54 protein-coding genes and 1 pseudogene (1 of these 55 cut by a window edge) are annotated in these 55,636 nt (G+C 71.1%); 21 read left to right on the plus strand and 34 right to left on the minus strand.

From position 1 onward, the window contains the following. Nucleotides 1-100: pseudogene (locus AB0G35_RS31665) on the plus strand (IS481 family transposase); the annotation flags it as partial. Between the two features lie 35 nt (nt 101-135). Here the strand turns inward: AB0G35_RS31665 and AB0G35_RS31670 are convergent. The 3 genes from AB0G35_RS31670 to AB0G35_RS31680 form a co-directional block, all read right to left on the minus strand. Beyond that, entirely contained in the window at nt 136-348 is a 213-nt protein-coding gene (locus AB0G35_RS31670; RefSeq protein ID WP_360956569.1) for a hypothetical protein, read from the minus strand. Nucleotides 349-441: 93 nt separating this feature from the next. Next, complete coding sequence (locus AB0G35_RS31675) at nt 442-1,680, minus strand: helix-turn-helix transcriptional regulator (protein ID WP_360956571.1); 1,239 nt, start codon at nt 1,678-1,680, stop codon at nt 442-444. A 516-nt stretch (nt 1,681-2,196) separates the two neighbouring features. Then, nucleotides 2,197-2,361 (minus strand): hypothetical protein, encoded by a 165-nt coding sequence (locus tag AB0G35_RS31680; protein WP_360956573.1) that lies wholly within the window; start codon nt 2,359-2,361, stop codon nt 2,197-2,199. A gap of 641 nt (nt 2,362-3,002) precedes the next feature. Between AB0G35_RS31680 and AB0G35_RS31685 the strand changes: the two genes are divergently transcribed. Beyond that, entirely contained in the window at nt 3,003-3,503 is a 501-nt protein-coding gene (locus AB0G35_RS31685; protein ID WP_360956575.1) for a GNAT family N-acetyltransferase, read from the plus strand. Between the two features lie 54 nt (nt 3,504-3,557). Here AB0G35_RS31685 and AB0G35_RS31690 read toward each other — a convergent pair whose 3' ends face one another. The 3 genes from AB0G35_RS31690 to AB0G35_RS31700 form a co-directional block, all read right to left on the minus strand. Continuing rightward, a complete protein-coding gene (locus AB0G35_RS31690; protein ID WP_360956577.1) occupies nt 3,558-3,872 on the minus strand; it encodes a hypothetical protein in 315 nt (104 codons plus the stop codon). A gap of 297 nt (nt 3,873-4,169) precedes the next feature. Then, the gene (locus AB0G35_RS31695) at nt 4,170-4,727 is read right to left on the minus strand and encodes a YbaK/EbsC family protein (protein ID WP_360956579.1); all 558 of its coding nucleotides are present in this window, start codon (nt 4,725-4,727) and stop codon (nt 4,170-4,172) included. A 42-nt stretch (nt 4,728-4,769) separates the two neighbouring features. Beyond that, nucleotides 4,770-5,342 carry an XRE family transcriptional regulator gene (locus AB0G35_RS31700; protein WP_360956581.1) on the minus strand — a complete coding sequence of 191 codons (573 nt, stop codon included), beginning with the start codon at nt 5,340-5,342 and terminating at the stop codon, nt 4,770-4,772. A 105-nt stretch (nt 5,343-5,447) separates the two neighbouring features. On the opposite strand from AB0G35_RS31700, the gene AB0G35_RS31705 reads away from it, so the two are divergent. Further along, nucleotides 5,448-6,317 (plus strand): DMT family transporter, encoded by an 870-nt coding sequence (locus AB0G35_RS31705; protein ID WP_360956681.1) that lies wholly within the window; start codon nt 5,448-5,450, stop codon nt 6,315-6,317. A gap of 21 nt (nt 6,318-6,338) precedes the next feature. On the opposite strand, the gene AB0G35_RS31710 is transcribed toward AB0G35_RS31705, so the two are convergent. Further along, on the minus strand, nt 6,339-7,103 hold the full coding sequence (locus AB0G35_RS31710) for an acyltransferase (RefSeq protein ID WP_360956583.1): 765 nt from the start codon (nt 7,101-7,103) through the stop codon (nt 6,339-6,341). Nucleotides 7,104-7,246: 143 nt separating this feature from the next. Here AB0G35_RS31710 and AB0G35_RS31715 point away from each other — a divergent pair, with 143 nt between their 5' ends. After that, on the plus strand, nt 7,247-7,780 hold the full coding sequence (locus tag AB0G35_RS31715; protein ID WP_360956585.1) for a gamma carbonic anhydrase family protein: 534 nt from the start codon (nt 7,247-7,249) through the stop codon (nt 7,778-7,780). Nucleotides 7,781-7,850: 70 nt separating this feature from the next. On the opposite strand, the gene AB0G35_RS31720 is transcribed toward AB0G35_RS31715, so the two are convergent. The 9 genes from AB0G35_RS31720 to AB0G35_RS31760 all read right to left on the minus strand — a co-directional run bounded on the left by AB0G35_RS31720 (nt 7,851) and on the right by AB0G35_RS31760 (nt 16,002). Beyond that, nucleotides 7,851-8,615 (minus strand): enoyl-CoA hydratase/isomerase family protein, encoded by a 765-nt coding sequence (locus AB0G35_RS31720; protein WP_360956587.1) that lies wholly within the window; start codon nt 8,613-8,615, stop codon nt 7,851-7,853. A 55-nt stretch (nt 8,616-8,670) separates the two neighbouring features. Further along, on the minus strand, nt 8,671-9,552 hold the full coding sequence (locus tag AB0G35_RS31725) for a cytochrome P450 (protein WP_360956589.1): 882 nt from the start codon (nt 9,550-9,552) through the stop codon (nt 8,671-8,673). A 474-nt stretch (nt 9,553-10,026) separates the two neighbouring features. Further along, nucleotides 10,027-11,391: a cytochrome P450 gene (locus AB0G35_RS31730; RefSeq protein WP_360956591.1), complete on the minus strand. Its 1,365-nt coding sequence runs from the start codon at nt 11,389-11,391 to the stop codon at nt 10,027-10,029. Nucleotides 11,392-11,401: 10 nt separating this feature from the next. Continuing rightward, nucleotides 11,402-11,992 (minus strand): ATP/GTP-binding protein, encoded by a 591-nt coding sequence (locus AB0G35_RS31735; protein ID WP_360956593.1) that lies wholly within the window; start codon nt 11,990-11,992, stop codon nt 11,402-11,404. After that, the gene (locus AB0G35_RS31740; RefSeq protein WP_360956595.1) at nt 11,967-12,347 is read right to left on the minus strand and encodes a DUF742 domain-containing protein; all 381 of its coding nucleotides are present in this window, start codon (nt 12,345-12,347) and stop codon (nt 11,967-11,969) included. The genes AB0G35_RS31735 and AB0G35_RS31740 overlap by 26 nt, the downstream gene beginning before the upstream one ends. Continuing rightward, nucleotides 12,344-12,757 carry a roadblock/LC7 domain-containing protein gene (locus AB0G35_RS31745; RefSeq protein ID WP_360956597.1) on the minus strand — a complete coding sequence of 138 codons (414 nt, stop codon included), beginning with the start codon at nt 12,755-12,757 and terminating at the stop codon, nt 12,344-12,346. The genes AB0G35_RS31740 and AB0G35_RS31745 overlap by 4 nt, the downstream gene beginning before the upstream one ends. Continuing rightward, nucleotides 12,754-13,968 (minus strand): ATP-binding protein, encoded by a 1,215-nt coding sequence (locus AB0G35_RS31750; protein ID WP_360956599.1) that lies wholly within the window; start codon nt 13,966-13,968, stop codon nt 12,754-12,756. The genes AB0G35_RS31745 and AB0G35_RS31750 overlap by 4 nt, the downstream gene beginning before the upstream one ends. 481 nt (nt 13,969-14,449) lie before the next feature. Continuing rightward, entirely contained in the window at nt 14,450-14,806 is a 357-nt protein-coding gene (locus AB0G35_RS31755; RefSeq protein WP_360956601.1) for a DUF4333 domain-containing protein, read from the minus strand. 200 nt (nt 14,807-15,006) lie between these two features. Next, entirely contained in the window at nt 15,007-16,002 is a 996-nt protein-coding gene (locus AB0G35_RS31760) for an alpha/beta hydrolase-fold protein (RefSeq protein WP_360956603.1), read from the minus strand. Nucleotides 16,003-16,332: 330 nt separating this feature from the next. On the opposite strand from AB0G35_RS31760, the gene AB0G35_RS31765 reads away from it, so the two are divergent. Both AB0G35_RS31765 and AB0G35_RS31770 read left to right on the plus strand, forming a co-directional pair. Further along, complete coding sequence (locus AB0G35_RS31765) at nt 16,333-18,768, plus strand: AAA family ATPase (RefSeq protein ID WP_360956605.1); 2,436 nt, start codon at nt 16,333-16,335, stop codon at nt 18,766-18,768. Nucleotides 18,769-18,826: 58 nt separating this feature from the next. Then, nucleotides 18,827-19,036: a hypothetical protein gene (locus AB0G35_RS31770; protein ID WP_360956607.1), complete on the plus strand. Its 210-nt coding sequence runs from the start codon at nt 18,827-18,829 to the stop codon at nt 19,034-19,036. Nucleotides 19,037-19,122: 86 nt separating this feature from the next. On the opposite strand, the gene AB0G35_RS31775 is transcribed toward AB0G35_RS31770, so the two are convergent. After that, nucleotides 19,123-19,773, minus strand: a complete 651-nt coding sequence (locus AB0G35_RS31775; protein ID WP_360956609.1) for a DedA family protein — start codon at nt 19,771-19,773, stop codon at nt 19,123-19,125. A gap of 354 nt (nt 19,774-20,127) precedes the next feature. After that, nucleotides 20,128-20,583 carry a DUF4442 domain-containing protein gene (locus tag AB0G35_RS31780; protein WP_360956611.1) on the minus strand — a complete coding sequence of 152 codons (456 nt, stop codon included), beginning with the start codon at nt 20,581-20,583 and terminating at the stop codon, nt 20,128-20,130. Between the two features lie 269 nt (nt 20,584-20,852). Between AB0G35_RS31780 and AB0G35_RS31785 the strand changes: the two genes are divergently transcribed. Continuing rightward, nucleotides 20,853-22,181, plus strand: a complete 1,329-nt coding sequence (locus AB0G35_RS31785) for an MFS transporter (protein ID WP_360956613.1) — start codon at nt 20,853-20,855, stop codon at nt 22,179-22,181. A gap of 249 nt (nt 22,182-22,430) precedes the next feature. Here the strand turns inward: AB0G35_RS31785 and AB0G35_RS31790 are convergent, their stop codons facing one another. From AB0G35_RS31790 to AB0G35_RS31800, 3 genes are all read right to left on the minus strand, one after another. Further along, the gene (locus AB0G35_RS31790) at nt 22,431-23,285 is read right to left on the minus strand and encodes a fused MFS/spermidine synthase (protein WP_360956615.1); all 855 of its coding nucleotides are present in this window, start codon (nt 23,283-23,285) and stop codon (nt 22,431-22,433) included. Nucleotides 23,286-23,644: 359 nt separating this feature from the next. Next, nucleotides 23,645-24,817, minus strand: a complete 1,173-nt coding sequence (gene tuf / locus AB0G35_RS31795) for an elongation factor Tu (protein ID WP_360956617.1) — start codon at nt 24,815-24,817, stop codon at nt 23,645-23,647. A gap of 109 nt (nt 24,818-24,926) precedes the next feature. Next, a complete protein-coding gene (locus AB0G35_RS31800; RefSeq protein ID WP_360956619.1) occupies nt 24,927-25,103 on the minus strand; it encodes a hypothetical protein in 177 nt (58 codons plus the stop codon). Nucleotides 25,104-25,174: 71 nt separating this feature from the next. Here AB0G35_RS31800 and AB0G35_RS31805 point away from each other — a divergent pair, with 71 nt between their 5' ends. Beyond that, nucleotides 25,175-25,876, plus strand: coding sequence for a VTT domain-containing protein (locus tag AB0G35_RS31805; RefSeq protein WP_360956621.1), 702 nt, complete (start codon nt 25,175-25,177; stop codon nt 25,874-25,876). A gap of 344 nt (nt 25,877-26,220) precedes the next feature. Here the strand turns inward: AB0G35_RS31805 and AB0G35_RS31810 are convergent, their stop codons facing one another. From AB0G35_RS31810 to AB0G35_RS31835, 6 genes are all read right to left on the minus strand, one after another. After that, entirely contained in the window at nt 26,221-27,027 is an 807-nt protein-coding gene (locus AB0G35_RS31810) for a hypothetical protein (RefSeq protein ID WP_360956623.1), read from the minus strand. Nucleotides 27,028-27,619: 592 nt separating this feature from the next. Beyond that, the gene (locus tag AB0G35_RS31815) at nt 27,620-28,522 is read right to left on the minus strand and encodes a hypothetical protein (protein ID WP_360956625.1); all 903 of its coding nucleotides are present in this window, start codon (nt 28,520-28,522) and stop codon (nt 27,620-27,622) included. 709 nt (nt 28,523-29,231) lie between these two features. Further along, on the minus strand, nt 29,232-29,462 hold the full coding sequence (locus tag AB0G35_RS31820; RefSeq protein WP_360956627.1) for a hypothetical protein: 231 nt from the start codon (nt 29,460-29,462) through the stop codon (nt 29,232-29,234). A 2-nt stretch (nt 29,463-29,464) separates the two neighbouring features. After that, nucleotides 29,465-29,719 carry a DUF6400 family protein gene (locus AB0G35_RS31825; RefSeq protein ID WP_360956629.1) on the minus strand — a complete coding sequence of 85 codons (255 nt, stop codon included), beginning with the start codon at nt 29,717-29,719 and terminating at the stop codon, nt 29,465-29,467. 480 nt (nt 29,720-30,199) lie between these two features. Then, a complete protein-coding gene (locus tag AB0G35_RS31830) occupies nt 30,200-31,966 on the minus strand; it encodes a SpoIIE family protein phosphatase (RefSeq protein ID WP_360956631.1) in 1,767 nt (588 codons plus the stop codon). 243 nt (nt 31,967-32,209) lie between these two features. Continuing rightward, nucleotides 32,210-32,920 carry a helix-turn-helix domain-containing protein gene (locus AB0G35_RS31835; protein ID WP_360956633.1) on the minus strand — a complete coding sequence of 237 codons (711 nt, stop codon included), beginning with the start codon at nt 32,918-32,920 and terminating at the stop codon, nt 32,210-32,212. A gap of 569 nt (nt 32,921-33,489) precedes the next feature. Here AB0G35_RS31835 and AB0G35_RS31840 point away from each other — a divergent pair. From AB0G35_RS31840 to AB0G35_RS31865, 6 genes are all read left to right on the plus strand, one after another. Beyond that, nucleotides 33,490-35,049, plus strand: a complete 1,560-nt coding sequence (locus AB0G35_RS31840; protein ID WP_360956635.1) for an APC family permease — start codon at nt 33,490-33,492, stop codon at nt 35,047-35,049. A gap of 195 nt (nt 35,050-35,244) precedes the next feature. Beyond that, nucleotides 35,245-36,981 (plus strand): amidohydrolase, encoded by a 1,737-nt coding sequence (locus AB0G35_RS31845; RefSeq protein WP_360956637.1) that lies wholly within the window; start codon nt 35,245-35,247, stop codon nt 36,979-36,981. Nucleotides 36,982-37,432: 451 nt separating this feature from the next. Then, entirely contained in the window at nt 37,433-38,749 is a 1,317-nt protein-coding gene (locus AB0G35_RS31850) for a sugar ABC transporter substrate-binding protein (RefSeq protein WP_360956639.1), read from the plus strand. Then, nucleotides 38,746-39,684 (plus strand): sugar ABC transporter permease, encoded by a 939-nt coding sequence (locus AB0G35_RS31855; protein ID WP_360956641.1) that lies wholly within the window; start codon nt 38,746-38,748, stop codon nt 39,682-39,684. Before AB0G35_RS31850 ends, AB0G35_RS31855 begins: the two co-directional genes overlap by 4 nt. Next, complete coding sequence (locus AB0G35_RS31860) at nt 39,677-40,612, plus strand: carbohydrate ABC transporter permease (protein ID WP_360956643.1); 936 nt, start codon at nt 39,677-39,679, stop codon at nt 40,610-40,612. Before AB0G35_RS31855 ends, AB0G35_RS31860 begins: the two co-directional genes overlap by 8 nt. Then, complete coding sequence (locus AB0G35_RS31865; RefSeq protein ID WP_360956645.1) at nt 40,609-42,000, plus strand: GH1 family beta-glucosidase; 1,392 nt, start codon at nt 40,609-40,611, stop codon at nt 41,998-42,000. The genes AB0G35_RS31860 and AB0G35_RS31865 overlap by 4 nt, the downstream gene beginning before the upstream one ends. Here the strand turns inward: AB0G35_RS31865 and AB0G35_RS31870 are convergent. Continuing rightward, the gene (locus tag AB0G35_RS31870) at nt 41,990-42,400 is read right to left on the minus strand and encodes an organic hydroperoxide resistance protein (RefSeq protein ID WP_360956647.1); all 411 of its coding nucleotides are present in this window, start codon (nt 42,398-42,400) and stop codon (nt 41,990-41,992) included. The two genes, AB0G35_RS31865 and AB0G35_RS31870, sit on opposite strands and share 11 nt — an antisense overlap. Before the next feature lie 128 nt (nt 42,401-42,528). Between AB0G35_RS31870 and AB0G35_RS31875 the strand changes: the two genes are divergently transcribed. From AB0G35_RS31875 to AB0G35_RS31890, 4 genes are all read left to right on the plus strand, one after another. Beyond that, nucleotides 42,529-42,978, plus strand: coding sequence for a MarR family transcriptional regulator (locus tag AB0G35_RS31875; protein WP_360956649.1), 450 nt, complete (start codon nt 42,529-42,531; stop codon nt 42,976-42,978). A gap of 260 nt (nt 42,979-43,238) precedes the next feature. Then, nucleotides 43,239-44,474, plus strand: a complete 1,236-nt coding sequence (locus tag AB0G35_RS31880) for a beta-ketoacyl-[acyl-carrier-protein] synthase family protein (RefSeq protein WP_360956651.1) — start codon at nt 43,239-43,241, stop codon at nt 44,472-44,474. A 9-nt stretch (nt 44,475-44,483) separates the two neighbouring features. Then, nucleotides 44,484-45,407: an alpha/beta hydrolase gene (locus AB0G35_RS31885; protein ID WP_360956653.1), complete on the plus strand. Its 924-nt coding sequence runs from the start codon at nt 44,484-44,486 to the stop codon at nt 45,405-45,407. A gap of 493 nt (nt 45,408-45,900) precedes the next feature. After that, nucleotides 45,901-46,617: a transglycosylase SLT domain-containing protein gene (locus AB0G35_RS31890; RefSeq protein WP_360956655.1), complete on the plus strand. Its 717-nt coding sequence runs from the start codon at nt 45,901-45,903 to the stop codon at nt 46,615-46,617. Between the two features lie 85 nt (nt 46,618-46,702). Here AB0G35_RS31890 and AB0G35_RS31895 read toward each other — a convergent pair whose 3' ends face one another. Continuing rightward, nucleotides 46,703-46,894: a hypothetical protein gene (locus AB0G35_RS31895; protein ID WP_360956657.1), complete on the minus strand. Its 192-nt coding sequence runs from the start codon at nt 46,892-46,894 to the stop codon at nt 46,703-46,705. A gap of 707 nt (nt 46,895-47,601) precedes the next feature. Between AB0G35_RS31895 and AB0G35_RS31900 the strand changes: the two genes are divergently transcribed. The 3 genes from AB0G35_RS31900 (at nt 47,602) to AB0G35_RS31910 (ending at nt 50,292) form a co-directional block, all read left to right on the plus strand. Then, nucleotides 47,602-48,258, plus strand: coding sequence for a transglycosylase SLT domain-containing protein (locus AB0G35_RS31900; RefSeq protein WP_360956659.1), 657 nt, complete (start codon nt 47,602-47,604; stop codon nt 48,256-48,258). A gap of 462 nt (nt 48,259-48,720) precedes the next feature. Then, nucleotides 48,721-49,614, plus strand: coding sequence for a lysozyme (locus AB0G35_RS31905; RefSeq protein WP_360956661.1), 894 nt, complete (start codon nt 48,721-48,723; stop codon nt 49,612-49,614). Nucleotides 49,615-49,839: 225 nt separating this feature from the next. Continuing rightward, entirely contained in the window at nt 49,840-50,292 is a 453-nt protein-coding gene (locus AB0G35_RS31910; RefSeq protein ID WP_360956663.1) for a spore-associated protein A, read from the plus strand. A gap of 49 nt (nt 50,293-50,341) precedes the next feature. Here AB0G35_RS31910 and AB0G35_RS31915 read toward each other — a convergent pair whose 3' ends face one another. The 5 genes from AB0G35_RS31915 to AB0G35_RS31935 form a co-directional block, all read right to left on the minus strand. Then, nucleotides 50,342-51,784: an NAD(P)/FAD-dependent oxidoreductase gene (locus AB0G35_RS31915; RefSeq protein ID WP_360956665.1), complete on the minus strand. Its 1,443-nt coding sequence runs from the start codon at nt 51,782-51,784 to the stop codon at nt 50,342-50,344. A gap of 62 nt (nt 51,785-51,846) precedes the next feature. Further along, nucleotides 51,847-53,382, minus strand: a complete 1,536-nt coding sequence (locus AB0G35_RS31920) for an SDR family oxidoreductase (RefSeq protein ID WP_360956667.1) — start codon at nt 53,380-53,382, stop codon at nt 51,847-51,849. A 459-nt stretch (nt 53,383-53,841) separates the two neighbouring features. Further along, nucleotides 53,842-54,726, minus strand: coding sequence for a recombinase family protein (locus AB0G35_RS31925; protein WP_360956669.1), 885 nt, complete (start codon nt 54,724-54,726; stop codon nt 53,842-53,844). Nucleotides 54,727-54,819: 93 nt separating this feature from the next. Further along, nucleotides 54,820-55,308, minus strand: coding sequence for a pyridoxamine 5'-phosphate oxidase family protein (locus AB0G35_RS31930; RefSeq protein ID WP_360956671.1), 489 nt, complete (start codon nt 55,306-55,308; stop codon nt 54,820-54,822). Nucleotides 55,309-55,333: 25 nt separating this feature from the next. Next, a protein-coding gene (locus AB0G35_RS31935; protein ID WP_360956683.1) for an MFS transporter crosses the window boundary here: on the minus strand, nt 55,334-55,636 show its end. Its footprint extends 1,137 nt past the window's final position; 303 of the gene's 1,440 nt are visible here — the last part of the coding sequence; its start codon lies beyond the right edge, outside the window; its stop codon occupies nt 55,334-55,336.

Genomic DNA, 55,636 nt, shown 5'->3' on the forward strand with positions numbered 1-55,636 from the left:
CGAATGGCTGCACACCTACAATCACCACCGCGGACACACCGCGCTCAACGGCCAACCACCCGCCAGCCGCGTCCCCAACCTCACAGGGCAATACAACTAGCGGGCCGTCGACGAGCGGTGCGACCGGGGGCGTCATCACGGCGTCCGCCTCCGCCCGTTGTGCGGGTGGCAGGCGATCTCCGTGCTGGCGATCGCGGCTGCAGCGTAGTCCTTGCGTTTGCGCGCATCGTCTCGTTGCGTCACCAGCGCCGTGCACACGTCGCAGTCCGCAACCGGCTCCTTGTTCAGATCGCCGTACGGGTCCATGAGCTGCACCGGCGGGGTCAGCGTGGTCTGTCGCTCCGTCATGCTGTAACTATCGGACGACGCAGCGTGACACTCCACGGGCGTAGCCCGGCAGTTCGCGGAGGTGATCCACAAAACCACCGCGCTACGCGGTAGTTACCCGGAAATCCCCAGGTGAGAGGCCATCAGGCGCATGTCCCTCGTCAGGGTGCGCTTCCGGCGCTTCAAGATGTCCTGCATCAAGTACCTCGCGATGGACTGGTGCTTGATCCACTCCGGAGCCTCAGCCCGGACTCTCTTCAGCTCGTCCATGGCGTCCTGATGCGAGCCGAGAATCACATGGGCCCTGGCGATATCGAGGCGGTGACGGTTCCAGTTGTTCGCGCTTGGTCGCCCCAGTACAGCCAGCGCAGTCGGCTTCAGAGGCCCGTCTTCAGCGCCGCTCAACACGCCACGGGCATCCTTCTTCAACGAAAGATCTTCCAACCGCTTCACTTCCGCAGTGACCGGCCCGAAGGTAGACCAGTGGGCTCGGTAGTTCAGGTGCTCACGTCCCATCGCGGCAGCAGCACTGGCAGCCATCTTGCGCGCCGGTTTGACGTCCTCTGGGCGGTTGTTGCGGATAGCTGCAGACGCGATACGAAGGGCCAGCTCGCCCCACACCGCCAGTTGCCCTGGGGTGGCCGTAGACACACGGGGCTCCACGGCGTCAGCAGTCTTCACGGCCAGGTCTTGCGCCTCCGAGAAGCGATCTTGTCGCAGGAGCAGCCAGCACAACCCGACGACGCCAACAGCCGCCGTCGTCTGGTCGTCCGCCGCGCGGGCATCCCGGATGCCGGCAGACAGCGCCTGGTAGGCCAAGTCGTATTGCCGGACCTGCGTCAGATACTTACCGGTGACCAGTTGCGCCCTGGCGTGGGTGCTGAGCATGGCTCTACGCTCGTCGTCCCCGTCCGCCGCCAACAACGCCGCCTGCGTGCAGGTGAGAATACCGGGTAGGCGCGTGGCTACTTCGGAGTAGTTGTCCGCATGATAATGAGTGTGTACCGCCTCAATCTTTGCTTCAAGGTCGCTCCGGCTGACCACGGTTGCGGAGGTCACCGGGACATCGACGAGACCGACGGGCGGCATGAGATGGCGACGTAGTTCGAGAAGATGCTGACGGTTTCCCTTGTCGTCCGGCACGGGATGCGGTGTGCCGGCCGCGAACAGACTCTCTGTGTCCACACCTAGAGCCTGAGCCAAGCGTGCGAAGGTTTCCATCCTGGCCGAACCACCTTGCTCGATGTTCGCCACGGTGGTTACGGAGAGCCCTGCCGCATGGGCTAAACCCTCTTGGGTCAGCCCCGCGCGACGGCGGAGAGTGCGGACGTTGTTGGAGATCTGTGGAGACATTGCCTCACCTGCCCTTGACGCAAGCGTACTCGTGTGGCCCCACGCAAAAAGCCCCCGCCGGATGATCCCGACGGGGGCTCTCTTATTCATCCTCGCCGCCCCCCTCCGCCATGCGGAGGGGGCGGCGCGACGCTCTTCGACGGTGAGTGACTCCGCCGCTTTCAGGCGCAGGGTTGAGACCTGCGCAAGGTGCGCCCTGTGTCGGATCTCGCTCCGCTCTTCCGCACACCACCACTTGCACGCCGTCATCAGTCCATCGTGAACCTCGCACCAGGCTCGCGGGTGCAGCAGCCCGGTAGCCTTCGTCGCGCTCCAAGCGCCAGGCGTGGTGCCACTGCTCCAGGGCCTTGATGTTCTGCTGCAGTTCCGCGAGCCGGCTCTCCCGAGCCTCTCGGGCACGCCTCTCACAGCCCCCTCACGGCCCTCACGGCGGAGCCGACGGAGGGTGCCGAAGGTGCCCGCGCGGCGGATCGTAGGACGCCGTCCGGCCGCCAGGGTAGGTGAGGGTGTAGGTCGTCAGTGCACCTTCTCCGCTGCCACGACAATCTTGTACATGTTCATGATCTCGCCGGTGTGGCGGCCGTCGCAGACCAGCCACTGAGGACCGTTCTCGGGCGTCAGCTCGGGATTCTCAGCGGGAGTTCCGATCGGAGTACGGGGCCGGGATATTACGCCCCACATTGCCGTCTCCTCCCTGCCTTTCGTGTGTGATGGTGTACCCACACGACGTGCAGCGTTCGACGTGGGTGTCATCGGTCTTGATGTTGGTTGTGTGGTACTCGGGCGAGCACCCGTGGTCCGCCATCTTGGGAAGCATTCGGCCTCCGTGGTGAGCATGCGGTCGGTCCCTCAGACTCTCCTCTCAGCCCTTCGCGTACGGGCCTGATGGGCGCATCTCACCCGGAAGGAGGTACGGCTTTGCCGGCCCGCCCCGGCCGGTGCCTCACCGATCGATCTCAAGGGGACCGGGGCGGGAGCTTGTACGGGCCGCCCGGACCCGGCGGCATGTGACTCCGCCGCTTCCGGCGCAGAGTTGAGGCCCGCGCAACGTGCCCCGTGTGCCGGGTCTCGCTCCGTTCTTCCGAGCAGCACCACTTGCCCGTCGCCCTTGCCATCAGTCCGCCGTGAACCTCGTACCACTCCCCCGGGTGCGGCGCCAGGTGGTCCTCGTCGTGCTCCGGGCGCCAAGCGTGGTGCCCCTGCTCCGGGGCCTTGATCTCGCGGTACAGGGCCCCGCACGTTCCACCGAGGTCGGAGGCACGGCCCGCCGGCCATAGAGATACCGCGTTGGGGCTGAGCCGGGCGTGCGCTAGCTTCCCTGCATGATCGAGATACGTGCTGCCGTTCCCGGGGACGCCGCCGAGCTGGTCCGGCTGCGGCGTCTGATGTTCCAGGCGATGAACGGCGAGGACTCGCCCGGCAGTTGGGAGCAGGAGGCGGAGGCGGTGGCGCGCCGGCTGCTGTCCGGCCCGGAGGCGCGGCTGGGTGCGTTCGTGGTGGCGGGCGACGAGGCGGCCGGGGCGCCGCATCTTGCGGCGTGTGCGGTCGGGACGGTGGAGCAGCGGCTGCCCGCGCCGGGCCACCCCACCGGCCGCTTCGGCTTCGTCTTCAACGTCTGTACGGACCAGCGCTATCGGGGCCGCGGCTATGCCCGCGCCACCACCGAGGCCCTGCTCGACTGGTTCGCGGAGCAGGGCGTCAGCCGCGTGGACCTGCACGCCACGGACGGCGCCGAACCGCTGTACCGCAGCCTGGGCTTCCACGAGCACTCCACACCGCTGTCGCTGGACCTGCGCGCGGGCGTGCGGCGGAAGGCCGACTGAGCGGGCGCACGGGCCGCGCCGACCGAGGGTCCGGACCGCCCCGGAGGGATCCGCCTAGTCCACCCGGGCCGCGAAACCGTAGTGGAGGCCGCTGCCCGGCACCGGAAGTCCCGGCGGCAACTCTTCGCCGGTCAGGAGCGGAAGCGGGACCGCGTCCCAGTCGACGGCCCGGTCGAAGTGTTCGGCGAGGCGGACGACGGCCACCTCCTCGCCGTGCGCGTACGCGGTGAGGACCGGCGCCCCGCTCAGCCCACAGCCCCCGACGACCGAGAACCACTGGTCGCACGCCCAGCGCAGTTCATCGGGGCGGGAGGCGACGATCGTCGCGCAGTGCGCGGTCGAGCCGCTCCGGCCGGTGTCGTCCAGCACGTAGTAGCTGTACGGCCCGGAGGTGCGGTGCGCGGGCCCGGCGCCTGCCCGGGGCCGTCGAGGTCTTCCGGCACGTCCGCCGGGCCGGTGGCCGTCAGGCACAGCAGCCGCCCCAGCGCGACGGCGGCATCGGCGTCACCGGCCGCCGCGGCGGCCCGCAGCCGCGACAGCCTCTCGTCGTCGATCGTCCTGTGCCGCAGGCTAGGCGCCGGCACTGACACCTGGGGCCGTAGCGGGTCCACCACTCGGGGCCTCACGGGTCCGCCGACCGCTCCGGAAGGGGTCCGGAGGCGGCAACTAGGCCACGCCGAGGCCGTCCAGGACGGTGGCGCCGGGGAGTTCGGCCAGGGCCTTGCCGGGGACGATGAGCTTGCCGCGGCGGCTGCCGCTGCCGATGAGGGCGTACGGGATGTCGGCGACGGCGGCGTCGACGAGCAGCGGCCAGCCGGCGGGCAGGCCGATCGGGGTGATGCCGCCGTATTCCATGCCGCTCTCGCCGACCGCCCGGTCCATCGGCGCGAACGAGGCCTTGCGCGCGCCCAGTTGGCGGCGCACCACGCCGTTGACGTCGACGCGGGTGTGGGACGGCACGACGCAGCCGGCCAGGGTGGTCTCGCCGCCGCGCTTGCCGGCCACCACCACGCAGTTCGCCGACTGCTCCAGCAGCCAGGGGCCGTGGTGCTCGACGAGCGCGGCGGTGTCCGCGATGGCCGGGTCGGTGTCGACGAAGCGGAGTTCCTCGACCGGTACGGAGCCGCTCCAGGCGCGGATCGCCGCGGCCACGGGCTCGGTCAGCAGGTCCAGGCACTCGGCGGCGGGCCGGACTTCGTCGAAGGCATCCATCGGGACGGGCATGGCGCCAAGTTAACAGCCGCGGCCGGGCGGCGCGGGACCGTCTCAGCGGGCGAGCTGGATGATCACGGACATGGTCATCTCGACCGGTTCGGTTCCGTCGTTGCGGTAGCCGTGCGCGACCTTGGCCTCGAACGTCGCCGAGGCGCCGGCCGGCACGGTGTGGTCGACCCCGTCGACGACGAGGGTGAGGGTGCCGGCGCGGACGTGGAGGAGTTCGACGGTGCCGGGCGGATGGGGGTCGGAGGTGCTGCCGTCGCCGGGCATCAGCCGCCAGTCCCACAGTTCGAAGGGGCCGGGGGCCTCGGCTCCTACGAGGAGCTTGGTGAAGCTGCCCGCCTCGGTGGACCACAGGCGGACCGCCTCGCCCGGCCCGACGACGCGGACCTGGGGGCCCTGTTCGTAGTCGAGGAGCGTGGTGATGCTGACGCCGAGCGCGTCGGCGATCTTGACGGTGGTTCCCACGCTCGGGTTGGTACGGGCCTGCTCGATCTGGATGATCATGCCGCGGCTGACGCCGGCGCGGGCCGCCAGGGCGTCGAGGGTGTAGCCGCGCTCGGCGCGCCAGTGCTTGAGGTTGCGGGCGAGCGACTGCGTGAGCTGGTCGAGGTCCGTCACGGTCCGTCCAAGTCGGGGCTAATAAATTAGATGCTGCAGTTCAGTTTGTTGGACTACGGTGTGGTGTACTTCAGCGTCCGGTTCACTGTACTGCGAGGTTTCACCATGACAGCGGTCTTCGCCCTGGCCACCAGCCTTCTCTGGGGGCTCGCCGACTTCGGGGGCGGACTGCTCACCCGACGATTCCAGGCACTGACCGTCGTGGTCGTCTCGCAAACCCTGGCCGCCGTCGTCCTGGGCGCCATCGTGGTGGCGACCGGCGGCTGGCGGGAGGCCGCGCCGCAGCTGTGGTTCGCGGTCGGCGCGGGCGTCGTCGGCCCGGCCGCCATGCTCTGCTTCTACCGCGCCCTGGCCCTCGGGCCGATGGGCGTGGTCTCCCCGCTCGCCTCGCTCGGCACCGTGCTCGTACCGCTCGGCGTCGGCATCGTGGCGGGCGAGCGCCCCGGCCTGCTGCAGGCCGCCGGCATGGTCGTGGCGGTCGTCGGGGTGCTGCTGGCCGGCGGCCCGAAGGTCAGCGGCGCGTCCATCGCCCGCCAGACGATCGTGCTGACGCTGGTCTCGGCGCTCGGTTTCGGCGCGGTGATGGCGCTGATCGCGGAGGCGTCCACGACCGTGACCGGGCTGTTCCTCGCGCTGTTCGTCCAGCGGGTGTGCAACGTCGCGGTCGGCGGCGCCGCCCTGTACGTGTCGGTGCGGCGCGGCGCCCCGGCGCTGCCCGAGGGCGGATTCGCGGCGCTCAAGGGCTCGCTGCCGATGCTCGCCTTCGTGGGCATCGCGGACGTCGCCGCGAACGGCACGTACTCCCTCGCCGCCCAGCACGGCCCGGTCACCATGGCCGCGGTGCTCGCCTCGCTCTACCCCGTCGTCACCGCGCTCGCCGCGCTCGGCGTCCTCAAGGAGCGGATGCGGGCGATACAGACGGCCGGCGCCTCCCTGGCGCTGGTCGGCTCGGTCCTGCTCGCCTCCGGCGGCTGACCGCCCGTCAGGCCGCGGCCGCTACGCCTCCCCGGCGGGCGCCGCGGCCTCGTCCGCCGCCCACTCCCCCAGCGCCAGCAGCTGCTGCGGCGTGACGCCCTCCGGGATCGGCACCGGCGCCGGGGTGCGCAGCGGCGGCTGCCAGCCGGCCGCCGCATCCCAGCGGCGTACGACCTTGGCGGGCGCGCCGGCCACCACCGCGTGATCGGGGACCTCACCGCGGACCACGGCACCGGCCGCGACCACCACGTTCCGGCCCAGCCGGGCGCCGGGCAGGATGACCGCGCCGGTGCCGATCCAGCTGCCGGGGCCGATGCTGACCGGATCGCTGCGCGGCCACTGCTTGCCGACCGGCGTCTCGGGGTCGTCATAGCTGTGGTTGGTGGTGGTGACGTAGACGCCGGGGCCGAAGAAGCAGTCGTCGCCGATCGTCAGCCGGACATCGGCGATCACATGGCTGCCGCGGCCGAGGACCACGCCGTTCCCGAGCGTGAGGATCGGGTCCGGGCCGAGGTCGAGGTCCGGCATCATGCCCGCGGTGAGCGTGACGTCCTGCGCGATGATGCAGTGGTCGCCGATCTCGATCCACGGGTCGCCGAACACGGTGCCCTGCGGGAACGCGAGCCGGGTGCCGGTCCCGATCCGGCGGAAGCGGTACGGCCCCGGCCGGCCGGCCGTGACGGCCCCGGCCTCCCGCACCCAGCGCGCACCGCGGTGGACGGCGCGCGACACGGCCCGGCGCCGCCAGGCCGCCAGGGACGAGAACACGTTCTGGTTTATCGGCACCCGCACACCGTACTCAGCAGGCGGGCGCCGGACCGGACGCCGGGCTGTGATCTTCGCCCTACCGGCCGCCGGCCCGGTCCGCCGGCCGTTGCGTCGTCTACGGTGCTGGAGGCGCGGCGCACATACGGCGAGGAGATCCAGAGATGACGGAACGGGCGTTGATTTCCGCGGTGGGCGGCAAGGAGCCGACGGTGGACCCGACGGCGTTCACCGCCCCGACGTCCGTGGTGATCGGCGAGGTCACCCTGACCGCGGGCGCCAGCGTCTGGTACCACGCGGTGCTGCGGGCCGACTGCGGCCCGATCGTGCTTGGTGCCGACAGCAACATCCAGGACAACTGCACGGTGCACGTCGACCCCGGGTTCCCGGTGACCGTCGGCGACCGGGTCTCGGTCGGCCACAACGCGGTGCTGCACGGCTGCACCGTCGAGGACGACGTCCTCGTCGGCATGGGCGCCACGGTCCTGAACGGCGCCCGCATCGGCGCCGGTTCCCTGGTCGCCGCCCAGGCACTGGTCCCGCAGGGCATGCAGATCCCGCCCGGCTCCCTGGTCGCCGGCGTACCGGCGAAGGTCAAGCGGGAACTGACCGCCGAGGAGCGCGAGATGATCCGGGTCAACGCATCGATGTACCGGGAACTGGCGGCGGCGCACCGGGAAGCGGTGGCGGAGGACTGAGCGACGCCGGCGCGGGGGCCGCGGGCGGGCGTGGGGACCGCGCCGCGGCCGGGGATGCCGCGCAGGGACCTCAGCGACGTCCAGCGGACGCGGCGACGGTGAGCGCCGACGACAGCAGCTCGGCGTCGAAGAGGGAGGCGTCCGCGAGGCGGTGCGCGTTGGCGTACCCGTTCATCATGAGCTTGGCGGTCCTCAGGGCCGCCGGAGACCGGCGGACCAGCGGCTTGACCCAGCGCGTGACGGTGCCGTCGAGCTCCTCCACCGGTACGACCCGGTGGAGGAGGGAGAGCTCCTGCGCGGTGACGGCGTCGAAGTTGTCGGCCGTCAATATCAGCTCCCGCATCCTGGCGGCACCTCCCTCGTTCAGCAGCCGCGGCATGATGCCGCCCCAGGCGGGCGGCACGCCCAGCCCCAGTTCGGGCAGCCGGAAGCGGCAGGTGTCGGCGCCGACCCGCAGATCGCAGAAGACGGCGAGTCCGACACCGGCTCCGACCACCCCGCCGTGCAGCCGCGCGATGGTCACCACGTCGGTGGTCGCGAGGGCGTCGCACACCCGGCGTGCCTTGTTGGCGAGCGCCCGCAGCTCCACCCCGCTCGGGTCCGCAGCGAGCAGGGCGGGGAACTCCGCGCGGTCGCCGCCCAGGCAGAAGTCGTCGCCCGCGCCGGAGAGCACCAGCACCCTGATGCCGGTCTCGTCGTCCAGCGCGCCGAGGACCGCCAGCAGCTCGTCGAGCATCGGCCCGGAAACGGCGTTGCCCGTCTCGGGGCAGTTCAACTGCACCCGGAGGACGGCCCCTTCCCGGGACACGAGGAGGGACTTGAAGTCGTGCATCATGGCGGTTCCTTGTTCGTCGTTCCACGCTTCGTGGGAGTCCGGCCGGCCGGGCGCGTCAGGCACGGGCGACCGGAAGTGTGATCAGACGGCGGAACGCCACCCGGGACGCCCAGTCGGGCGCGCCCGCGAGCTGCAGCCCGGGAAGGCGCTGGAGCAACGCGGTGAGCAGGCACTCCGCCTCCATACGGGCGAGGGCGTTGCCGAGGCAGAAGTGGATGCCGCCTCCGAAGCTGAGGTGCGGGGACCGCCGGCGGATGTCGAAGAGCTCGGGGTCCGCGTACTGGCGCGGGTCGTGGTGGGCGGCGCCGACCATGAGCTGCACCATCTCGTTCTCGCGGATGGTGACCCCGGCGAGCACGGTGTCCTCGGGAGCGACCCGGCTGATCATGTGAATCGGGGCGTCGTAGCGGAGGACCTCGTCGATCGCGCCCGGTATGTGCTCGGGGCGGGTGCGCAGCCAGTCCAGTTGGCGCGGGTGCTCCAGGAGCAGCCGGACCGCCCCCGAGAGTACGTGCGCAGTGGTCTCCAGCGCCGCCAGCACCATGAAGAGCGCGAGGTGGAAAACGGCCTCGTCGGCGGTCGCCCGGTCGGCTTCGAGGTCGTCCCAGACGGCGAGCCACGACGAGACCGGGTCCGACCCGGGATTCCTCCTGCGGTCACGCACCAGAGCGGTGAAATACTCCCGCAATTGGCGGGTGGCCTGGTCCGAAAGCGCCAGCTGACTCCGGGTCGGAAACAGCTCCTGGGTGAATACCTGATCGTGCGTGAGCGAGCGCAGCAACGGGTAGTCCGACGGCGGGAGTTGCAGCCATTCACCGATGGTGATAACCGGCAGTTCGTCGCTCACCAGAGCGCAGAAATCGGCTGGGCCAAAGGCGAGTTCGTCGTCGAGGCGGTCGAGCAGCCGATTGACCGTACGCTCGATGGAACTCTTCATCGCCGCCAGGGAATGACGGTCGAAAACATTCCCCACCGACCGCCGCATGCGGGTGTGGTTCGGCGGGTTGAGCATGGGCAGAGTGCCGCCCATCTGGCGTGATGCGGGTGCGTTCCAGCGCGCCGCGTCGACCTGACGGGCCCGCCATCCGCTGTCCGGTACCCGCCACGATCTGCTGCGCAATACCTGGTGGCACAGAGTGTAAGAGGTCGCCAGGTGCCCGCCCCAAGGCGCTGGGACGATATCTCCCATCGACCTGAGTTTCACGTACCAGGGCAAGGGATTTGCCTGGCCATCGGCCGTCCGCAGACGGGAGAAGAGCGAAACCACGCTGCGCCGGTCAACGGGGGCAATGGCCAGGGCGGGCTCCACGGCGACACCTTCTTCCAGAAGATCACACAGTAAACGCCAACGCTGCATACCCCCGTGTATGAACATTCATGCGGCCAACGAACATTCAAGCTGTCATGAACATCACACCCGCCACCAGTTGAGGAACCCGCTCCACCAACTGCCCTTCTGCGGCCTGCCCCGGGACTCCTGGGCCGGCCCGCCCGCCCGGGGGCCGCTGCCACCGGGCGACATCCCCTCACGCCGGCTGTGGCGCACGGGGGTGAAGCGGGCGGGCAGCGTGATGAGTGCGCGGTGGAACGGGCCGGGACGCCAGGTCAGGGTGTCCGCGGGTACGCCCAACTCGATGTCGGGCAGCGTGTTCAGCAGCTTCTCGATGGCCCTGATGGAGATGAGCAGTGCCGGGTCCTTGGCGGGACAGGCGTGCGTGCCGGCTCCCCAGGCCAGATGGGCCCGCTTGCTGAACGTCTGCCGGGAGGCGGACAGGCTCGGGTCCGTGTTGGCCGCCGCGAAGCTGATCAGGACCGGGGTGTCGGCCGCCAGCTTGATGCCGGAGATCTCCACGTCGTGGACCGGATAGTGGGTGGCGTAGTTGGCGATCGGCGGGCTGTTCCACAGCACCTCGTTGATGGCGTCCTCGACCAGGACACCGGCGCCCTGCTGGCCGTCGGCGAACTGCTCGTCGGACAGCAGCAGGCGCAACGCATTGCCGATGATGTTCTGCACCGGCTCGGTGCCCGCACCGATGAGGAGGGCCAGTTGGTGGACCATCTCCTCGTTCGACAGCTGCGACGGGTGCTGCATCAGCCATGAGGTGATGTCCTCACCGGGGCTGGTGCGCTTCAGCGTCACCAGCTCGAACAGCGCCCCGGCCATGGCCTCGTTGGCCCGCTCGACGTCCACGCCGTCGAAGAGGTTGGAGATGGCGCTGATCAGCCGGTCCCCGAGCTCCGCCGGGCAGCCGAACAGGTCGTTGAAGACCAGCAGCGGCAGCACCTGCGCGTAGTCGCTGATCAGGTCGGCCTTGCCGCGGAAGCCGAACTGGTCGATCAGATAGGCGGCCACCCGGTCGACGTGCCGGCTCACCCGGTGCACGTCCAGGCGCGCGAAGCTGTCCGTCACGGCCTGGCGCAGCTTCAGATGGTCGGCACCGTCGGAGAACATGCAGTTCGGCCGGTACATCATCATCGGCAGCACGGGGCTGTCCAACGGTATCCGGCCCTCGTTCAGGGCGCGCCAGCGGCGGGAGTCGCGGGCGAAGGTGTCCGGATTCTGGAGCACGTGGAGCGCGGTGGCGTAGTCGGTGACGAGCTCCGCCTCCACTCCGGGAGCGAGCTCGACGGGGGCGACCGGGCCGTACTGCCGGAGCCGCTCGTAGAAGCCGTGCGGATCGGCGGCGAATTCGGGGCCGTACAGGGGGGCTCTCCCGCCACCGGCGTGCGCGGGGCACCCCGGTGGCGGAGTCTCGATTTCCGAATGAGGATGCATGCGTGAACTCCTAGTTGAGGCGGGACTGGAGATAGCGGACGAGCGCGATCAGGGAATCCGCCGAGGAACGCTGGTCCCGCGCGTCACAGCTGACGACGGGCGTCTCAGGAAGCAGGTCCAGCGCCTCGCGGATCTCGTCGAGCGAATGCGCAGGGGTCCCGTCGAAGCGGTTCACGGCGATGGCGTACGGGAGTCCGTAGTGTTCCACCAGGTCCATGACAGGAAAGGACTCCTCAAGACGCTGGGGGTCGACCAGGACCAGCGCCCCGAGCGCTCCGCGCGTCATGTCCTCCCACACCTGAACGAAGCGCTGCTGGCCGGGCGTACCGAACAGGTACAGGACCAGCTTCTCGCTGAGGGTGAGCCGGCCGAAGTCCATGGCGACGGTCGTCGTGGTCTTGCCGGGCGCACCCTTCGGGTCGTCAATTCCCGCGCCCGCCTGGGTCATTACCTCTTCGGTACGCAGCGGAGGAATCTCGGACATCGTCCCGATGAACGTGGTTTTCCCCACGGCGAAATGCCCGACCACGAGGATCTTCGCCGCGGTCTGCACTGAATTGCGCAGGTACACGCCGTCATCCAAAGCGAGCCTGGAGCCCATTCAGCACCTCCTCAAGGATTTGCCGGTCGACAAGCTGGGCGCTGGGTACGGGCGCCCGGGAACAGAGGTGGCCTTCGTGCACGAGGTCGGACACCAGAATCTTGACGACGCCCACCGGGAGCCGGGTGTGCCCGGCGATTTCGGCGATGGACAGGAAACCGCCCGCACAGAGGTCGAGCACGCTGAGCCGCTCCGGGTCGAGCGGCTTGGTGCGGGGCGGTTCGGGGTGCACGGTGACCAGGGTGATCAGCGAGAACTGCTGATCATCAAGGAGGTCACGGCCGTTGGTGATGACATACGGCCGTACTAATTCAGCTGCTTCCTGTTCCAGCTCCGGCTCGTCATCGGTCGTCATGACTGGATATCGGCCCTCTCACGCGGCGGACTGGTCAGTGCCTTGCCGAGCTGGCCGACCAGCTGCTGCATACGGAAGGTGATCTCCGCCATGTCGACATCGGGTGAGGCCGAAACCGCGAGGTAGGCGCCTTCGCCGGCCGAGATGAGGAAAACCCAGCCGTGGTCGAATTCCACCAGCGTCTGACGCCATTGCGGACGCACCGTGGGCGCGCCGCCGTTGCAGAAGTCGGCGACCGTACGGCTCAGCGACTGCATGCCACTCATCGCGGCGGCAACGGTGTCGGCGTGATCCCGGCCGACCTCCTTGGAACGGGCCATAAGAAGGCCGTCGGCGGAGACGAGAATGGCATGCTGCGCTTCGGGCAATTCCAGAGCACTGTCAAGCATCCACGACAGATCGTAGTTCACTGAACCTCATGCCCTTCACTGCTTGCATTGGTGGATCGACGGCCGGATTGGGTGCCGCGCTGGAATGCGCCCATCACGGACGCGGCCTTGGCGCTGTCCCGGGCCGGAGTCCGGTCGTTCTCGGGTTCGGCCGGCACGATGGATATCGCGCCGCGGCGGCGGCGCTTGGGCAAACCGCCGGCGGTGGTCTCCGGCGGGGCCTGCGCGGCGGCCGGGGCGGGCGGTGCGCCGGGGGCCGACGGGGCCGGTCCGCGGTAGCCACGGGAGGCAACATCAGCGGCCTGACCAGGAGGGTTCTCGGGCGGCAACGGGGTTGACGCGGCCACGGCAGGGCTCTCCTCGGGCTCGTGCAGGGACGTGAGCAGATCGTCGGGGAGCAGGACGACCGCGCGCACGCCGCCGTACGGAGAAGTGGAGTCGACCGAGACGCTGAAACCGTAGCGGGCGGCGAGCACGCCCATGACCGTGAAACCGAACTGGGGCGGATTGCCGAGGCTGGAGACGCTCGCGGTATTCCCGCTGGACAGCAGCCGGGCAGCCCGCGCCTTCTCCTCTTCGTTCATGCCGACACCGGCGTCGTCGACGACGATGCAGACGCCCTTGGGCACCGGGCGGATATTGATCTCGATGACCGTCTCGGGCGCCGAATAGCTGGTCGCGTTGTCCAGCAGTTCGGCGAGCACCAGCGCCACCGGTTCCACGGCACGGCTCACGATGCCGAAATGGCTCTGCGACCGGATTTCGACGCGCGTGAAGTGGCGAATACGCCCCTTCGCGCTGCGGACCACATCGTAGAGCGAGGCGTCCTGACGACGCCGGCCGAGCCAGCCGTCGCAGAGCACGGCGATGGACTGAGCTCGCCGCGCGAACTGCGAGTTCATGTGGTCGATGTCGAGCAGATCCTGAAGGATCTTGTGCTCGCCATAGGTCTCCTGCAGCTTGGAAATCGCCAGCTGCTGCTCACTCGCCAGACCCTGCAGGGTCCGCATGGCGGCCTTCAGAGTGGTTTTGGTGGCCTCTTCGGCCCGGTCCTTCGCCTCCTCCACGGCCTCCGCGTAGCGGTCCTCAAGGTTCGCGTAGTGCTGCCTGAGTTCGGCCTTCTCTTTCCTCAGCTCCGCGTTCTTCATTCGTCCGCGAATAATCGCGGTTGCGGCGACAGGGGTACCAGCGACCAATGCCCACAGCGCTGGATCCTGAAAGTATTGCGTCATAGGACTCTCTTCGGACGACGGAGCCACCAGATGCCGTATGCCGGGCTGCGGTGTACGGAATCACTCAGCACCCCTGACATACGTGAACGGCCGCGCGCAGTCGCCTGCCAGAGAGCCATCAAAGGGCCGGCTAACGGCATCATTCTCCCCGAAGGTGGCGATTTTCATAGGCCAATGCGCGGATTTCTTTTCTTGCCATAGCAGGTGACTACCCCGTTGGCAAGTGCGATGATCTTAGCATCATGTCAACGACCGCTGTACAACGGCGATGTGAACTGTTATCCACCTGAAGGAGATTCAACAATGGCCGGTTTTGCGTCCATTGGGCACCGTTGCCGGTCCCCACGGCAACCGAATCGGGCCGTTCCTGACGAACCGCCAACATCGCGCCGGCTCCTGACGCCGTAGCGATCGCAACGAACGCGAGCGAAGAGGACGACACCCGGCGACGCCGGGTTCCCGCGGGGTGCCGAGGCGGCACTCAACGATGCGGGGCGTCGTGCACGTACGTGATCTCGTCACCGTGTACCCGCACGACCCGTACGGTCATGCCGCGGTCCGTCCCGCGGAGGTAATGGGCGGTGCAGTGGGTCCGGGCCCCCTCGACCGCCCGCAGGTCCCGCGCGCAGTCGACCGAGCGCGGCCCCCTGAGGAACACCGGAAGCGACAGATGGCCAGAGATGGCGCGGGCGACCTCGTCGCGCGGCACGGCATCGGTCACACCGTTGACCTCGCTGGTCGCATCCCGGTCCGCAAGCCACCGGTCACCGGCCGCGAAGCTGCCCGCCAGCAGAGCCGTACCGGCCAGCAGCAGGCCGGCCGCTCGCAGATACCGCACGACTCTCCTTCCAGCGGACACCCGGACACCCGGCCGTGGATGCGGCCGGGACACGCACCATTCTCACGGCCCGCCCGGCCGCGGCAACACCGGGTGCCCACCGTGCAGCCGGCCGGGCGACGTGCGCCAGGCATGAGGCGTGAGGCATGAGGCATGAGGCAGGGGTCCCGGACGGGCGACTCCCCGGATCCGTACGGCGATCAGGCCGACGGTACGGGCCCCTGCATCTGCTCGCTGATCCAGTGCAGCGATTCAGGCATCCGCTGGATGTAGGTGTGCGCGCTGTGCACCCCGTCCGGTATCTCGAACAACGTCGAGTGGATCGGCCCACCCGTATGGTCCCTGATGAAGCGCTTCACATCGGGTACCGCGGCTTCCCTGCTGCCGAGTTCGAAGGCCAGATAGACCTCCGGCTCCCGGCGCGCGGCCAGCCGCCGCGCCAGATGGCGCGGATCGTTGGCGCGCATCTCCTCCGGATGCCCCCGCCACATCGGCGAATCGGGGGCGGTGTCCGGCCCGTTGACGATCGCCGCCTTGAACCGGTGCGGCAGCTTCAGCACCGCCTTCAGCGCCGCGAACCCCCCGGACGACGACCCCATGAAGGCCCAGCCGTCACGGCTCTCGTACGTACGGAAGTTGGCCCGCGCGAAATCCGGTACGTCCTCGGTCAGCCACGTGCCCATCTTCGGCTGCCCCGGGATGTCGCTGCCGTCGTAGTACTTCCGCTCCGGATTGAGCACCGGCATCACGACGATGAACGGAAGCGTCTTGCCCTCCCGCGACCACTCCGCGATCCGCTCCTCCAGCGCGAACGGCTCCCCCGCCCAGTAGTTGAAGGGAAAGCCGTACGCACCCGGTAGCGCGATCAGCACCGGAAAGCCGCTCTTGGCATACCGGGGCTGCTGGTACTGCGGCGGCACCCACGCCCAGATGTCACCGGTGAACCCGGACTTCCGGCCGTGCCACGTCGTCTTGACGACCTGGGTGCCGTCGTCCCCCGTCGTACGGAAGGGCGTGAAGACCGAACGCGGACCGCGCGGCGGCACCACCCTGGGCGCCCCGTTGACCGCGTCCGCGGCATGGGCCGGTAACCGGGGAACCCCCGACGCATCGACGGTGTCCACCCCACCGCCGCAACCGGCCAGGATGCCCATGGCCACCACACTTGTCGCAGCGCTGAGGAACACGCGCTTCATCGGGACGATCTCCTCGGTCCTGGGCCGGCCGGGAGCATCACACCGCCACCACGGCACACGACGGCACCCGTCGAAAGACCCCATTTTACGTTCGCCCCGCGAGCCCCCGGTTCCTGCCCCGCTCCATATGACCTGCAGGTTCCCTCTCCCGCCCCCAGGGGACGACCCCTCGCGTCAAAGCCACCGTCCCGGTTTCCCCCGTTCGGTAAGGCCTCTCCCCGTTTACCCGACGGTCGGTTCTGGCATCGTGGAGAGCTGGATCGCACGAGCGCGACCCGCCGTGCCGGACCGAGCAAAGGCGCGACTCCGCGCCGTAGTTGAGGATGACCGATGACCGCGTGGGCCGATCGCCTGCCCCTTCCCGCCGTAGTGGGACGGGCCGTTGAGCACCAGCAGCTGTCCGGACTGCTGGACACCGCTCCGCTGGTGACCCTCACCGGACCCGCCGGGGTGGGCAAGAGCGTGCTGGCCCGCGCCGTCCTGGAGGAGCACACCGCCCGGCACGACGGCACGGTGATCCGGGTCGGCTGCTGGGACGGACTGGCAGACGGGAGCGTCATCGACGCGCTGCTGCGCGCAGCAGGCCTCCCGGACGCCGCGGCCCGCCACGAGGCCGCCCACGCCCTCGCCCGCCGCACCGCACATCCCTGCGTCAGCGGCAGGGGACGCGGGCGGACCGAGAGGACCGGCCGGTCGGCAGGAGGAGAGCAGCCGGGACGAACGGACCAGCCTTGGCGAGCCGAGCAGGAGCAACGGGCCGGCCGGGTCGACGGGTTGGGCCCGGCGGAACAGGACGAGGCGGGCCAGTCGGACCGGGCGCACCAGGCGCACCAGGCGCACCGGGCGCACCGGGCGGATCCGTCAGACCGTCCGTCAGGCCGTCCGTCAGGCCGCACGCCGGGCGGTCCGTCAGGTGGGCAGCCGGCGTCAGCAGACCGTACGGACCCGGCAGCTCGTCCCGACTCGACGGACGGTTCGGGGCCTGCGAAGCGTACGGACCCGGCCAACGGTTCGCCCTCCGCGGACCGTACGGACTCGCCGGACCGTATGCCTCCGACGCCGCGGGCAGAGCAGCCGGAAGTCTCAACGCCCGCTCTCCCGCCGGTCGGTGCGGCCATCAAGGCGCTCACCGCACACTGCCGGCGGCACCGCGCGGCCCTGCTCCTGGACGACTGCGATCCGGTGCTCGACGAGTGCGCCCAACTGGTCCGCCGGCTGCTGCGGGCCGCCCCCGGGCTGCGGATCGTGGCGACCGCGCGCCGCCCGCTGGGCCTGTCCGAGGAGCAGGTGGCGGCGATCGCACCGCTGCCGGTGACGCTCGGCGAGGGCATCGCCGGGCCGGCCGTCGAGCTCTTGGCGGCCCGTACCGGGCCCGCGGCACCGGAGCTGCTGGTGACGGTGTGTCAGGCACTGGAGGGCTCGCCCCTGGCGATCGCCCTGGCCGCGCACCAGCTCGACCGCTTGTCGCTGCCGCAACTGGCCGTCCAGGTGGGCGCGGACGGCGCGCTCTTCTATGCGGGGCCGGCGACGACCGTACGGCACACCTCGCTCTACGCCGCCCACGCCGCCGGCTACGCCCTCTGCTCGCCCACCGACCGCCGGGTCTGGGCCAGACTCTCGATCCTCCCCGGTGATTTCGACCCGTGGCTCGCCGGCTGTGTCTGCACCAGCAGTGACGTTCCTGCAGCGGCCGTCGACGGCGCCCTGGAGCGGCTGTGCAGCGCCTCGGTGGTCGAATGCGTACGGGACGCGGGCGGTGCGCATCCGGACACCGGGGCCGCCGTGCCACCCCGTTACCGACTTCCGCGCGCGGCCCGCGACTTCGGGCGGACGCAGCTGCGCGAGGCGGGCGAGGAACCCGCGGCCCGGCGCCGGTTCCGGCAGGCGTGCGCGGCCCTGGCCGCCGAGGCGCAGATCGCCTGGCAGGGTCCGAACCAGCAGGTCGCGGTGCGCCTCGTCGAGGACGAACAGCACAACCTCGACGCGGCACTGACCCATCCCCCGCAGGACGCCGAGGACGCGCTGGGCGCACTGGAGATCGCGGTGTCCCTGTGGTTCCACTGGGCGGCCTGCGGCTACCGGCAGGAGGGGCGCGCCCATCTGGACCGGCTGCTGCTGCTCTCCCGCGACGACACCGCCCTACGGGCCCGGGCGCTGTGGCTGGCCGGCTATCTGGCGGCGCAGGAACATGCCACCACTACTGCGGAGAGCCTGCTCGACCAGGCATGGCGGGCAGCCGTGATGCACGCCGACTCGGACGGACTGGCCCGGATCGCGCACGCCCACGGGGTACTCGCCCTGTACCGCCGGGACGCCGCGACGGCCGTGGCGTGTCTGGAGGAGGCCGCCCGGCACCACTCCCGCGACCCGTGGTTCGGCCCGGGCCCGGCGCACAGCCGGGCGCTGCTCGCGATCGCCCTCGCACCGCACGACGCGGGGCGCGCCAGAACGGCGGCCCGCCGCGCCTGGGAGGCCCGGCACTCCGACGGCGACTTCTGGCTCTACTCGACGATCCTCTACGCCCATGCCCTGACGGAACGGGCGCACGGCGATCCGGCGGCGGCCCTACGGGCCTGCCACAAGGCGCTGGTCGCCAAGAAACTCGTGGGGGACCCCCTGTTCATCACCGGCCTCCGCCACATGCTGTCCGACCTGCGCCGCACGGTACGCACCGACACCGCCGCGCCACCCGGCGCCCCGGTGAGCGCATGGTGGCAGCACCACCGCCCCGGAAGACGGACCAGAAACGGCGAGTGGTCACGTTGAGTAAAGCCGTGATCGCTTTCGGGATGCAAGGGTGTGGGTCCGGTCGCATCCTGGGGGCATGAAGCGTGCCCCCGTGATCGTCCATCCGCCGTCCACCGGCGGCCGCCGTGTGACGCTCTACGGTCGGGATCTGGGACGGGCACTGCGCCCCGGTGACGTGGCCGCGAAACTGCGCCGGGCCGGTTTCTGCACCAGCACGTTCGTCTGGGAGGACACCGGCGTCTTCGAATGGCGCGACGGCGGCCCCGACATCTGGCTCATGCCCTGAAGATCCGGCTCATCGCCCCTTGAGGCCCGGCGCGTCCCGGCTCAGTCGAACGGGGCCACCCGGGCGCCGCGATCGCGCCCCGCCGGTCAGTCGACCGTGGCGGCGACCGGCGTCTTCTCCGCCTCGCGGGCGGCAGCCGCCTTCTTGGCCCGGAGCTTCATGACCAGGAACGAGCCGATGCCGAACAGCACGGCGGCCACCAGCCCCCACGTCGAGAACCGCTTGAGCCACGGCTCGGCGACCATGCCCACGGTGTAGATCAGCGCGGTCGTACCGCCGGCCCAGATGATGCCGCCGAGCACGTTGGCGATCAGGAACTTCCAGTACGGCATCTTCAGTACGCCGGCGAGCGGGCCGGCGAAGATGCGCAGCAGCGCGATGAAGCGACCGAAGAAGACCGCCCACATGCCCCACTTGTCGAACTTCGACTCCGCCATCGCGACATGGTCGGGACCGAAGTGCTTGGGGAACTTGCGGCCGGCCCACTGCAACAACGGCTGGCCGCCCTTGCGGCCGATCAGATAGCCGATGGAGTCGCCGACGATCGCACCGACGGAGGCACAAGTACCCAGGACGAACGGATCGATGTGGTCCTGGGTGGCGGCGAGGATCGCCGCGCTGACCAGGACGATCTCGCCGGGCAGCGGAATGCCCAGGCTCTCCAGCCCGATGACCACCCCCACCAGGAGATAGACGCTCACGGCCGGTACGGTCTCGAGCCACTCCTGGATGTGCACCGCCGGTTCCTCCGCTGTCTAGGGCCCCCGCGGGCCGTGGCCCCGTGTCCGTGACACCGGTGCCGATCGATCCCCTGACGCGCCGCAGGGCGCCCGGGCAGCGTACTCGATCGCACCGTCCGAGGGCCGAATCCACCTGCGCTCAGCGACATCCGGCGTGCGGGGCACCCACACCCGTGGCGTGCGGCGCACCGACACCCGGGAAGGCTTGCGGCGCGCCGAGCCCGTGGAAGACCGACCGGAGGACGAGCCCCGCCCCGGAGGCCGAGCTCCGTGGACGAGTCAGCGGGTACCCGCGAAGGGCAACGGGTACCCGCGAAGGGCAACGGGTACCCGCGAGAGCGGTGAGCGGAATCAGCTGTTCGGCCGCAGGGTCCACACGATGGTCATCTCGCCCGTGACCGCGCCGTCCTCGCGCGATATGGCCACGTTGACGGGGAACTCCGGGCGCCCCCCGGCGTCAAGCTCGGCGACGACCTCGCCCACCGGCCGGCCGAGTTCCGCGGTCGCGGTCACCGGCCCCATGGCGAGCTTCTTGTAACCGATCTCCGCGCGGACGGCCAGCGGCACGGCCCGGCCGAGCTGACTGCCGAACGCCGCCATCACGATGGCCCCGCTGGCCGACTCGGCGAGGGTGAACATCGCTCCGGCGTGCGGCCCGCCCACGTGGTTGTGGAAGTCGGACTGGTCGGGCATGCGGACCACGGCGCGCTCGGCGCTGGTCTCGGTGAACTCAAGGTTCAGCGTACGGACCATCGGCACGGAGGCCGCCATCATTTCGCCGATCGACGGCAGGGTCTCGGAGGACATACGGGCGATGTTACCTAGCGGTAGCTTAGTTGTGAAGGCCCTACGATCATCCGGCCTCACCGCAGGAAACCTGCGCCTGAAACCCGCGCCCGAAACCCGCGCCTGAAACCCGCGCACGGAAACGGCGCACGGAAACGGCGCCCAAAAACCGCGCACCCACCCCCGAGCCGCTCTCCTCTGACGCCCCCTGCGAACCCCCCGCCCCACCCGCACCCGGCCCTCGCCGTTCCCACCCCTTCCGCCCCCTTCCCGCCATATCGTTGACGCCCATGCGGCCAGGACAACCACACAACGCGCGAACGCGCCCCAGTTGGGCGGGACGCAACTATCTACTCCTCACCGGCGCCACGGTGATCGCGAACCTCGGCAGCTCGGGCGCACTGATCGCCACCGCCTTCGCGGTCCTCGCCGCCGGCGGCTCCGCCACCGACGTAGGACTGGTCGCCGCCGCCCGCACCATCCCCCTCGTCCTCTTCCTGCTGATCGGCGGTGCGATCGCAGACCGGCTCCCCCGCCATCACGTGATGGTCGCCGCGAACGCCCTCAGCTGCGCCTCCCAGGGCCTGTTCGCGCTGCTCGTCCTGACCGGAGAGCCACGCCTGTGGCAGATGGCCGTACTGGCCGCGCTCGGCGGCACCGGGCAGGCCTTCTTCGCCCCGGCCTCCGAGGGCATGCTGCTCGCCAGCGTCTCCGGGGAGCAGGCGGGCCGGGCGTTCGCGGTGTTCCGGATGGGCGTGAGCGGCGCGAACATCGGCGGCGCGGCGCTCGGCGGCGCACTGGTCGCGGCGGTCGGCCCCGGGTGGGTACTCGCCGTCGACTCCGCCTCGTTCGCCCTGGCCGGGGCACTGCGCGCCTTCCTCGACGTCCACGGTATCCCCGAACGCACGACGAGTGGCGGCATCCTGCACGATCTGCGGGACGGCTGGCGCGAGGTGGCGTCGCGGCCGTGGTTGTGGGCGGTAGTGGTGCAGTTCTCCATCGTCAACGCGGTGGTGGCGGCAGCCGAGGCGGTCTACGGACCACTGGTCGCCGAAGAACATCTGGGCGGCCCCGGCCCCTGGGGCCTGGCACTGGCCGCCTTCGGCGGGGGCACGGCGATCGGCGCCCTCCTGATGACCCGCATCAAACCGCGTCGCCTCCTGCTCACCGGCGCGCTGTGCGTCTTCCCGCTCGCCCTCCCGTCCGCCGCACTCGCCATCCCGCTGCCGTCCCCCGCCCTCACCGTCCTCATGTTCGGCACCGGCATCGCCATCGAGGTCTTCTCGGTGACCTGGATGATGGCCCTCCATCAGGAGATCCCCGAGGAGAAGTTCTCCCGAGTCTCCTCCTACGACTGGCTGGGCTCGGTCTCCATGATCCCCCTCGCCACCGCCCTCGCCGGCCCCGTCCAGAACCTCATGGGCCGCACCGCAGCCCTCTGGTCCTGCTCGGCCCTGATCACCCTCCTCACCGCCGCCGTCCTCTGCGTCCCCGACATCCGCCACCTCACCCGCCGCAACCCCCCACCCGTCTCCCCCTCACCCCCCTCACTCCCACCCTCCCCTCCCACAATCATCACTGAAAGTGATAAAATCACGGGAACGAATAACGCTCCGTAATCGTTGCCGGAATCAGAGGAGGCGCACACGGCCAAGCCCCAAGGCAAAGGCACCCCACGCCCCAACCCGAGGCCCCAGGCCCCAGGCCCCAACCTGCCAGGCCCCGCCACGCCCCCAGCCCCGAGGCGCCAACCGAGCCAGCGCAACGCGCCGCAAGGCCGCGAAGCTGCAAGGCGGCAAGGCGGCAAGGCGGCAAGGCGGACACTGTCCCTGTCCGTCAGCCCCGTCCGTCGCCCCTCCGCGTCACCGCTAGCCGACGCTGAACGCACCAGACGGCGGCACCGGGGACGCCACCGCCTCGGCATCCCGTACGGGTAGCGCGTTCGCGATCAGCCGCCGGAGTGCTGCACCGCGCTCGACCCGCGCCGGGAAAGCGTCCGCGGCCACGCGCCGGGCCAGCGGCGAGATCGGGAGCTCGGCGTGCGAGGCGACCAGGACGGCGTTGCCGAACCGGCGGCCCCGGAGCACCGAAGGCTCAGCGATGAGCGCCAGGTGCTCGAAGACCGTGGCAAAGTTGGCGAGTTGGCCGCGGAGGAAGTCGAAGGGTGCGCTGTCGGCGAGATTCGCGATGTAGCTGCCGTCCGCCCTCAGCACTCGGTCGGCGGCGCGTGCGTACTCGACCGAGGTGAGGTGCGCCGGCACTCGCGAGCCGCCGAAGACATCGGCCACGATCACATCGGCGCTGTCTCCGGGTGCCTCCTCCAGCGCCGTGCGAGCGTCCTCCGCCCGGACGGCGACGGCGCTGTCGTCGGGGAGCGGTAGGGCTTCGGTCACCAGGGCGAGCAGGCCTCGGTCGGCTTCGATCACGCTTTGGTGGGAGTGCGGACGGGTGGCGGCCAGGTAGCGGGGCAGGGTCATGGCCCCGCCTCCGAGGTGCAGCACATCGAGCGGCTGCCCAGGGGCGGCGAGCTCGTCCAGGACGTGGGCGAGGCGACGCACGTACTCGAATTCCAGGTGCGTGGGCGCGTCCAGGTCGACGTACGACTGGGGGGCGCCGTCCACGGTCAGCAGCCAGGCCCGCGGCCGGTCGACGTCCGGCAGCAACTTGGCGGTGCCGTGATCCACGGACCGGGTGACGGGTATCGGCTCGGGTGCTTCGTCCACCGTCCCATTGTGCCGGGCCGGTGGTTTGCGTCGGGCGGGTGGTTTGGGTCTGCCGCCGGTGGTGCGCGGGGTCTGGGCTCAGTTCCGGGCCCATGTCACCGGTGGTGCGCTGGGGGCCTGAGCTCAGTGCCGGGCCCGTGCCGCCGGTGGTGCGCTGGGGGCCTGAGCTCAGTTCCGGGCCCGTGCCGCCGGTGGTGCGCTGGGGGCCTGAGCTCAGTTCCGGGACCGTGCCGCCGGTGGTGCACGGGGTCTGTGCTCGGTGCCGGGGCCCGTGGGTGGGTGTGCCGCGCACTCGTTGGGGGCTGCGCCCCGTACTCGCTGGGTGGTCAGGGGTACGGGGCACAGCTCTGGGGTCCGGGTCAGGTGGCGAGGGTGCGGACCGTGCCGGCGCCGATGGTGCGGCCGCCCTCGCGGATGGCGAAGCCGAGGCCAGGCTCCAGGGGGACGTCGCGGCCGAGTGCGACCGTGACCGTCACCGTCTCACCCGGGCGTGCGATGCCGCGCTCGCCGAGGTCGAGGTCGCCGACCACGTCCGCGGTGCGGATGTAGAACTGCGGGCGGTAGCCGGTGGAGATCGGCGTACGGCGGCCGCCTTCCTCGGTGGAGAGCACGTACACCTCGGCGGTGAAACGGCGCCGCGGGGTGACGCTGCCGGGTGCGGCGACCACGTGGCCGCGGCGTACCTGGCCGCGGTGCATCCCGCGGAGCAGCAGCGCGACGTTGTCCCCGGCCTCGGCGGATTCCATCGGCTTGCCGAAGGTCTCCAGGCCGGTGACCGTGGTCTCGGTGTCCGCGCCGAGCACGGTGACCCGGTCGCCGACCCGTACGCTGCCGCGCTCGATGGCTCCCGTGACGACCGTGCCGCGCCCGGTGATGGTGAGGACGTTCTCCACCGGCAGCAGGAACGGCGCGTCGACATAGCGTTCGGGCGTCGGCACGTAGGTGTCGACGGCGTCGAGCAGCGCCTCGATGGCCTGCGTCCAGCGTGGGTCGCCTTCGAGGGCGCGCAGGCCGGAGACGCGTACGACGGGTACGTGCTCCCCGTCGTAGCCGTGCGTGCTCAGCAGCTCGCGGGCCTCCAGCTCCACCAGGTCGGTGAGTTCCGGGTCGCCGGCGTCGGCCTTGTTGAGGGCGACGACGATGTGCCGGACGCCGACCTGTTTGGCGAGCAGTACGTGCTCGGCGGTCTGCGGCATGATCCCGTCGACGGCGGAGACGACGAGGATCGCACCGTCGAGTTGGGCCGCGCCGGTGACCATGTTCTTGATGAAGTCGGCGTGACCGGGCATGTCGACGTGGGCGTAGTGGCGGGTGCCGGTCTCGTACTCGACGTGCGAGATGTTGATGGTGATGCCGCGGGCGGCCTCTTCCGGGGCGCGGTCGATCCGGTCGAACGGCACGAAGGTGCCGGTGCCGCGGTCGCTGAGGACCTTGGTGATGGCCGCGGTGAGGGTGGTCTTTCCGTGGTCGACGTGGCCCATGGTGCCGATGTTCAGGTGCGGCTTGGTGCGCACGTATGCCGTCTTGGGCATGGTTTTCTTCCTCGCAAGGATGCGGTGAGGACGGCGACTTGGCGCCGTGGGGACCCCTGGGCCGGGCCGACCCTCCCCCTGCGGGGTCCGCCGGACGATCCGGAGAGGGTCAGCTTCGTGCGCCGTCGGTGACGGCGGCAGCGGTGGCGAGGGCGCTTGCTGCGGCGATGGCCTTGATGGGCATCGGGGCAGTGGCCCGGGTGGGTGCTGCGGCGGGGAAGTTGGCGGCAGCCTTCGGCTCGTCCGCGACTGCGGACGTGAGCGACAGGAAGGCGTACCGGGACATGCGGCTTATGGTGCCGGGTGGTTGCCGCGGCGTCGAACGATTTATCCGCGGCCGGTCGGTACGCTCCCAGGATGTTCGCCGCTACCGCTTCCGGCCACGGTTGTGCCGCCCGCTGTGCACGTGTGGTGTGTTCTCCGTGGTTGCGGCTGGCGTTGTTGTGCGTCCTGCTGGCCGGTGGTGCGGTGGCGATGCTGCACTGGGAACCGCAGCGTCTTGTGTCGGGTGGCTGGCCGGCGCAGGGGTCCGGGGCGACTGCGATGGTGGTGTTCGCGGTGGTGTACGGCCTGTGCGCCACGGTCTTTGTTCCACGGCCGGTTCTGAACCTTGCTGCGGGTGCGTTGTTCGGCAGTGTGGCGGGGCTGGCCGCGGCGCTCGCCGGTACGGTGCTGGGGGCCGGGCTGGCGTTCGGGCTGGGACGGCTGCTGGGCCAGGAGGCGTTGCGGCCGTTGTTGCGGGCGCGGTGGCTGGCGGCGGCCGACCGGCAGTTGAGCGAGCACGGCTTCCGTTCGATGCTGGCGGTCCGGCTGTTGCCCGGGCTGCCGTTCTCCGTGGCCAACTACTGTGCCGCGGTTTCTCGTATGGGCTGGTGCGCTTTTCTTGTGGCCACGGCGCTCGGCGGCCTTCCGAATACGGCGGCCTATGCCGTGGCCGGTGCCCGGGCGACGACCCCGTCGTCGCCTGCGTTCCTGTTGGCGATGGGTTTTCTGGGGCTCAGTGCTGTGGGGGCGCTGATGGTGGCGTGGCGCAAGCGGGGGGCGTTGCACGGGGGCTGACGGCGGATCCCGCCAGCCGGTGAACGGCGCGGTCCAGCGGTTCGTCACTCGCGTGGGGTTCACGGTCTGTGCCACGTTCTTCGCTTTCGGCGCCGGACACGCTCAGTGCTTTCTTCGACGGATACGTGCAGTGCTTTCGGCGCCGGGTACGCCGTGTTCGCCCTGGTGGGGCTGTGTGCTGGCGCCACACCGGGGCGATTCGGCGACGGTCGGGGGTGGGTCGGCGTACGAGGATCACATTCGGAGTGGTGGGAAGGGAACAGTCGGACCGGGCATGGACTCCGCAGGGAGTGACTACTGGTAGGGGGAATGGACCGGTTGTATCGGTAACTGGTCGTAACGGGTCAAGAACTCAGGTGGTATTGGGTCCAGGGTTGTGGAGCTTGGGTGGGGTCCTCGTGGGTGGGGGCGAGGGTGCCCCAGGGGGCGAGGGCGTTGTCCCAGTCGGTAGCGAGGGCGGCGGTGACGTCGGGGACGGAGTCCGCCGATGGCACCGTGCCGGTTTGCCAGGCGGTGGCCATGGGGTGTGCCGGGGGTGCGGCGTTCCAGGCGGCCGTTTGCTGGGCGGGGATGGTGTATTCGCCTTCATGGATGTCGCCGGGGCCGCGGCGGTGGCGTCCCGCGTGGGTTTCCGTCGGGCCCGGATAGAACCGCCCCTGGGCGGAGAGCTGTTGGGCACGGGTAACCAGGCGGGTGAGGTCGAGCCCGAATTCTGCGGCGAGTTCCCGGAGGTCGACGCCGGTCTGCCAGCTGCCGATGAGGACCGCGTCCATGGCCGGGGACCAATTCTGGTCGGATGAGCCTGACACGGTGCCGTTGCCGGTGGCGGCGCCGCCTTCGCGGGTGGGGCCGTTGGTGCGGGGCGCGGCGGCGGGGTTGTGGTGGGAGTATTCGGCGGAGTTGTCGGGCGCCGGTGGGTTCTCTTCCGTTTCGCGGGGCGGCGCGGTGGGGGCGGCTGCGGCGAGCAATTCCTCAGCGACGGCCCGGGCGTCGTCCTTGCCCACCGTGCGGCGGGCGATACGCACTTCCCGCTCGTTCAGTCCGAAAAGTCCGGCCACGGCGCCGGTGCTGCCCACTGTGACCGCGAATGCCGCCAGAACTCGTGACCGGTCGGCCTGGGCCTCGTCAAGTCGGGCCTGCGCCTCCCGCACGCGTTCGTCTCCCAGGCAAAACGCCTCTGCCAGCACGGCGTTGCGGTCCCACAACTCTCTAGGATCCATACCCGTTCAACGCATCTTGGGCAGAGGTGTCCCGACCTGCCGTAGCAAAGCACCCCAAAGCACCCATCGAACCACCAGATGAAAATCACTCTGGGTGCGCCCGGGCGGGGAGCCGTGAGAGCCACCGGATGGCGTAATGCCTGGCCACGCGGTCGGGTTCGCGCGCAGCGTGGATTGTCAGTGGCTTGGCCTAATGTCGTGATCAGTGAGATTTTCATCGCGGGCGACGCGGCCGCGTGGTGCGTCGTTCCTTGCCGTGTGTGGCTCTGTGCGGTGCGTGGCTCCGTGCGGTGCGTTGCTCCGTGCGGTGCGTTGCTCCGTGCGGTGCGTTGCTCGTGGTGATCGGGTTCAGGGGGAGACATGAGGAATCGTTGTTCGGTGAGGTGCTCGCGGGCAGTGGGGGTATTGCTCGCGAGGCTGGCTCTCGGCGTGTGGGGCGGGCGCGGTGGCCGCCTGGTGAAGTTCCGTGAGCGTGGCCAGGCGGTGCGGGGGCCGCTGGACGTGGCCATACGCTTCTTTGGGGTCAACTAGCCGGTCGTGGTTCCGGCGTTGCCTGCCTCGCGTGCGGCAGCGGTTCGTCGAGGTGGGGCAGCCCGATCGGGTTGGGGAAGGGCAGGACGTCGGCGGCGAGGACGCGGCGGACGACGGCGTCCAGGGCGTGCAGCAGCGCTTCGGTCTCCGTTTCGGGCAGGGCGTGCAGCATGCGGCCGGCCAGCCGGTCGGTGGCGTTCTCGATGCGTTCGCGTTCCCGCAGGCCGTGTTCGGTGGCGTTGCCGTCTGCGTCGACGAGGTGTCGGGAGCGCAGTCGGTCCGTGGCGGCCGCCCATTCCTCCTCGCTCCAGCCGCGGTCCTCCCGGATGGTGTCCTTGGGGACGCGGCCGGAGGCGGCGGCCAGGACGACGGCTTCGCAGCCGTCGAGTCCCTCGTCGGCGAGTACGGCGAGATGCGCATCGCCGCGGAACTCGCGCAGGGCGGTGACCAGTTGCCAGAGCCGTTCGACGGGGTCGGCGTGGTCGCAGAGTGCGCGATTGGCGGCGAAGAGGGGGCGTGCGGTGGCCGGTGCCTGGTCGACGAGGGTCTGGAGCGGAGGCAGGAGGTCCGTGGTGCGGTGTTCCAGCTCGGGGTCGATCCTGCGCAGGGCCTGGGCGGCGCGGCTGCCGCGTTCGTCGAGGATGTGCGCCGGGCCGGCCAGGCTCCAGGCGGCGGGCAGGGCCCGGGCCACCATGCCGGGGGCGAAGACACCCAGTACGGCCGTGGCGGCAGCGGGTTCCACGGCACCCAGCGGGGCGGTGCGGGAGGCGAAATAGCCCATCCAGAAGCCCTTGAGGCCGAGATCCTTGCCCAGGGCACGGCACTTCTCGTCGAAATAGCAGACCGCGTGCAGCGGCTCGGTCATCAGCCAAAGCGATCGCGCGTGCAGCTCCATGCCTCGCACGCTACCGCCGCAGGGGATTCGGCGCAGCGTTTCGACGGTGGGCTTCCGTCGGGGGGAGGGATATGCCGCAGCAGATCTCCGGCGCCCGTCGCCCTTCTCTGTTCGCACCGTAGGCCCTTTGGCCCTTCCCTCTCCGCACGGAGGCGGCTCCGTGCGGAGTCGAGGAGTCCAGCAGGGAGTTTCGGTCATTGTCCTGACAAGCATCTGCGGCTGCTGCGGCGGGACGAGTGAGGGGCGCAGTCCCTGCCACCGGAGGACGACGATGCGAGCCGGGCGGCGTTTCTCGCGCTGATGCGGGCCGAGAGTGAGGGCGTCTGTCGCTTCGAGCGTCTGTCGCTTCGAGCGGCTTGAGGGCAACGTTGGGTACGTCGGTGTCGGGCGGCTCGCGGATGCCGGGGAAGGCGCCCGGGCGATCGGTGCGGCCATGGAACTGGTCGCGCTCACTCGGGCGCTCACCGCCCGCGCTGGTTGCGGACCTGCGTGCGTGCCGGGGGGCTCGATCGGCGGGTGCCGCGATGGGGGTGCAGCTACTTCTTCTCGGGCCGTGAGGAGGTGGCGTACACGCTGCAGACCCTCGGGCGGGCGGGGGTGGTGGTCGTCGTCGGGTGGCGCTCGGCGGGCCTCGGACGGCGGTGGCGGTCGTCGTCGGGTGGTCGGGTGGCGCTGGAGCGAGCCTTGGACGGCGGTGGCGGTCCCGGGGTCAGGGGGTGGGACCGCCGGCTGCGCCGAAGCCGGATTGCCAGGTCCACAGGTGGGTGCAGTTGGGGCACTGCAGATGGAGCTCGCTGCCCTTGTTGGAGAGGAGGTAGCGCCAGTGGGTGGTGCAGGTGCGGCCGTCGAGGCAGGTTCCGCAGTCCCGGTGGTCCTCACAGCGAGGGCAGGGGACCCAGGCCCGGCGGCCGATGTCGGCGGTGGGGTCGAGCGGCAGCATGCTCAGCCCTGCTCGGGGGCCGGCAGCACGTTGGCGGCGACCAGCATGTCGTAGGTGGCCTGCTGGTCGGCGTCCAGGCCCGAGTAGAGGAGCCGGTGGGCGGCGGCCTCGTCCTCCATCACCGTGAGGGGGTCCCAGGTGTCGCCCAGGGCCGCGACGACTTCGGCCCGCCGTCGGGCTTCGTGGGCGGTGAGGTCGAACTCGAAGATCTCGGACGGCTCGGTTATGTGGTCGTCCGTGGTGTTGCGGTCGTTCATGGTGCGCGTCCATACCACTTGCGGATGATTCGGACGTGTCTATCAAGTGGGGCGGCCCTGAGGAAGCGTCAGGGAGTGAGGTGGGGGGGTTATGGGGTGGTTTGGCGTGATATTTCGGGCTCGCGCTTCCGTGCCGCCGCGCCTTCACGTCTCCGTGCCTTCACACCTCCGCGCCTTCGCGCCTCCGTGCCTTCGCGCCTTCGCGCCTCCGTGCCTCTGGTCGGTCGGTGGGAGCGGGAAGGGTTTCGGTCGGGGCGTCGAGGGTGGGCCGCCGTGGGTGTCGGCGATGGGGGCCTGCGGGGGCCAGGGGCAATGCGGGGGGGGCGAGGGCCGCTCGGGAGCGGGTGCCGCTCGGGGACCGGGGGCCACTCAGGAGCGGGGGCGCTCGGGAGCGGGGGCGCTCGGGAGCGGGGGCCGCTCGGGGGCGGATGCAGGTCAGGGGGCAGGTGCAACTCGGGCCGTCGATAGGGGTGGGTTGGGTCACGGGGTGGCCGACGGGGGTGTCGGCAGGCGTCGTACGGCGACGGCTGCGGCGTCGTCGCCCAGCTTGCCGCGGGTATGCGCCAGCAGATCCGCTCGTAGCTGCCGTAGCAGCTGGTGCGGGCTGCAGCCGCTCCAGGCGCCGGCGCGCTCGGCGAGGGGATAGAAGGCGCCCTGGGCGTCGCGGGCCTCGGTCACGCCGTCCGTGTAGAGGAGCAGGAGGTCGCCCGGCTCGAACGGGAAGGTCTCGACCTCGTAGGCGGGGGCACCGGGCAGGCCGCCGAGACCGATGGGCAGCGCCGGCCGTTCGGGGTGGAGGGTGCGGGCCGTCCCGTCGCGCAGGAGCAGGGCGGGGGGATGGCCGCAGGTGATGGCGCGGAGTACGGGCGCGCGGTCGGGGATGTCCAGGAGCGCGACGGTGGCGAAGGTCTCTTCGGGGTCGAGGGCGGTGGGGTCGGGACTGAGGCCCGGGTCGGGGGCGGGGCGGGAGTCGGGGCCAGGGCCGCGGTGAGAATCGGGAGGCAGGCGGCGAGGGGCGGGAGTAGGGCCGGGGTCGGAGCTGGAGCCCGGGTGGGAATCCGGGAGGGGGCGGCCTCGGGCGGGGTCGGGGGTGTCGGCGGGTGGGAAGTCGGGGATGGGCCTGACGGCTGGCTCCGGCACCGCAGTGGAGGCGGGCGTTGGGGCAGGGACAGGCGGAGGGGCAGGGGCGGCCTGTTCTCCGCCTCGCAGAGCGACCGCCGGCTCCGCCCCTTCGGGGCCGGGCGTCCGTGCCGCCCCTTGTGACCCGGCCGCCCGCACCGCCCCCTCGGGACCGGTTGCGCGCTCCACCCCCTCGGGACCGACTGCCCGCACCACCCCGGGACCAGTTGCCTGCTCCACCCCCTCGGGACCGACCGCCCGCACCACCCCGGGACCGGTTGCTTGCCTCACCCCCTCGGTACCGACCGCCCGTACCTGCCCCGGAGGGCCAGCCACCCGCTCCTCCCCTTCGGGGCCGGACGTCCGTGCCGCGCCCTCAGGGGTGACCGGCCGTGCCGCCCCCTGGGAGCCGGCCGTCCGTTCCGCTCCTTGGGGGCCGGATGTCGGGAGGGTGGACCACTGGCTGCTGTCCCAGCGGACGGCTCCGTCGAGGTGGCGGGCGAGGTGAGGCAGGGTGGCCTGGCGGTGGGCGGCTGCGCGGAAGGCGCCGAGGAGGAGGGCGGCATGGCCGTACGCGGGCAGGCCCTTGCCGCGGACGTCGCCGATGATCAGCCGGGTGCTCGTGAGGGTGCGTGCCGCGGCGAAGAGGTCGCCGCCCATTTCCGCCTCCTCCTCGGCCGGCAGATACAGCGAGGCGATCTCCAGTGGTCCGCTGCGTTCGGGCAACGGGCGCAACAGGACCTGCTGGGCCACCGCGGCGACCGAGCGGCTCTTGATCAGGCGGCGCTCATCGCGGCCCCGGATGACGGTGAACAGGACGACCAGCGCGGAGACCACCACCAACGCGGCGATCTGCGCCTCAAGGTTCTCCGTGGCGAGGGTGTGGCGCGCCACGCCGATGAACACCTGGGCGGCGACAGCCAGCGCCCCGATCGCGACGGTCAGCCGGGGGCCGGCGAAGGCCGCGGTGATCGCGGGGGCCGCGACCAGGAGCGGCCCTAGGTGGATGTGGGGCGGCGAGAGGACGTCGATCGTGCAGACGGCCACGATGAGGCCGATCGGGAGCAGCACCAGCAGATGACGCAGGTCCCGTCGTCCCCGGAGAGGCGTCAGCCGTCGAGAGGGCATGCCTCATGTTTGCACTGACGGGAGAGAAATGTCCGGTTGTACCTGGTTGGGCGTTATGGAGCTATGGCGTTTTGGGGTTATTCCTCATTCGGGGGCGACTTTGCGCCTCATGGGAGCTGCGGGAACTGCGGGAGCCGTGGGAGCCGTGGGGGCTGTGGGGGCTGTGGGTGCTGAGGGAGTTGCGGGAGCCGTGGGAGCCCTGGGAGCCGGTGAGTGCGTGGGTGGGCTTGGGGGTGGGCGGGCTCAGCTTGTGTGGTGGGCCGCTTCCTGGCGCAGGGCCGCGAGGAGGAGGTCGAGGGTGGGTTCGACGGCGGAGCCGGTCATGAGGGGGAGGTGTTCGCGTACGCGGTGCAGGCTGGGGAAGTCATCGGCGGGCAGGGTGCCGTAGGCGGAGTGCCAGGCGTAATCGTCCGCCGCGCGCTGGGCGGGGGCCAGCAGCAATGCGCCGGCATCCAGGGCGGCGTGGGCGAGGACGGTGTCGACGAGGGCGTGGTAGTGCCGCACCGCGGTCGCCTCGTCGAAGCCGGCCTGGAGCAGCAGGCCGATGCCGGTGTCGACGGCCCGTTGCTCATGCGGCCGCCCGGTGACGCGGAGGGTGCTGAAGACGGCGATCTGCGGATGGCGCAGGGCGGAGCGGTAGGCGCGCAGGCCGAAGTCGCGCAGGTCGGCGGCCCAGTCCCCGCTGGGCGCGAACCCCGCCATGGATTCGCCGATGAGTCGGTCGGCCAGGGCGAGCAGCAGATCCTCGGTGTTGCGGAAGTAGCGGTAGACGGCGGAGGGGTCCGCGCCGAGCGCGGCGCCCAGTTTGCGTACCGTGAACGCCTGCGCACCGTGCGCGTCGATCAGCCGGCACGCGGTGTCGACGATGAGGTCGGCCGACAGCACCACGCCTGAGCTGGTCGGACGGCGCCGTTTGCGCTCGGTCGGGACGCGGACGCGTTCGCTTTCTGGCACGCCGAACCTCTTTCCTGTACTCCTCCGTTGCCGGGCCCGTCTCGGCCCGCCACCGCCCGATGCCTGCCCTGGGCGGGGCTTCCCAACCGTTGTTGCCGCTCTGTCCCTGCTTGCGGTTCCGTTCCGTTCCCCGGTCCGGTCCCGTCCGGTCAGGTCAGGTCAGGTCCGATCCGGTCCGGTCCGGTCCCGCCCTTGTCGTGCCCGGCAGTTGGGGCTCGCTCCTGCCGCGGCCAGGGGCGACCCGGGGCGTTCCGGGGCGACCCGGGCTCAGTTAATCACCCGCCTTCCAATCACCCGCTTTCACATGTCTCCCCGCAGGTTACGTCAACACCGTTGACACAAGCTTGTCGGGCCTGTTTCATCGGCGGACATCAGCGCCCGCCTGCCCGGCCAGCCACCGGCCACCCGCACCGGACCGAGCCGCCTCGTCACCGCCTCGTCACCCGCTCATGGCCGCCTCATAGCTCCCTGGCGGCTCAGCCCTCTCCCCTCCCCCAGGTCCGCCCCGCCCCGCCTCTCCCCCTCCCCCTCCCCTCGCTCTCTCCCCCTCCCTGCAAGGAGTCGATGCCATGGCCTCCGTAACGCCTCAGGAACCCGAGAACCGCGTGGGTATGCGCCGCGCGCTAGGGGTGAAGGACGGCGTGGCGATCGCCGCGTCGAGTACCGCGGCCACCACCAGCATCGGCATCGGGATGGGCTCGTTGGCCGCGTACGCCGGGCGGCAGACGCCCGCGCTGTTGCTGCTGGCGTGTCTGCCCATCCTCGGCATCGCGCTCTCGTACGCCCGGCTCAACCGCACCGAGCCGAACTGCGGCAGCGGCTACACCTGGGTCGGCCGGTCGATCGGTCCCTGGCCCGGGTTCCTCACCGGGTGGGTGGTGCTGGTCGGCAACGTGGTCTTCATGGCGTACACGGGCGCGGTGACCGGGTCCGTGGTGCTGCAGTTCCTCAACAAGCTGGGCTGGCACAGTGTGTGGGGGCTGCGGCTGGATCCGGGTTCGACCGGCATCAGTACCGCCGTGGGGCTCGTCGCACTGGTCGTCGTCACCGTCACCGCCGTCACGGGCGTGCGTGCGGCGACCCGGCTGCAGATGTGGCTGCTGATCTTCGAGTACGCGGTGCTGCTGGTCTTCTGCGGCTACGCATTGATCGTCGGCGACCAGCCGTTCTCGCTCTCCTGGCTGAACCCGTTCGACATCGGCTCGCCCCAGGCGCTGGCGCAGGGAATGGTGCTCGCGGTGTTCATCTACTGGGGCTGGGATGCGGCGTTCAGTGTCAACGAGGAGACCCGCAGCGCCTCGGACGCGGCCCGTGGCGGGATGATCGCGCTGGTGGTGATGGCGGGTCTGTTCCTCGTCGGGGCGGTCGCCTTCCAGCGGGTGATGAGCACCGGCGAACTCGTGCGCAACGGACCGCAGGCGCTCACCTTCCTCGGCGGCAAACTGGCGCCGGAGCCCTGGGCCTCGCTGCCGTTGGCCGCGCTGATGTGTTCCGCCTTCGCCTCGCTCCAGTCGAGCGTCATCCCCACCGCCCGCGGTGCGCTGGCGATGGCGCGCGACCGGACGCTCGGCCCGGTGTGGCAGCGGGTGCACCCGCGCTACGGCTCGCCGGCCGTCGGCACGCTGCTCATCATGGCGATCGCCGCGCTGATCGCCGTCCTCGCCGTCGGTATCCCGCAGCTCAACGACATGATCCTCACCGCGGTGAACTCGATCGGTCTCACGGTGGCCCTCTACTACGGGCTCACCGCGCTCGCCTGCGCGGTGCGCTTCCGCGAGAGCCTGCGCGGCGGTGTGGTCCGTGCGCTGCGGGACGTGGTCGTGCCCGCGGCGAGCGCGCTGGTGCTGTTCGGGCTCGGCGGCTACCTCGTCTGGGACTACGCGACGATGAGCGACCACTTCGCGATGAGCCCGGACAACGGCTGGTTCATGCTGACGCTGCCGGCCGTCTTCATCCTGCTGGGGCTGGCGGCCGCGGCCTGGGCCAAGTGGGTGCGGCGCGCCCCGTACTTCCGTACCGGGCGGGGCACCGACGCGGATGCGCTGACGTTGCCGATGGACGGGGGCGAAGGCGGGGCGGTCACCTTGGCCTCGCCGCCTCACCCCTTGCCCTCGCCTTCGGACGGCTGACGACCGCAGCGACGGCTCGACGCCTCCACGACTCACGACTCCACGAGTCAACGGCTCGACGCCTCCACGACTCAACGGCTCGACGGCCGGCAACCCACCACCGACAACGAGCAACCGGCAACCCGCAACCCGCAACCCGCAACCATCGACAATCAGCACGACGCACACCACCCACACCCCTGGAGCAACCGCACGATGACCCCCCGCAGTTCAGCCACCACCTCCCTCCCCACCTCCGCCTCCCCCTCCACCAATCCCTCCGTCTCCACCCCTTCCTCCGCCACCTCCCCCGCCGACCTCGTCTTCCTCTCCGGCCCCGTGCACACCGTCGATGCCGCGCGCAGCCGGGCCGGTGCGGTGGCCGTGCGTGGGGAGCGGATCGTCGCCGTCGGGCACGACGCGGACGTACGGGAGTTGATCGGGCCGGGGACGGAGGTGGTCGACCTGCGCGGCAAGCTGCTGATCCCCGGGTTTCAGGACGCGCATGTCCATCCGGTGGGCGGTGGAATGGAGTTGGCGCAGTGCGATCTGAGCGCCGCGGACACCGCGGACGCGTACCGGGAGCTGATCGGCTCGTACGCGGCCGCGCATCCGGGGGCGCCGTGGGTCACCGGGGGCGGCTGGTCCCTGGAGGCGTTCCCGGGTGGGATGCCCACCCGCCAGTTCCTGGACGCCCTCGTAGCGGACCGGCCGGTGTTCCTCGTCAACCGCGATCACCACGGCGGCTGGGCCAACTCCTGTGCCCTGGAACGTGCTGGGATCACCGCCCGTACGCCGGACCCGTCCGACGGCCGTATCGAGCGGGAGGCCGACGGCCATCCGTCCGGCATGCTGCAGGAGGGGGCCATGCGGCTGGTGGCCGACCTGATTCCGGAGCCGACGCTCGCCGAGCGGACCGCCGGGCTGCTGCGGGCGCAGCGTCTGCTGCACAGTTACGGCGTGACCGCCTGGCAGGACGCGATGCTGGGCCGCAGCCCCGGCATCGTCGATGCGGTCCCGGCGTATGCGGCCGTCCGGAGCGAGGGGCGGCTGACCGCGCGGGTGACCGGGGCGCTGTGGTGGGACCGGGCCCGCGGTGCGGAGCAGATTCCTGAACTGGTCGCCAAGCGTGAGGAGTTGACGGGCGGGCGGCTGCGGGCGACGAGTGTGAAGATCATGCAGGACGGGATCGCCGAGAACCATACGGCGGCCATGCTCAGCCCCTACCTCACCGCCTGCGGCTGTGCCTCCGACAACAGCGGGATCTCCTTCATCGAACCCGAGGAGCTGCGGAGGTACGTCACGCTGCTGGACGCGGAAGGGTTCCAGGTGCATTTCCACGCCCTGGGCGACCGCGCCGTACGTGAGGCGCTCGATGCGGTCGAGGCGGCCCGGCGGGCGAACGGCTGGCGTGACACCCGGCCGCATCTCGCGCATCTCCAGGTCGTCCACCCCGATGACGTGCCGCGCTTCCGCCGGCTCGGGGCGACCGCGAACATCCAGGCGCTGTGGGCGGCTCATGAGCCGCAGATGGACGAGCTGACGATTCCCTTCCTGGGGGCCGAACGGGCGGCGTGGCAGTACCCGTTCGGTGATCTGCTGCGGGCCGGGGCCACGCTCGCGGCGGGCAGTGACTGGCCGGTCAGCTCTCCCGATCCGCTCGCCGCGCTGCATGTCGCGGTCAACCGCCGCCTTGCGGAGGCGTCGGCCTCGGTGCCGGTCTTCCTGCCCGAGCAGCGGCTCGATCTCGGGTCGGCGCTGGCCGCCTACACGGCCGGGAGTGCGTACGCCAACCACCTCGACGAGACCGGCAGCATCCAGCCGGGCAAGCTGGCCGACCTGGTCGTCCTGGACCGCGATCCGTTCGACGGGCCGCCGGAGGAGATCGCCGCGACCCGGGTGCTGGAGACGTTCGTCGGGGGGCAGCGGGTGTACGCGGCCGATGACGCCTGAGACCCAGAGGGTTTCCTTCCCACCTCCGGCCCGGGTGTTCCGCCACCTCAACGCCCGTTTCCCGGGGGTGGTTCGGAAGGACGTGCGGATGGTTCCGGTGGGCCGGTCACCGGTCTGCTGAGGGAATCTGCTGAGGGAGTCTGCGGACGGGGAGGCACGGGTGGGCGTGCCGTGTCCCGGGAGGGGGACGGCATCGGCCCGGCCGGCGTGGTGGTGGGGGTGCGGTGGCTCGGGCAGGTGGTGGGTGGGCGCCGGTCGGGCGGCCGGCCGACCGGCGGGGGCAGCGGCCGGTGCACTCAACTCGCGCCCGGCGAGGCCCGGTTGCCGACCGGCCGCTCCCTTGACGCCTCCGTCTCTCAGGCTTTAACTCACACCGGAAGTGAAGCCCGGAGGCCGTTCAGGAACTGAACATGGCCGGCCCTCGGAGTCCTCAAAGAGAGGCGTATCCGTCATGCGCATGCTCCGAGTCGCGACCGTCTCCGCCCTCGTCGCCGCGCTCGCCGCGGCGGCCTCGGGGTGCGGTGGCGGGACGAGCCCAGGTGGCGGGGGCAGTAACGATTCCCCGACGACGCTGACGTACTGGGCGTCCAATCAGGGGCCGAACGTCGAGGCGGACAAGAAGATCCTGGGCCCGGAGCTGAAGAAGTTCGAGCGGCAGACGGGGATCAGGGTGAAGCTGGAGGTCATTCCCTGGCCCGACCTGCTGAACCGGATCCTGGCGGCCACCACGTCGGGCCAGGGCCCGGACGTGCTCAACATCGGCAATACGTGGTCGGCGTCGTTGCAGGCCACCGGCGCGCTGCTGCCGTGGGACGAGGGCGGTTTCGCGGCGATCGGCGGGCGGGACCGGTTCGCGGCGCCGGCGCTGGCCGCGACGGGTGCGGCGGGCAAGGACCCGGCCGCGGTGCCGCTGTATTCACTGACGTACGCGCTCTACTACAACAAGCGGATGTTCAAGGATGCCGGGATCAGCAAACCCCCGGCGACCTGGGACGAGTTGGTGGCGGCGGGCAAGAGGCTGTCGAAGGACGGCAGGTGGGGGCTGGGGGCCGAGGGCGGGCAGCTGGGCAACAACATCCACCAGGTGTTCGTGCTCGGCAAGCAGCACGGTGCGGACTTCTTCGACGCGGCCGGCAGGCCGGCGTTCACCTCCGACGGGGCGGTCGCGGCGGTCAAGCAGTACGTCGATTTCATGGCCGAGGACGGGATCATCGCGCCGGGGGACGCGGAGTACGGCCAGAACCAGTCGTTGCGGGACTTCGCGACCGGCCGGACCGCGATGGTGCTGTGGCAGGCCGCGGCGACGACCTTCGCGGCGGACGGGATGAAGCCGTCGGACTGGGGCGTCGTGCCGGTGCCGGTCCGGTCCGGCCGTCCGGGAGCCGGCCGGCAGACCAACTCGATGCTCGCCGGGATCAACGTCGCGGTCTTCAAGAACACCCACAACCTCAACGGCGCCCGCAGGTTCGTGAAGTTCCTGACGAGCGACGCCGAGCAGCGGCTGCTGAACACGAGGTACGGTTCGATACCGCCGGTCAAGGCCGCGCAGCGGGACCCGGCGTTCGGCCGGAAGGACACCAGGGTGTTGCGGGAGACGCTCACCAGGAGTGCCGCACCGCTGCCGCAGGTCCCCGATGAGGCGCAGTTCGAGACGTCGGTGGGCACCGCGGTCAAGGACCTGTTCGCGGACGCGGCGGCCGGGCATCCGGTGACCACCGCGTCGGTGCGGGCCCGGCTGGCCGAGGCCGAGCAGCAGATGGCGAAGTGAGCGGGCCCGCGGTGGTGCGTTTCGCGCGGCTGCGCCGTGCCGGCCTGCCGTATCTGCTGTTGCTGCCCGCGCTGGCCCTGGAGGTGCTGGTCCATCTCGTGCCGATGGTCACCGGCATCGTGATGAGCTTCCGGGAGCTGACCCCGTTCTTCCTCGGCGACTGGGGCGCGGCGCCCTGGAAGGGGGTGGGCAACTACCGGGTGGTGGTGGACGTGAACGCCCCGGTGGGCGCGGCGTTGCTGCACTCGTTCTGGGTGACGTGTGTGTTCAGTGTGCTGGCGGTCGGGCTGTGCTGGCTGCTCGGTACCGCGGCGGCGGTCTTTCTGCAGGAGAACTTCCGCGGGCGGGGTCTGTTGCGGACGGTGTTCCTCATCCCGTACGCGCTGCCGGCGTACGCCGCGGTGATCACCTGGACGTTCCTGTTCCAGCGGGACAGCGGGCTGGTCGATCACGTGCTGCACGACCAGCTGCACCTCACCGGTGGCCGGCCGTTCTGGCTGCTGGGTGACCACAGCTTCGTGGCCCTGCTGGTGGTGGCCGTGTGGAAGAGCTGGCCGTTCGCGTTCCTGGTGGTGATGGCCGCGCTGCAGAACATTCCGAAGGACCTTTACGAGGCGGCGGCGCTGGACGGGGCGGGGATGCTGCGGCAGTTGTGGCGGATCACGCTGCCGTCGCTGCGGCCGGTCAACCAGGTGCTGGTGCTGGTGCTGTTCCTGTGGACGTTCAACGACTTCAACACGCCGTATGTGCTGTTCGGGAAGGCCGCGCCGGAGGCCGCCGATCTGCTGTCCGTCCACATCTACCAGTCGTCGTTCGCCACCTGGAACTTCGGCGCCGGCTCGGCGATGTCGGTGCTGTTGCTGCTGTTCCTGCTGGTGGTGACGGCCGGCTATCTGCTGGTGACGTCCCGCGGAAGGAAGCACGCCGATGGCTGACACCGCTGCCCGTTCGCCCCGCCCGGCCGTCCGTGCGCCGGGCCCGCCGGTTCCCGGAAGCCCCCGGGCCCGCCGCGGGGTCTCGCCCACCGCGCCGCCGCGGTCGTTCCGCTGGGCGCGGCGGATCTTCCTGACCGCGCTGACCGGCTTCGTCCTGCTGCCGGTGTACGTCATGCTGAGCAGTTCGCTGAAGCCGCTGCGGGACGTGTCGGGCGCGTTCCGGTGGCTGCCGAGCGAGCTGACCGTCGAGCCGTATCTCGACATCTGGCGGACCGTGCCGCTGGCGCACTACTTCGCGAATTCGCTGATCGTGGCGGGGTCGGCGACGGTCTGTTCGGTGCCGGTCGCGGTGTTGGCGGCGTATGCGGTCAGCCGGTACCGGTTCCGCGGCCGGCGGGTGTTCACGGTGACGGTGCTGTCCACGCAGATGTTCCCCGGCATCCTCTTCCTGCTGCCGCTGTTCCTGCTCTACGTCAACATCGGGAACGCCACCGGTGTGGCGCTCTACGGTTCCCGGGGCGGGCTGGTCCTGACGTATCTGACGTTCTCGCTGCCGTTCTCGATCTGGATGCTGACCGGGTACTTCGCGTCGGTGCCGCGGGAGCTGGACGAGGCGGCGTACGTGGACGGTTGCGGGGCGCCGGGGGCGCTGTTCAAGGTGGTGGTGCCGGCGGCGCTGCCGGGGATCGTCGCGGTCGCGGTGTACGCGTTCATGACGGCCTGGGGCGAGGTGCTGTTCGCGTCGGTGATGACGAACGACACCACCCGCACGCTGTCGGTCGGGCTGCAGGGCTACGCGACGCAGAACGACGTGTACTGGAACCAGGTCATGGCCGCTTCATTGGTGGTGAGCGTGCCGGTGGTGGCGGGGTTCCTGCTGTTGCAGCGCTATCTGGTCGCCGGGCTGACCGCCGGGGCCGTCAAATGACCCGTGCCGGAAGGCCGTCCGTCGAGAGGAACACCGTGACCGAACGGATCGATTTCGCCGCTCTGCCGGACGACTTCGTCTGGGGCGTGGCCACGTCGGCGTATCAGGTCGAGGGGGCGGTCGACGAGGACGGCCGGGCGCCGTCCATCTGGGACACGTTCGCGCACACGCCGGGCCGGATCGCCGGCGGTGACACCGGGGATGTGGCCTGCGACCACTATCACCGCTGGCCCGAGGACATCGGCCTGATGCGCCGACTGGGCGTCGGTGCCTACCGGTTCTCGGTGTCGTGGCCGCGGATCGTGCCGCGGGGTGACGGCCGGGTCAATGCCGCGGGCCTGGACTTCTACGACCGGCTGGTGGACGGTCTGCTGGCGGCGGGCATCGCCCCGTCCGTCACCCTGTACCACTGGGACCTGCCGCAGGCCCTGCAGGACCGCGGGGGCTGGCCGGTGCGGGAGACCGCGGAGCGGTTGGCGGAGTACGCGTCGGCGGTGGCCGGCCGGCTGGGCGACCGGGTGCGTCACTGGGCCACCCTCAACGAGCCGCTGTGCTCGGCGTGGATCGGGCATCTCGAAGGCCGGATGGCGCCCGGGCTGACGGACCTCACGGCGGCGGTGCGGGCCTCGTACCATCTGCTGCTCGGGCACGGTCTGGCCGTGCAGGCGATCCGTGACCGGGCTCCGGGCGCCGAGGTGGGCCTCGTGAACAACCTCAGCACCGTCGCGCCCGCCACCGGGTCACCGGCCGATGTCGCGGCGGCGCGGCGGATGGACGGGCACACCAACCGCTGGTGGCTGGATCCGGTGCACGGCCGGGGCTTCCCGGCGGACATGCGGGAGGCGTACGGGGTCGAGCTGCCGGAGCGGCCCGGCGATCCGGAGGTCATCGCCCAGCCGCTGGACTGGCTGGGGCTGAACTACTACTTCCCGGCCGTGGTCGCCGCCGATCCGGCCGGCCCGCCCCCGTACGCCCGCCCGGTGCGCCGGCCGCACGTGCCCCGTACGGGGATGGGCTGGGAGATCGACGCGGGCGGCATCGAGGCGCTGCTGCTGCGGCTGACCAGGGAGTACGCGGCGCGGAGGATCTACGTCACGGAGAACGGTTCGGCGTATCCGGACGTGGTCCGGCCGGACGGGACGGTGCGGGATCCGGAGCGGACCGCTTACTTGCACGGTCATGTGGCGGCCTGCGCCCGGGCCGCCCGGCAGGGTGCGCCGCTCGCCGGGTACTTCGCCTGGTCCCTGATGGACAACTTCGAGTGGGCCTACGGCTACGACAAGCGGTTCGGCCTGTTCCACGTCGACCACGCGACCCAGGCCCGCACCCTGAAGGACAGCGGCCGGCACTACGCGGGGCTGATCCGCCGGCACGGTGCTACTCGATGACCAGCTCGACCGGGATGTTGCCGCGGGTGGCCTTGGAGTAGGGGCAGAACTCGTGGGTGGCCTCGACCAGCCGGCGCCCGGTCTCGCCCGCCAGGGCGTCCGGCAGCTCCACCCGCATCACGACGCCGAGGCCGAAGCCCTCGCCGTCCTTGCCGAGGGAGACCTCGGCGGTGACCGAGACGTCCTTGGTGTCGAGCTTCATGCGGCGGGCGACGTTGCTCATCGCGCTGGCGAAGCAGGCCGCGTAGCCGGCGGCGAAGAGCTGCTCCGGGTTGGTGCCGGCGCCGTTGCCGCCGAGCTGGGGCGGCAGGGCCAGGGCGAGGTCGATCGTGCCGTCGGAGCTGACGGCCCGGCCCTCGCGGCCGTTGGCGGTGGCGACGGCGGTGTACAGCGCGTCCATGAGGTGTCCCTTCACCTGGCGGGGCGGCCGCTTCCCGGCCGTCCGACGGGCTCCACTGTCCCAGAGATTTAAGTTGTGCGCAACTCGATTGTGCGCAATTTAAATGCCCGCCCGGCTAACCTGGAGCCATGACCACGCTTCCGCCGGACGCCGAACTGCTCCGCCTCGACCACCAGGTCTGCTTCTCCCTGCACGCCGCCTCGCGGGCGTTCGGCGGCGTCTACCGCGACGCCCTGAAGGACCTGGGCCTCACCTACCCCCAGTACCTGGTCATGCTGGTCCTGTGGGAGCACGGCGCACAGCCGGTCAAGGCCATCGGCGAACGGCTCCGGCTGGACTCCGGCACCCTCTCCCCCCTGCTCAAGCGCCTGGAGACGGCCGGCCTGGTGCACCGCGAGCGCAGCACCGAGGACGAGCGGTCGGTCACCATCCACCTGACCCCGGCGGGCGACGAGCTGCGCGAGGCGGCCCTGCCGGTCCCCCGCCGGATGCTGGCCGCCACCGGCCTGACCGTCGAGGAACTCCGCACGCTGCGGGGCCTGTTGGGGCGGGTGACCAGCGCCCTCGACGCGTCCTGAGAGGCCCGCGCAGCACGGCCGGCCGGACGGCGTTCCCGGCCTCCCGCCACCCCCATCACCCCATTGAGTTACCAAAGTTGGGGGCTCAACCGGACGAAGGCGTATAAAGAGTGGCCAAACCGCCGGGCCACCGGCGACACCCGCCCATGACACGGTGGGCGGCACGCCCACCAAGCGGAGGAACGCCACGTGAATGCGGCAGAAGTTGTCCACGCCCCGCCGGCCCAGGGATCTCCCCTCCAGCGATTTCCGGTCGCGGCGTGACGGCCCGCCGGCAGCCGTTCTCCGCGGCGGTGACGGGACTGGGCATGGTGACCGCGGCGGGCGCCACCGCGAAGGCCACCTGGCATGCGGTCACCCAGGACACCGGGCCCGCCGGGGTGCATCCGCACCCCGAACTGGCCGATCTGCCGTGTGACTTCCTGTACACCTCCGACCTGGACACCACCGAGCAGCTCGGGGTGGCGGCCCAGCGGCTGATGGACCGCTTCGCGCAGCTCGCGGTGGTCGCGGCCCGCGAGGCGATCGCGGACGCCGGCCTGGACCCGGAGACCTGGGACGGCTCCCGGGTCGCGGTGGTCATCGGCTCCGCGCACGGCGGCCTGTCCTTCTACGACCAGCAGCACCAGGCGATGGCCGAGCGCGGCGCCCGCCGGGTCTCCCCCAAGCTCGCCCCGCTGACCGTGGTCAACGGGGCGGCCAGCAGCGTCTGCATGGACCTCGGGGTGCGCGGCCCCAGCCTGGGCGTGGCGACGGCCTGCTCCTCCGGGACCGTCGCCCTGGGCACCGCGCACCAGCTGCTGCGCACCGGTGCCTGCGACATCGCCATCGCCGGCGGTGCCGAGTCACCGATCTCCCGGCTGCTGATCGCCAGCGCCTGCCGGATGAAGGCGGTCTCGACCCGGCGGGAGGACCCGGCCGCGGCCTGCCGGCCGTTCGACGCCGACCGGGACGGTTTCGTGGTCGGTGAGGGCGCCGGCCTGCTCGTACTGGAACGGCCGGAGCACGCCGCGGCCCGCCGGGCGCCGGTCCGGGCGCACGTCAGCGGCTACGGGGCCTCCAGCGACGCCTATGCCGCGGTCGCCCCGGACCCCGACGGCAAGGGCATCGAGCAGGCGCTGCGCACCGCGATGGCCGACGCGGGGGTGCAGCCCCGGGACGTCGGACACGTCAACGCGCACGGCACGTCGACGGTGGTCAACGACCTGATCGAGGCCACCATGCTGCGGCGGGTGATCGGCGACCACCCCCTGGTCACCTCCACGAAGGCGATGACCGGACACACGCTGGGCGCGGCCGGCGGCATCGAGGCCGCGCTCACCGTGCTCGCGCTGGAGGAGCAGCTGGTGCCGCCGACCGCGAACCTCGACGTGCCCGATCCGCAGCTGCCGCTGGAGATCGTGCGGCAGGAGCCGCGGCGGGCGTCCTTCGACTGTGCGGTCAAGACGTCACTCGGATTCGGCGGGCACAACGCCGCGCTGGTGCTGACCCGCTAGGCGGCGGCGATGCAGAAGGGGACGGTCCGGTCACTGTCGGTGGACGGGGTGGGTTTCGCCTACCGGCGGCTGCCCGCCCCGGCGCCGTCCACCGAGCCGGTCGTGGTGCTGGGTGGCGCGCTGCAGGGCATGTTCGGCTGGCCGCAGATGGAGGACCGGCTGGGTCCGGTGGCGGACGTGGTGACCGCCGACCTGCCCGGGATGGGCGGCGCCGATCCGCTGCCGCCGGGGCCGGCCCACGGTCTGCTGTGCGCCGCCCTGGAGCGGATCATCGACGACCTGGCCGTGCCGCGGATCAACCTCTTCGGCTTCTCCTACGGCGCGGGCCTGGCCTACGGGTGTGCCCGGCGGGTGCCCGGGCGGATCGCCCGGCTCGCCCTCGGCGGCGTACCGGCGCAGGTGACCGCCGGGCAGCTGGAACTGTGGCGGCGGGCCGCCGGCCACCTGGCGCGGGGTGACGCGGGCACCTTCGCGACGCTGGTCACCGAGGCCCTGATGTGCCTCGACGAGGACCGGTACGTCACCCGGCGGGCCCTGGCGCGGCGGTACGTCCGGCGCTCGATGCTGCACGCCGTGCGGCACTCGCCCCACGCGGCGGATGCGCTGGGCCGCGCGCTCACCGACCGCCCGGACTTCTCCGGTGTGCCGGCCGGGGTGCGCACGCTGGTCTTCAGCGGTGAGCACGACACCGTGACGTCGGCGGAGCGGCAGCGGGCCTTCGCGGCGCGGATTCCCGGCAGCCGCTTCCTGACCGTCCCCGACACGGATCACTGGGTGGTGCTCGAACGGGCCGATGATGTCGCGGAGTTGGTGTCCCGGTTCTTCACCGACGGACCCCTGGAGTGCTCCCCCGCGCTCGCCCCGGTGGCCCGCCCGGCGACGCCGCCGGCCCGTTCCGCCGCCCCGGACCAGCATTCCGCCGCGGTGGGATAGCCCCGCTCATGCGTGGTTCCGGTAGGTGAGCTCCGAATGTGCTCCGGATTCGTCTCCGGCAATACGGGAAAGCGCCCCTTCGCAGGGGGCGCTTTTTCCTGGGCGCAGGGGGTGCGGGCAGGGGCTGCGGGGCGTGAGCGGGGTAACTCCGGCGGGGGTGCCGAGCGGGGTGCGGGGGCGGCTCCGGGTGATGCCGGGCACGCGACGTACGTCACGTACGACCATTCCTAGTCGTTTCCCCCGGGGAAGTGACGCCTGGAATTCGGGGGAAATCAGGAACTGATATCGGACATATCTCCTCACGTCACGAAGAGAGGTAGTACAACACATCTTTGCCACCCTCCAGGGCGGGCGCTAACCATGTTCCCGGTAGCACCGAGAACGAGCCTGCGACCTCCGCCGGAGCGGCGAGCGCGGCACCGCCCCTCGGTCCTCACGCGCCAACCGAAGGCCGCCTCCCCCGCCACCAAGCTCTGGAAGAGGTCACATCCGCATGCCCCGCTTCACCCTGCCCCGCGCCGCCCGGAACGTCCGCATCACCCGCACGCACAAGGCTTCGGCGGCGCTGGTGGCCACCGCGAGCTGCGCCGCCGCGCTGGCGTTCACCGCCGCGCCGAGCGATGCCGCGACGCCCTCCGCGCACGCACCGGCCGCGGTCAAGCCGGTCAGCGCCAACGGAATGCCGCTGACCGCCAAGGACCGCGCCGACGACGGGAAGAAGGACCGGGTCGTGGCGTCGTCGGTCGCCGACGGCCTGAAGGTCACCGCCGTGGAGAAGCAGGGGCACGCGGCCAAGGCCGCCGCCAGCCGTTCCGTCGAGCGCAAGGCCATGGCCAAGGCGCCGAAGGCCGCCCCCAAGGCCAAGCCGAAGGCCGCTCCCAAGCGCTACGCGAACAACCTCGACGGCTGGATACGCGAGGCGCTCGACATCATGCACGCCAAGCACATCCCGGGCACCTACGAGGGCCTGCACCGCAACATCATGCGCGAGTCCAGCGGCAACCCCAACGCCGTCAACGACTGGGACATCAACGCCATCAACGGCATCCCGTCCAAGGGCCTGCTCCAGGTGATCCAGCCCACCTTCGACCGCTACCACGTCCCCGGCACGGCCAACAAGCTGACCGACCCGGTGGCCAACATCACCGCCGCCGCCAACTACGCGGCCGACCGCTACGGCTCGATCGACAACGTCAACTCGGCCTACTGAGCCGCCAGTAGCACCTCCACGGCAGTGGCCCTGCCCGCATCGCGCGGGTGGGGCCACCGGCGTTTTCCGGCATCCGGGCCGGCTCTCAGTAGCGGTCGTGCCGGGCCTGGCCACCGCCGAAGAGCGCGTCGAGCACATCGCCGGCGAAGCGAAGTCCCGCCGCTTCCCTGGGAGAGAGGTGGTGGTGGTCGTCGACGGGCGCCGCGGCCGCGGACCCCGCGGTGAGGACGCCGGTCACGAGAAGGCCGGTGACCACGACGGCGATACGACGGAACATGAGCACATCCCTACGGTGAGTGACGATGGTGTGCGTGTCACTGTCGGGGAGCCGGGGCCGCGCCGTCATGCGACAGTCCGGGGCGCTGCTGCGAACGGACCAGCGGCACCGCCGTATTGCCGTAGCGGGGGCGTCACCAACGGCCCAGCCCGCGCCGTGCCGCCCGGCACACCGCCCGTCCTTGCACGGCGGTCCGCGGCACGTGAATTGGCGCACAAATGCCGCTCTTTTGGGCTCAGCAGTAGTGCCCTGCACCACATTTATCGAATCCCGCTGGCCCACAACGGGCAGCCGGGCGGATGAATCGGCCGCGGCCGGTGCATGAAACGGTGCGGCCCGGCGGTAATTGCGGTGTGAGCCAGGCAACTTAAGCACCCCGATAACGCGGGCTTTCCGGCCCCTTCCAGGTGACCCGCGGCACGCGATGCACGTCACTTACGACCACGCCTAGTCGATGACCGTCGCCGCTTTTCCAGGTCAACGCGGTGCGAAACGCTTATTACTTCAGGGAGCCGGGTTTCTCACGAAGATGGGTAGTACAAAGCACCATTGCCTCGATTCCGGACCGTCGCTAAACATGGATTCCGACGCGCCGAGAGCGAGTCGCGGTGAACGCCCCAAGGCGAACGCGGCAATGACCTCAGGTGCGCAACGCGCCGCCGAAGAAGGCCGCTCCCCGATCCCGTACCTGGAAGAGGTCCCTCTGCATGCCCAGCTTCACCCTGCCCCGCGCTGTCCGTATGACCCGCATCACCCGTACCCACAAGGTCGCCGTGGCCGTTCTGGCCGCCGCGGGTGCCACCTCGGGTCTGGCGCTCACCTCCGCCCCGGACACCGCGCAGGCTGCGTCTGAGCACGCTCCGGCCGCGGTCAAGCCCGTCAGCGCCAACGGCCTGCCGGCCAAGAAGGCCGACGACGCCAAGACCGGCCGCCCGGTGACCGCCTCGGTCGCCGACCACATCAAGGTGACCGCCGTCGCCAAGCAGCACACCGCCCAGCAGGCCGCCAACCGCTCCGCCGAGCGCAAGGCCGTGAAGGACTACCCGAACAACCTCGACGGCTGGATCCGCGAGGCGCTCGACATCATGCACGCCAAGCACATCCCGGGTACCTACGAGGGCCTGCACCGCAACATCATGCGCGAGTCCAGCGGCAACCCCAACGCCGTCAACGACTGGGACATCAACGCCATCAACGGCATCCCGTCCAAGGGCCTGCTCCAGGTGATCCAGCCCACCTTCGACCGCTACCACGTCCCCGGCACGGCCAACAAGCTGACCGACCCGGTGGCCAACATCACCGCCGCCGCCAACTACGCGGCCGACCGCTACGGCTCGATCGACAACGTCAACTCGGCCTACTGAGCCGACGGACGAAGAGCCGTCGCCGGCGCACCGCCGGCCCCACCGGACCACCGGGTCACGGGAGCGACGGAGCACAAACGCGGGCCGACCGGCTCGCCATGAGGAGCAGCTTGCGAAGCGGCGGAATGGCGCGTTCGCCGCTGCGCGCGGAGCGGGCCCCGGCACAGCCGGGGCCCGCTGTGCTCCGTCCGGGGACCGGCCCGGACGGCCGGGGGGGGGGTGACCGCTCCTGCCCGCCGGACGGGTGACGGCTCCTGCCCGACGGGCACGGGTGACGGCTCCTGCCAGGCGGGCACGGGTGACCCCGCCTGCCCGCCGGACGGGTGAGATGGGGGGCCGGTCGGCGGACTGACGGCCTGTTGGGCCATAGAGTCAGGCAGTTCTGCGTATAAGTCTCTTATCGGCAGAAATCTGCTCAAATCCTGCCGTACCTGACTCAACTGAAGGCCTCGGAGGCATGCGATGCCCTTGCGCAGATCCGGTCCGGCCCGCCGTAAAGTCGCCACGGCCGGAACGCTCGTTTCTCTCCTCACCGTGCTCGCTCTGCCCCTCGCACTGCCCGGATCGGCCACGGCGACCGATGCCGCGAAGACACCCGCCCACCCCGACGCCGCGAAGACACCCGCCCACCCCGACGCGGACTGGATGGGTTCCACCATCGCGCTCCACGAGGGCGGCGACCGGGCCGGCGGCATCGAGCCTCGGGCGTCGTTCCACAGGAGGGGGGTGGCCGGGGTCGACGTCTCCAGCCACAACCGACACGTCAGCTGGTGGTCACTGCGCAGGTCAGGGGTGCGCTTCGCGTATGTCAAGGCCACCGAGGGGATCAACTACACCAACCCTTACTTCGCCCACCAGTACCGGGGCTCGTACCACGCCGGGATGATCCACGGCGCCTACCACTTCGCGCTCCCCGACCACTCCAGCGGCGCGACCCAGGCGCGGTACTTCGCCAACCACGGCGGCGACTGGTCCCGGGACGGCAGGACGCTGCCCGGTGCGCTCGACATGGAGTACAACCCCTACGGCTCGACCTGCTACGGCAAGAGCGCCAGGGGGATGGTCAACTGGATCCACGACTTCGTGCGCGCCTACCGGGAGGAGACCGGGCGCGACCCGGTCATCTACACGTCCACGAACTGGTGGAAGCGGTGCACCGGCAACTCCGGGAGGTTCGGCCGGAGCAATCCGCTGTGGATCCCGCGCTACGGCTCCTCCGTCGGCGCGCTGCCGGGCGGCTGGCAGTACCACAGCATCTGGCAGCACACCTCCTCCGGCCACCCGGTCGGTGACCGCAACCGCTTCAACGGCAGCTACAGCCGGCTGAAGGTCCTCGCGTACGGCGACGACGACTGACCGGCGGCCGCCGCGCCGCTCTCTTTCCGGCCGGTCCCCGGTGTCCCGTGATGCGGGCGCCGGGGACCGGCCGCACGTCGTCCGGCGCCTCACCGGGCACACCGGTTTCGACAACTCGATTCGAACAACGGGGAATTCCCGCGGGGCTACAACCTTTCCGCGCCGCTCCGGGTCCAACACTGCGAAATGACCACGCGACGCACCCATCCGACGGGGGTATTTCCCATGAAGCGTTCACGTGCCATCGCAGGATCCGTCGTACTCGCCGTGGCAGGGCTCGCCACGATGGCCACGGCGACCACCGCAACCGCCGCACCCACCGTTACCGCCGCGTACAACGGCGCCTGCGGCAGCGGCTACCGGGTGGTGAATTCCGTACCGGTCACCGGAAAGGGGACCGTGTACCTGACATGCAACGCGAAGACCGGAAAGAACTGTGCCGTGACCGTGCGGAACCGCACCGGAAAGCCGGTGTACGTCTACACGTATCTCACGGCGACCGACGGCAGTTCCGAATGGGTTTACGACAGCGGGCAATACACCTCCTACGCCGGACCGGTGTACCTCCCGGCGAAGGGCCGGTGCGTGGACTGGGGCGGCGCGATCGAAACGGTGAGCGTGAGCGTTTCGGGCTCCAACTGCGGCCGGATGGCGCACGGCACGGTCACCCACCACTGACCGCCCGGCGCCCGACGGCGGTCCCCGGCAGCCCATCCGGGGACCGCCGTCAGCGCATGCCCAGCGCCCGCAGCGCCGAGCGCGCCGCGTTGTGGCCGCACATCCCGTGGGCGCCGGCGCCCGGCGGGGTCGCCGCCGAGCACAGGTACACCCCGGGCACACCGGTGGCGTACGGGTCGAGCGCGATCCGCGGACGCATCGTCAGGTTCAGCGGGGTGTTGGCGCCGCCGATGATGTCACCGCCCACGAAGTTGGCGTTGCCGCGCTCCAGTTCGGCGGTCGAGGTGGCGGTGAGGCCGACGATCCGCTCCCGGGTGCCGGGGGCGAACCGCTCGAACTGCGCCAGCATCGCGTCGGTGGCGTCCCCACGGTAGCCGTGCGGCACATGGGCGTACGCGGAGACCGGGTGGAGGTCGCCGGCGGAGCGGCCGGGATCGGCGAGGTACTGCTGGGAGACCAGGAGGAACGGGCGCTCGGGCATCCGGCCGCGGTGGACCTGCCGCTCGGCGTCCGCGATCTGCGCGAAGCTGCCGCCGAGGTGGACGGTGCCGGCCCGCCGGCAGGCGTCGGCGCGCCAGGGCACCCCGCCCTCGACCGCCAGGTCGAGCTTGAAGGCGGCGGGGCCGTGCCGGTAGCGGGTGTAGGCGCGGCGTACCCGGGGCGGCAGCCGGTCGCCGATCACGGCGGCCGCGGCGGCCGGTGCCAGATCGAGCAACACCGTTGCAGCGGGCGGAAGTTGGCCGAGGGAGCGGATGGTCGCACCGGTCTCGATCCGGCCGCCGGCGGCGGTGAGGAGTCCGGCGAGGGCGCGGGCGATGGCCGCCGAGCCGCCCTTCGCGACCGGCCAGCCGAAGCGGTGGCCGGCCGCGATGATCATGAGTCCGACGGATGCGGCGGCGGGCCCGCTCAGCGGCCCGAAGAGGTGGGCCGCCACCCCGCCGTAGAGGCCGCGGGCCTCCTGAGTGCGGAAGCGGCCGGCGAGCGCGGTGGCGGGCTGCAGGGCGCGCAGGCCGAAACGGGCGAGCCGGACCGGATGCCGGGGGACCCTGAGAAGGGGTTTCATGACGGCGTCGGTGAGCACCTCGGCATCGGCGGCCGGCGGTCCGAACAGCCGCCGCCACGCCGGACCGTCGGCGCCCAGCCCGTCCGCCGTCCGCGCCAGGGACCGGTACAGCGCCCCCGCGCCTCCGGAGTCGACCGGATGGGCGAGGTCGATCTCCGGCCAGCACCACTCCAGTCCGTGTGCCGCGACGTCCAGCGTGCGCAGATACGGCGAGCCTGCGCCCATCACATGCGTCGAGGAGCAGTGGTCGAACAGCAGGCCGGGGGCGAACAGCTCACCGCTGCGGACGCCGCCGCCGATCTCGTCGGCCGCCTCGAAGACCGTCACCTTCAGTCCGGCCTGCGCCAGCGTGACCGCCGCGGCCAGCCCGTTCGGTCCGGCGCCCACCACGACCGCCGCGTCACGTTCCCGTCCCACCCGTTTCGTCATCCCGCCAGCATGGCAAGGCGCGGGCCGGCCGGGTGCGCAACCGACGCGTGGCGGTGCGGAGTTCACTCCGGGCGGACGGCGGCCGCGGCGTCGGTGGCGGCCTCGGCCTCGGCGGCGGCCGCGATGTTGCGGGCCATACCGCCGAACACCACGGCGTGGAAGGGGGCGACGCACCACCAGTACGCATGGCCGGTCAGTCCGTGCGGATGGAACAGCGCCCGCTGGGTGTAGCACGTGCGGCCCTCGGCGTCGCGGGCGACCGTCATCTCCAGCCAGGCGAGGCCGGGGAGCCGCATCTCGGCGCGCAGCCGCAGCAGGCGCCCGGGCTCGACCGCCTCGACGCGCCAGAAGTCGAGCGAGTCACCGACCCGGAGGCGGGCGGCGTCCCGTCTGCCGCGGCGCAGCCCCACTCCGCCGGCCAGCCGGTCCAGCCAGCCGCGCACCGCCCAGGCCAGCGGGAACGAGTACCAGCCGTGTTCTCCGCCGATGCCCTCCACGACCCGCCAGAGCGTCTCCGGCGGGGCGTTCACGGTGATCTCCCGCCGGTCGGTGTAGAGGCTGCCGCCGGCCCAGTCGGGGTCGGTGGGCAGCGGGTCGCTGGGCGTGCCCGGTACGGCGGCGCCGGACCAGCGGGTGGCGACCCGGGCGTCCCGCACCCGGCGCAGCGCCAGGTCGACCGCGTCGTCGAAGGGCAGCGGGTGGCCCGGCGGGTCCGGGTCGGGGACGTAGCGGGCGATGTCGTGTTCGTGGCAGACGACCTCGTGGCGCAGTGACTCGGCCAGGGGGCGGGCGATGCCCGGCGGGACGGGGGTGACCAGGCCGATCCAGAGGCTGGACAGGCGGGGGGTGAGCACCGGGACGGGCAGGATGAGCCGTTCCGGCAGGCCGGCCGCCCGGGCGTAGCGCTGCATCATGTCGCGGTAGGTGAGGATGTCCGGGCCGCCGATGTCGAAGGTCCGGCTGACGTCGGCGGGGAGCCGGGCGCAGCCGACGAGATAGCGCAGCACGTCGCGGACGGCGATCGGCTGGATACGAGTGCGCACCCAGCTCGGCGTGATCATCAGCGGCAGCCGTTCGGTGAGGTAGCGCAGCATCTCGAAGGAGGCGGAGCCGGAGCCGATGATGACCGCGGCGCGCAGTACGGCGGTGGGGACGCCGGAGGCCAGCAGGATGTCGCCGACCTCGGCCCGGGAGCGCAGGTGGGGTGAGAGGTCCCGGTCGGGGATGCCGCGCGGGGTGAGCCCGCCGAGGTAGACGATGCGCCGCACGCCGGCGGCGCGGGCCTCCTCGGCGAAGATCCGCGCGGCCCGCCGGTCGGTCTCCTCGAACCGCGGGCCGGTGCCGAGGGCGTGCACCAGGTAGTAGGCGACGTCGACGCCGGCCAGCGCGCGGCGCATCGAGCCGGCGTCGGTGACGTCGCCGCGGACGATCTCCGCCTCCCCGGCCCAGGGGTGGTCCCGCAGCTTCTCGGGCGTCCTGGCCAGGGCCCGGACGGCGTATCCGGCGGCGAGCAGCTCGGGCACCAGGCGGCCGCCGAGGTAGCCGGTGGCGCCGGTGACCAGGGCGCGCGGTGCTGCGGGGTCGCCCGTGTCGCCCATGGGCGGGCCTCCTGCGCTCGTGGGGAATGTGCCGGGCCTGCCCGTCAAGTGTCGCAGCGGTCCCCGGCCGGGGCGCGGCGGGCGGTGGTCAGGGCGTGGGGCCGGGACGGCGGGCGGAGGAGTTCCAGCCGGCTAAGGGAGCGGGGGCGGGCGGTGTGGGCGGGCTGCCAGCCGTGGCGGGCGGCGAGGTCGAGGGCGCCGCGGACGCCGATGCCGCGGTAGTGGTGGAAGCGGAGCAGGGCGTGGGTGGCGGTGGGCTTCTTGGCGGCGAGGATCTTCTCGACCCGGGCGTGGTGGAAGCCGGGGTCACGCTCGTGCCGTATGCGCCCCGCACCCCGGCCCGCCGGTCGACGGCCCTGGCAAAGCGTCTCTGTCCGCTTCCGAAGTCGGCTGCACGGATGACCGGAGTCCCCTGCACGTGCCGGGCTCCGTCTTTCACCAGGGCCACGGGCGTGATGTTCAGGTAGCGGCGTCCATCGCATCGGCCTCGGCGAGGACCCGGTAGACGCTGGCAACTGAGGGGTGCTCGCCCTTGTTCTTACCGGACGGGATGACGAGCTTGCGGGCGATCTGGGGGACGGGGACGCCGCTGGCCCGCAGGGTGCGGGCGTAGGCGATCATGTCGTCGTCAAAGACCTTGGGGCGTCCGCCGTGCCGGCCGCGTTCGCGGGCGGAGGCTTGGCCTTCGAGGGACTTCTCCCGGATGTACTCGCGTTCGGACTCGGCCATGCCGGCGAAGAAGGCGAACAGGGCGGCGCCGTGTCCGGAGGGGTCGTAGACGCCGTGGAGCGGGCCGGTGAGAAGTTCGAGCTCGATGTCGTCACGCCGCAGGTCCTCGGCGATGGTCAGCAGCTCGGCGGTGCCGCGGCCGAGCCGCTTCATCTCGTGGAGGGTGAGGATCACCCGCTGGTGCGGGACGGCCTGCTTGATGGTGCGGGCGAACTCCATCGCCTTGGTGAACTCCGGGCGGACCTTGATCCGGGTGCTGATCTTCTCGGAGAAGATCGGGTCACACCCGGCCTCTTGAAGCGCATCGAGCTGGCTTTGGAGTTCCTGCGGGGCGGTCGAGCAGCGGGCATAGCCGATCCGGGTCGGCTTCGTGGCGGCCTGCGGCGCGGCGGCGTCGATCGCCGGACACATCTCCCACGCGCGGCCGGGGCCGCGTCCGGCGGGGGTGCGGACTTCGAGTTCCGCGCGGAGTTGGGGGACGAGCATGAAACGCGGGGTGTGGTACTTCGGGGCGACTTTGCCGCCGCGGGTTCGGCAGGTGCTTCCGGCGGGGGCGGAACAGGTCGGGCAGTCGAACCGTTCGACGACGGCGGCCGGGTCGGCGAGCTCTGACATGTCTCACGCCGACGCGCGGCCAAGGTGTGGTCGGCCACGATCCGCCGGACAGGGGTGCGCCCCCGGCCGTGGCCGGGGGCGCACTGAGGGGCCCTACGCCCCGCCTTCGGCGGTCCAGATCCGGCTGCGCAAATCCCTTCCGCGCAGCACCTGCACCCGCCACGGCTCGATGCGCAGCACGTGGTACTCCGGGTCCGTCGGTCCGCCGCGCCAGTAGCCGCGGGGGTCGTAGCCGACCCCGGGTGGGCTGCCCTTGCGGTAGAGCTCCCACGCGTGGCGTTTGGTGGGCTCGTCCTCGACCCATCTGGAGACGCTGTCGATGAACACGGCGTTCTGCCGTGGATTCCAGTAGGAATAGGTGGTGTGCGGATTGTTCGCCAGGTGTGCCGACTTCACCGGTGTCTTGTAGGCGGCGAGCCAGCCGACGGGGCGGCCGTCGATGACCTCCCAGATGGGCAGGAGTATGCGCGCCCGGGGGCGGCCCTTCTTGTCGACGGTGATCATGGTCGCGTATGCGATGTCGCTGATGTATTGGAAGAACTCGCTCTCCACGTCGGAGAAGGAGTGCACTGTCAGCGCCATGACGCCACCTCCGTCTCTGCGGGGCTCATCGCGCCGCCCCTGCCGTCTCGACGCTTTCGGCGGCGGCCCGAGCGGCCCGCGGGGCGTCGACATTCGTCACACGGGGGCGACCGCGGAGGCCGAACGCGCTGATGAGCGCGGCGAGGGCGGCCGCGATGAGCGGGACGAGCAGGGCGGCGTGGTAGCCGTCGAGCAGGGCCTTGGGGGATCCGCCGTCAGCGGTGGCCGCGACGTTGACGGCGGTGACGGTGGACAGGCCGAGGGCGGCGCCGAACTGGAAGGAGGTGTAGAGGAGGCCTCCGGCGAGGCCCTGCTCCTCCTCGTCGAT

Origin of the sequence: Streptomyces sp. NPDC021749 (genome assembly GCF_040640655.1) — a bacterium.
In the GTDB taxonomy this organism is placed as follows: Bacteria; Actinomycetota; Actinomycetes; order Streptomycetales; family Streptomycetaceae; genus Streptomyces.

Coding starts and splice junctions, on each gene's coding strand:
- AB0G35_RS31670 (WP_360956569.1), bottom strand. CDS start 348: ATGACGGAGCGACAGACCACGCTGACCCCGCCGGTGCAGCTCATGGAC.
- AB0G35_RS31675 (WP_360956571.1), bottom strand. CDS start 1,680: ATGTCTCCACAGATCTCCAACAACGTCCGCACTCTCCGCCGTCGCGCG.
- AB0G35_RS31680 (WP_360956573.1), bottom strand. CDS start 2,361: ATGTGGGGCGTAATATCCCGGCCCCGTACTCCGATCGGAACTCCCGCT.
- AB0G35_RS31685 (WP_360956575.1), top strand. CDS start 3,003: ATGATCGAGATACGTGCTGCCGTTCCCGGGGACGCCGCCGAGCTGGTC.
- AB0G35_RS31695 (WP_360956579.1), bottom strand. CDS start 4,727: ATGCCCGTCCCGATGGATGCCTTCGACGAAGTCCGGCCCGCCGCCGAG.
- AB0G35_RS31705 (WP_360956681.1), top strand. CDS start 5,448: ATGACAGCGGTCTTCGCCCTGGCCACCAGCCTTCTCTGGGGGCTCGCC.
- AB0G35_RS31715 (WP_360956585.1), top strand. CDS start 7,247: ATGACGGAACGGGCGTTGATTTCCGCGGTGGGCGGCAAGGAGCCGACG.
- AB0G35_RS31720 (WP_360956587.1), bottom strand. CDS start 8,615: ATGATGCACGACTTCAAGTCCCTCCTCGTGTCCCGGGAAGGGGCCGTC.
- AB0G35_RS31725 (WP_360956589.1), bottom strand. CDS start 9,552: ATGAAGAGTTCCATCGAGCGTACGGTCAATCGGCTGCTCGACCGCCTC.
- AB0G35_RS31730 (WP_360956591.1), bottom strand. CDS start 11,391: ATGCATCCTCATTCGGAAATCGAGACTCCGCCACCGGGGTGCCCCGCG.
- AB0G35_RS31735 (WP_360956593.1), bottom strand. CDS start 11,992: ATGGGCTCCAGGCTCGCTTTGGATGACGGCGTGTACCTGCGCAATTCA.
- AB0G35_RS31740 (WP_360956595.1), bottom strand. CDS start 12,347: ATGACGACCGATGACGAGCCGGAGCTGGAACAGGAAGCAGCTGAATTA.
- AB0G35_RS31750 (WP_360956599.1), bottom strand. CDS start 13,968: ATGACGCAATACTTTCAGGATCCAGCGCTGTGGGCATTGGTCGCTGGT.
- AB0G35_RS31760 (WP_360956603.1), bottom strand. CDS start 16,002: ATGAAGCGCGTGTTCCTCAGCGCTGCGACAAGTGTGGTGGCCATGGGC.
- AB0G35_RS31765 (WP_360956605.1), top strand. CDS start 16,333: ATGACCGCGTGGGCCGATCGCCTGCCCCTTCCCGCCGTAGTGGGACGG.
- AB0G35_RS31770 (WP_360956607.1), top strand. CDS start 18,827: ATGAAGCGTGCCCCCGTGATCGTCCATCCGCCGTCCACCGGCGGCCGC.
- AB0G35_RS31780 (WP_360956611.1), bottom strand. CDS start 20,583: ATGTCCTCCGAGACCCTGCCGTCGATCGGCGAAATGATGGCGGCCTCC.
- AB0G35_RS31785 (WP_360956613.1), top strand. CDS start 20,853: ATGCGGCCAGGACAACCACACAACGCGCGAACGCGCCCCAGTTGGGCG.
- tuf (WP_360956617.1), bottom strand. CDS start 24,817: ATGCCCAAGACGGCATACGTGCGCACCAAGCCGCACCTGAACATCGGC.
- AB0G35_RS31800 (WP_360956619.1), bottom strand. CDS start 25,103: ATGTCCCGGTACGCCTTCCTGTCGCTCACGTCCGCAGTCGCGGACGAG.
- AB0G35_RS31805 (WP_360956621.1), top strand. CDS start 25,175: ATGTTCGCCGCTACCGCTTCCGGCCACGGTTGTGCCGCCCGCTGTGCA.
- AB0G35_RS31815 (WP_360956625.1), bottom strand. CDS start 28,522: ATGGAGCTGCACGCGCGATCGCTTTGGCTGATGACCGAGCCGCTGCAC.
- AB0G35_RS31820 (WP_360956627.1), bottom strand. CDS start 29,462: ATGCTGCCGCTCGACCCCACCGCCGACATCGGCCGCCGGGCCTGGGTC.
- AB0G35_RS31825 (WP_360956629.1), bottom strand. CDS start 29,719: ATGAACGACCGCAACACCACGGACGACCACATAACCGAGCCGTCCGAG.
- AB0G35_RS31830 (WP_360956631.1), bottom strand. CDS start 31,966: ATGCCCTCTCGACGGCTGACGCCTCTCCGGGGACGACGGGACCTGCGT.
- AB0G35_RS31840 (WP_360956635.1), top strand. CDS start 33,490: ATGGCCTCCGTAACGCCTCAGGAACCCGAGAACCGCGTGGGTATGCGC.
- AB0G35_RS31845 (WP_360956637.1), top strand. CDS start 35,245: ATGACCCCCCGCAGTTCAGCCACCACCTCCCTCCCCACCTCCGCCTCC.
- AB0G35_RS31850 (WP_360956639.1), top strand. CDS start 37,433: ATGCGCATGCTCCGAGTCGCGACCGTCTCCGCCCTCGTCGCCGCGCTC.
- AB0G35_RS31860 (WP_360956643.1), top strand. CDS start 39,677: ATGGCTGACACCGCTGCCCGTTCGCCCCGCCCGGCCGTCCGTGCGCCG.
- AB0G35_RS31865 (WP_360956645.1), top strand. CDS start 40,609: ATGACCCGTGCCGGAAGGCCGTCCGTCGAGAGGAACACCGTGACCGAA.
- AB0G35_RS31870 (WP_360956647.1), bottom strand. CDS start 42,400: ATGGACGCGCTGTACACCGCCGTCGCCACCGCCAACGGCCGCGAGGGC.
- AB0G35_RS31875 (WP_360956649.1), top strand. CDS start 42,529: ATGACCACGCTTCCGCCGGACGCCGAACTGCTCCGCCTCGACCACCAG.
- AB0G35_RS31885 (WP_360956653.1), top strand. CDS start 44,484: ATGCAGAAGGGGACGGTCCGGTCACTGTCGGTGGACGGGGTGGGTTTC.
- AB0G35_RS31890 (WP_360956655.1), top strand. CDS start 45,901: ATGCCCCGCTTCACCCTGCCCCGCGCCGCCCGGAACGTCCGCATCACC.
- AB0G35_RS31895 (WP_360956657.1), bottom strand. CDS start 46,894: ATGTTCCGTCGTATCGCCGTCGTGGTCACCGGCCTTCTCGTGACCGGC.
- AB0G35_RS31900 (WP_360956659.1), top strand. CDS start 47,602: ATGCCCAGCTTCACCCTGCCCCGCGCTGTCCGTATGACCCGCATCACC.
- AB0G35_RS31905 (WP_360956661.1), top strand. CDS start 48,721: ATGCCCTTGCGCAGATCCGGTCCGGCCCGCCGTAAAGTCGCCACGGCC.
- AB0G35_RS31910 (WP_360956663.1), top strand. CDS start 49,840: ATGAAGCGTTCACGTGCCATCGCAGGATCCGTCGTACTCGCCGTGGCA.
- AB0G35_RS31915 (WP_360956665.1), bottom strand. CDS start 51,784: ATGACGAAACGGGTGGGACGGGAACGTGACGCGGCGGTCGTGGTGGGC.
- AB0G35_RS31920 (WP_360956667.1), bottom strand. CDS start 53,382: ATGGGCGACACGGGCGACCCCGCAGCACCGCGCGCCCTGGTCACCGGC.
- AB0G35_RS31925 (WP_360956669.1), bottom strand. CDS start 54,726: ATGTCAGAGCTCGCCGACCCGGCCGCCGTCGTCGAACGGTTCGACTGC.
- AB0G35_RS31930 (WP_360956671.1), bottom strand. CDS start 55,308: ATGGCGCTGACAGTGCACTCCTTCTCCGACGTGGAGAGCGAGTTCTTC.